The organism is Promicromonospora sp. NPDC052451 (assembly GCF_044547525.1).
GTDB lineage: Bacteria > Actinomycetota > Actinomycetes > Actinomycetales > Cellulomonadaceae > Promicromonospora.
Window position 1 is genome coordinate 57291 of sequence record NZ_JBIUAP010000008.1, and the last position, 57671, is coordinate 114961.

The 57671-nt window shown below is 73.9% G+C and carries 46 protein-coding genes and 1 pseudogene (1 of these 47 only partly in view); 26 read left to right on the forward strand and 21 right to left on the reverse strand.

Features of this window, described 5'->3' with window-relative positions:
* Window positions 1-230: 230 nt before the first annotated feature.
* Together ACIG47_RS15565 and ACIG47_RS15570 are read left to right on the forward strand one after the other, a co-directional pair.
* Window positions 231-1511, forward strand: coding sequence for a glutaminase (locus ACIG47_RS15565; protein ID WP_397431854.1), 1281 nt, complete (start codon window positions 231-233; stop codon window positions 1509-1511).
* A gap of 365 nt (window positions 1512-1876) precedes the next feature.
* Window positions 1877-2413, forward strand: coding sequence for a hypothetical protein (locus tag ACIG47_RS15570; protein WP_397431855.1), 537 nt, complete (start codon window positions 1877-1879; stop codon window positions 2411-2413).
* 78 nt (window positions 2414-2491) lie between these two features.
* Here ACIG47_RS15570 and ACIG47_RS15575 read toward each other — a convergent pair whose 3' ends face one another.
* From ACIG47_RS15575 to ACIG47_RS15585, 3 genes are all read right to left on the reverse strand, one after another.
* Window positions 2492-4108, reverse strand: coding sequence for an alpha/beta hydrolase (locus tag ACIG47_RS15575; protein WP_397431856.1), 1617 nt, complete (start codon window positions 4106-4108; stop codon window positions 2492-2494).
* Between the two features lie 81 nt (window positions 4109-4189).
* On the reverse strand, window positions 4190-4888 hold the full coding sequence (locus ACIG47_RS15580; RefSeq protein ID WP_397431857.1) for a response regulator: 699 nt from the start codon (window positions 4886-4888) through the stop codon (window positions 4190-4192).
* Window positions 4885-6042 (reverse strand): sensor histidine kinase, encoded by a 1158-nt coding sequence (locus ACIG47_RS15585; protein ID WP_397431858.1) that lies wholly within the window; start codon window positions 6040-6042, stop codon window positions 4885-4887. Before ACIG47_RS15585 ends, ACIG47_RS15580 begins: the two co-directional genes overlap by 4 nt.
* Before the next feature lie 73 nt (window positions 6043-6115).
* Between ACIG47_RS15585 and ACIG47_RS15590 the strand changes: the two genes are divergently transcribed.
* From ACIG47_RS15590 to ACIG47_RS15600, 3 genes are all read left to right on the forward strand, one after another.
* Window positions 6116-6535 (forward strand): hypothetical protein, encoded by a 420-nt coding sequence (locus tag ACIG47_RS15590; protein ID WP_397431859.1) that lies wholly within the window; start codon window positions 6116-6118, stop codon window positions 6533-6535.
* A 67-nt stretch (window positions 6536-6602) separates the two neighbouring features.
* Complete coding sequence (locus ACIG47_RS15595) at window positions 6603-8156, forward strand: alanine/glycine:cation symporter family protein (RefSeq protein ID WP_397431860.1); 1554 nt, start codon at window positions 6603-6605, stop codon at window positions 8154-8156.
* A gap of 54 nt (window positions 8157-8210) precedes the next feature.
* A complete protein-coding gene (locus ACIG47_RS15600) occupies window positions 8211-8771 on the forward strand; it encodes a YcxB family protein (protein ID WP_397431862.1) in 561 nt (186 codons plus the stop codon).
* A gap of 12 nt (window positions 8772-8783) precedes the next feature.
* Here the strand turns inward: ACIG47_RS15600 and ACIG47_RS15605 are convergent, their stop codons facing one another.
* The gene (locus tag ACIG47_RS15605) at window positions 8784-9680 is read right to left on the reverse strand and encodes an aminoglycoside phosphotransferase family protein (RefSeq protein ID WP_397431863.1); all 897 of its coding nucleotides are present in this window, start codon (window positions 9678-9680) and stop codon (window positions 8784-8786) included.
* A gap of 100 nt (window positions 9681-9780) precedes the next feature.
* On the opposite strand from ACIG47_RS15605, the gene ACIG47_RS15610 reads away from it, so the two are divergent.
* Together ACIG47_RS15610 and ACIG47_RS15615 are read left to right on the forward strand one after the other, a co-directional pair.
* Entirely contained in the window at window positions 9781-10230 is a 450-nt protein-coding gene (locus ACIG47_RS15610) for a GNAT family N-acetyltransferase (protein ID WP_397431864.1), read from the forward strand.
* Window positions 10227-10967, forward strand: a complete 741-nt coding sequence (locus tag ACIG47_RS15615) for a hypothetical protein (RefSeq protein ID WP_397431865.1) — start codon at window positions 10227-10229, stop codon at window positions 10965-10967. The genes ACIG47_RS15610 and ACIG47_RS15615 overlap by 4 nt, the downstream gene beginning before the upstream one ends.
* A 10-nt stretch (window positions 10968-10977) precedes the next feature.
* Here the strand turns inward: ACIG47_RS15615 and ACIG47_RS15620 are convergent, their stop codons facing one another.
* On the reverse strand, window positions 10978-12189 hold the full coding sequence (locus ACIG47_RS15620) for an MFS transporter (protein ID WP_397431867.1): 1212 nt from the start codon (window positions 12187-12189) through the stop codon (window positions 10978-10980).
* Between the two features lie 134 nt (window positions 12190-12323).
* Between ACIG47_RS15620 and ACIG47_RS15625 the strand changes: the two genes are divergently transcribed.
* Together ACIG47_RS15625 and ACIG47_RS15630 are read left to right on the forward strand one after the other, a co-directional pair.
* Window positions 12324-12884 carry a helix-turn-helix domain-containing protein gene (locus tag ACIG47_RS15625; RefSeq protein WP_397417619.1) on the forward strand — a complete coding sequence of 187 codons (561 nt, stop codon included), beginning with the start codon at window positions 12324-12326 and terminating at the stop codon, window positions 12882-12884.
* Between the two features lie 148 nt (window positions 12885-13032).
* Window positions 13033-14766, forward strand: coding sequence for a CocE/NonD family hydrolase (locus ACIG47_RS15630; RefSeq protein WP_397431868.1), 1734 nt, complete (start codon window positions 13033-13035; stop codon window positions 14764-14766).
* A gap of 25 nt (window positions 14767-14791) precedes the next feature.
* On the opposite strand, the gene ACIG47_RS15635 is transcribed toward ACIG47_RS15630, so the two are convergent.
* From ACIG47_RS15635 to ACIG47_RS15645, 3 genes are read right to left on the reverse strand one after another with little or no spacing between them, the layout of a single operon-like run.
* A complete protein-coding gene (locus ACIG47_RS15635) occupies window positions 14792-15466 on the reverse strand; it encodes a response regulator (RefSeq protein ID WP_397417617.1) in 675 nt (224 codons plus the stop codon).
* The gene (locus tag ACIG47_RS15640; protein ID WP_397431870.1) at window positions 15463-16641 is read right to left on the reverse strand and encodes a histidine kinase; all 1179 of its coding nucleotides are present in this window, start codon (window positions 16639-16641) and stop codon (window positions 15463-15465) included. The genes ACIG47_RS15635 and ACIG47_RS15640 overlap by 4 nt, the downstream gene beginning before the upstream one ends.
* The gene (locus ACIG47_RS15645) at window positions 16638-17471 is read right to left on the reverse strand and encodes a lysostaphin resistance A-like protein (protein WP_397431871.1); all 834 of its coding nucleotides are present in this window, start codon (window positions 17469-17471) and stop codon (window positions 16638-16640) included. The genes ACIG47_RS15640 and ACIG47_RS15645 overlap by 4 nt, the downstream gene beginning before the upstream one ends.
* Window positions 17472-17616: 145 nt before the next feature.
* Here ACIG47_RS15645 and ACIG47_RS15650 point away from each other — a divergent pair, with 145 nt between their 5' ends.
* Window positions 17617-18276, forward strand: coding sequence for a uracil-DNA glycosylase family protein (locus ACIG47_RS15650; protein WP_397417610.1), 660 nt, complete (start codon window positions 17617-17619; stop codon window positions 18274-18276).
* On the opposite strand, the gene ACIG47_RS15655 is transcribed toward ACIG47_RS15650, so the two are convergent.
* Window positions 18221-18844: a glyoxalase gene (locus ACIG47_RS15655; protein WP_397431872.1), complete on the reverse strand. Its 624-nt coding sequence runs from the start codon at window positions 18842-18844 to the stop codon at window positions 18221-18223. The two genes, ACIG47_RS15650 and ACIG47_RS15655, sit on opposite strands and share 56 nt — an antisense overlap.
* A 168-nt stretch (window positions 18845-19012) precedes the next feature.
* Here ACIG47_RS15655 and ACIG47_RS15660 point away from each other — a divergent pair, with 168 nt between their 5' ends.
* The 4 genes from ACIG47_RS15660 to ACIG47_RS15675 are packed head-to-tail and all read left to right on the forward strand — an operon-like array spanning window position 19013 to window position 24680.
* Complete coding sequence (locus tag ACIG47_RS15660; protein ID WP_397431874.1) at window positions 19013-20305, forward strand: ABC transporter substrate-binding protein; 1293 nt, start codon at window positions 19013-19015, stop codon at window positions 20303-20305.
* Window positions 20306-20357: 52 nt separating this feature from the next.
* Window positions 20358-21287: a carbohydrate ABC transporter permease gene (locus ACIG47_RS15665; protein ID WP_397431875.1), complete on the forward strand. Its 930-nt coding sequence runs from the start codon at window positions 20358-20360 to the stop codon at window positions 21285-21287.
* On the forward strand, window positions 21284-22186 hold the full coding sequence (locus ACIG47_RS15670) for a carbohydrate ABC transporter permease (protein WP_397431876.1): 903 nt from the start codon (window positions 21284-21286) through the stop codon (window positions 22184-22186). Before ACIG47_RS15665 ends, ACIG47_RS15670 begins: the two co-directional genes overlap by 4 nt.
* A gap of 46 nt (window positions 22187-22232) precedes the next feature.
* Entirely contained in the window at window positions 22233-24680 is a 2448-nt protein-coding gene (locus ACIG47_RS15675; RefSeq protein ID WP_397431878.1) for a TIM-barrel domain-containing protein, read from the forward strand.
* 269 nt (window positions 24681-24949) lie between these two features.
* Here ACIG47_RS15675 and ACIG47_RS15680 read toward each other — a convergent pair whose 3' ends face one another.
* The 5 genes from ACIG47_RS15680 to ACIG47_RS15700 all read right to left on the reverse strand — a co-directional run bounded on the left by ACIG47_RS15680 (window position 24950) and on the right by ACIG47_RS15700 (window position 31312).
* Window positions 24950-25969, reverse strand: coding sequence for a LacI family DNA-binding transcriptional regulator (locus ACIG47_RS15680; RefSeq protein ID WP_397431880.1), 1020 nt, complete (start codon window positions 25967-25969; stop codon window positions 24950-24952).
* Window positions 25970-26052: 83 nt separating this feature from the next.
* The gene (locus tag ACIG47_RS15685; RefSeq protein ID WP_397431881.1) at window positions 26053-28071 is read right to left on the reverse strand and encodes a glycogen debranching N-terminal domain-containing protein; all 2019 of its coding nucleotides are present in this window, start codon (window positions 28069-28071) and stop codon (window positions 26053-26055) included.
* The gene (locus ACIG47_RS15690; RefSeq protein ID WP_397431882.1) at window positions 28068-28940 is read right to left on the reverse strand and encodes a carbohydrate ABC transporter permease; all 873 of its coding nucleotides are present in this window, start codon (window positions 28938-28940) and stop codon (window positions 28068-28070) included. Before ACIG47_RS15690 ends, ACIG47_RS15685 begins: the two co-directional genes overlap by 4 nt.
* Window positions 28937-30049: a carbohydrate ABC transporter permease gene (locus ACIG47_RS15695; protein WP_397431884.1), complete on the reverse strand. Its 1113-nt coding sequence runs from the start codon at window positions 30047-30049 to the stop codon at window positions 28937-28939. The genes ACIG47_RS15690 and ACIG47_RS15695 overlap by 4 nt, the downstream gene beginning before the upstream one ends.
* A 6-nt stretch (window positions 30050-30055) precedes the next feature.
* Window positions 30056-31312, reverse strand: coding sequence for an extracellular solute-binding protein (locus ACIG47_RS15700; RefSeq protein ID WP_397431885.1), 1257 nt, complete (start codon window positions 31310-31312; stop codon window positions 30056-30058).
* 184 nt (window positions 31313-31496) lie between these two features.
* Here ACIG47_RS15700 and ACIG47_RS15705 point away from each other — a divergent pair, with 184 nt between their 5' ends.
* A complete protein-coding gene (locus ACIG47_RS15705) occupies window positions 31497-32522 on the forward strand; it encodes a LacI family DNA-binding transcriptional regulator (RefSeq protein WP_397431887.1) in 1026 nt (341 codons plus the stop codon).
* Window positions 32523-32532: 10 nt separating this feature from the next.
* Here ACIG47_RS15705 and ACIG47_RS15710 read toward each other — a convergent pair whose 3' ends face one another.
* Window positions 32533-34269 carry an FAD-binding protein gene (locus tag ACIG47_RS15710; RefSeq protein ID WP_397431889.1) on the reverse strand — a complete coding sequence of 579 codons (1737 nt, stop codon included), beginning with the start codon at window positions 34267-34269 and terminating at the stop codon, window positions 32533-32535.
* 92 nt (window positions 34270-34361) lie between these two features.
* Complete coding sequence (locus ACIG47_RS15715) at window positions 34362-35018, reverse strand: heme oxygenase (biliverdin-producing) (protein WP_397417583.1); 657 nt, start codon at window positions 35016-35018, stop codon at window positions 34362-34364.
* Between the two features lie 128 nt (window positions 35019-35146).
* Between ACIG47_RS15715 and ACIG47_RS15720 the strand changes: the two genes are divergently transcribed.
* From ACIG47_RS15720 to ACIG47_RS15755, 8 genes are all read left to right on the forward strand, one after another.
* Window positions 35147-36058 (forward strand): alpha/beta fold hydrolase, encoded by a 912-nt coding sequence (locus ACIG47_RS15720; protein WP_397431891.1) that lies wholly within the window; start codon window positions 35147-35149, stop codon window positions 36056-36058.
* Window positions 36059-36270: 212 nt separating this feature from the next.
* Complete coding sequence (gene aspS, locus ACIG47_RS15725; protein ID WP_397431892.1) at window positions 36271-37605, forward strand: aspartate--tRNA(Asn) ligase; 1335 nt, start codon at window positions 36271-36273, stop codon at window positions 37603-37605.
* 143 nt (window positions 37606-37748) lie between these two features.
* Window positions 37749-41561 (forward strand): DUF4132 domain-containing protein, encoded by a 3813-nt coding sequence (locus ACIG47_RS15730; RefSeq protein ID WP_397431894.1) that lies wholly within the window; start codon window positions 37749-37751, stop codon window positions 41559-41561.
* 123 nt (window positions 41562-41684) lie between these two features.
* Complete coding sequence (locus ACIG47_RS15735; RefSeq protein WP_397431895.1) at window positions 41685-42833, forward strand: AAA family ATPase; 1149 nt, start codon at window positions 41685-41687, stop codon at window positions 42831-42833.
* Window positions 42824-45442, forward strand: a complete 2619-nt coding sequence (locus tag ACIG47_RS15740) for a DUF5682 family protein (protein ID WP_397431897.1) — start codon at window positions 42824-42826, stop codon at window positions 45440-45442. Before ACIG47_RS15735 ends, ACIG47_RS15740 begins: the two co-directional genes overlap by 10 nt.
* Window positions 45439-46632 (forward strand): VWA domain-containing protein, encoded by a 1194-nt coding sequence (locus tag ACIG47_RS15745; RefSeq protein ID WP_397431898.1) that lies wholly within the window; start codon window positions 45439-45441, stop codon window positions 46630-46632. Before ACIG47_RS15740 ends, ACIG47_RS15745 begins: the two co-directional genes overlap by 4 nt.
* Window positions 46629-48464, forward strand: coding sequence for a hypothetical protein (locus tag ACIG47_RS15750; RefSeq protein ID WP_397431899.1), 1836 nt, complete (start codon window positions 46629-46631; stop codon window positions 48462-48464). Before ACIG47_RS15745 ends, ACIG47_RS15750 begins: the two co-directional genes overlap by 4 nt.
* 50 nt (window positions 48465-48514) lie before the next feature.
* Entirely contained in the window at window positions 48515-50392 is a 1878-nt protein-coding gene (locus ACIG47_RS15755; RefSeq protein WP_397431900.1) for a bifunctional 3'-5' exonuclease/DNA polymerase, read from the forward strand.
* Between the two features lie 7 nt (window positions 50393-50399).
* Here the strand turns inward: ACIG47_RS15755 and ACIG47_RS15760 are convergent, their stop codons facing one another.
* On the reverse strand, window positions 50400-51695 hold the full coding sequence (locus ACIG47_RS15760; RefSeq protein WP_397431901.1) for an aspartate aminotransferase family protein: 1296 nt from the start codon (window positions 51693-51695) through the stop codon (window positions 50400-50402).
* A gap of 115 nt (window positions 51696-51810) precedes the next feature.
* Between ACIG47_RS15760 and ACIG47_RS15765 the strand changes: the two genes are divergently transcribed.
* Entirely contained in the window at window positions 51811-52794 is a 984-nt protein-coding gene (locus tag ACIG47_RS15765) for a LysR family transcriptional regulator (RefSeq protein ID WP_397431903.1), read from the forward strand.
* Here the strand turns inward: ACIG47_RS15765 and mtnN are convergent.
* A complete protein-coding gene (gene mtnN, locus ACIG47_RS15770; protein ID WP_397431904.1) occupies window positions 52763-53485 on the reverse strand; it encodes a 5'-methylthioadenosine/S-adenosylhomocysteine nucleosidase in 723 nt (240 codons plus the stop codon). The two genes, ACIG47_RS15765 and mtnN, sit on opposite strands and share 32 nt — an antisense overlap.
* A gap of 158 nt (window positions 53486-53643) precedes the next feature.
* Window positions 53644-54087: pseudogene (locus tag ACIG47_RS15775) on the reverse strand (S-ribosylhomocysteine lyase); the annotation flags it as partial.
* A 106-nt stretch (window positions 54088-54193) separates the two neighbouring features.
* Here ACIG47_RS15775 and ACIG47_RS15780 point away from each other — a divergent pair.
* Together ACIG47_RS15780 and ACIG47_RS15785 are read left to right on the forward strand one after the other, a co-directional pair.
* A complete protein-coding gene (locus tag ACIG47_RS15780) occupies window positions 54194-55108 on the forward strand; it encodes a Nif3-like dinuclear metal center hexameric protein (protein ID WP_397431905.1) in 915 nt (304 codons plus the stop codon).
* Between the two features lie 92 nt (window positions 55109-55200).
* A complete protein-coding gene (locus ACIG47_RS15785) occupies window positions 55201-55944 on the forward strand; it encodes a zinc ribbon domain-containing protein (RefSeq protein WP_397417553.1) in 744 nt (247 codons plus the stop codon).
* A gap of 12 nt (window positions 55945-55956) precedes the next feature.
* On the opposite strand, the gene ACIG47_RS15790 is transcribed toward ACIG47_RS15785, so the two are convergent.
* Together ACIG47_RS15790 and ACIG47_RS15795 are read right to left on the reverse strand one after the other, a co-directional pair.
* Complete coding sequence (locus ACIG47_RS15790; RefSeq protein ID WP_397431906.1) at window positions 55957-57261, reverse strand: MFS transporter; 1305 nt, start codon at window positions 57259-57261, stop codon at window positions 55957-55959.
* 98 nt (window positions 57262-57359) lie between these two features.
* Window positions 57360-57671 carry the 3' portion of a YaaA family protein gene (locus ACIG47_RS15795; RefSeq protein WP_397431907.1) on the reverse strand. Its footprint extends 516 nt past the window's final position, so the window shows 312 of its 828 coding nt (coding positions 517-828); the start codon falls outside the window, past its right edge; the stop codon is at window positions 57360-57362.

Sequence of the window (57671 nt, forward strand, 5' to 3'; positions counted from 1 at the left end):
CCTACTCCCCCGCCGCGGCCTCCCCGCGCCCGCGCCCCCCCCCCGCGCGCCCCCCCCCCCCCCCCCCCCCCCCCCCCCCCCCCCCCCCCCCCCCCCCCCCCCCGACTCTGCGCGGCAAACTGCCGACCTCAGCCGGCCGTCGGTCGTCAGCGCCGGCGTCCCGCCTCTCGGGTCCGAGCGAAATGTGACAGCCTGACCTGCCGGACGGCACGGACCACGGGGGAGACCTGATGCGATCACCAATTCTCGATTACCTCGACACCATCATCGAGCAGACGGCGCACATCGACTCCGGTGCTCTGGCGGACTACATCCCGGAGCTGGCGGCCGCCGACCCCGACCGGGTGGCGGTCGCACTGTGCACGGTGAACGGGACCGTCTACGCCAGCGGCGACACCGACCACGAGTTCAGCATCCAGTCGATGTCCAAGCCGTTCGCCTACGCGCAGGCGATCGAGGACCGCGGGCTGAAGACCGTGCTCAAGCACATCGGCGTCGAGCCCAGTGGTGAGGCTTTCAACGAGCTCTCGCTGGACCCGCAGACCGGCAAGCCGCGCAACCCCATGATCAACGCGGGCGCCATCACGACCCACGCCCTCCTCAAGGATGACGAGGAGTCGGCGGTGGACCGCATGCTCGGGCTGTTCTCGCGGCTCGCCGAGAGGCCGATCGAGGTGGACGAGGCAGTCGCTGCGTCGGAGCTGGCCACCGGGGACCGCAACCTCGGCCTCGCCTACCTGCTGCACTCCTCGGGCGCGCTGCGCCAGGAGCCCCGCGCGGCGGTCACCGGCTACATCCGGCAGTGCGCGGCGTCGGTCACTGTGCGCGACCTCGCCCTGATGGCCGCGACGCTCGCCAACGGCGGCGTCCAGCCCAACACCGGCGAGCGGCTGTTCAGCAGGTCGGGCACCCGGCACCTGCTCAGCGTCATGGCCTCGTGCGGCATGTACGACGCCGCCGGCGACTGGCTCACCACGGTCGGCATCCCCGCCAAGAGCGGCGTGGCCGGCGGCATCATCGGCGTGCTGCCCGGGCAGATCGGCGTCGCCGTCTTCTCCCCGCGCCTGGACCCGCACGGCAACAGCGCGCGCGGCGTCGAGATGATGCAGCTGCTCTCCGACGACCTGGGGCTGCACCTCATGGAGGCCAGCCGGCCCGCCCGGTCGTCGCTGCGCGAGACCCGCGAGGTGACGATCGACGGGCAGCCGGCCACGGTCTACGTGCTGCAGGGCGACCTGGTGCTGAGCAGCATCGAGTCGCTGGTGCGCGTGCTCATCGAGGACCCGCCCTCGACGGAGCTCGTGGTGTTCGACCTGAGCCGCGTCGACGAGGTGCTGCCCGTGGCGCGCCGCACGGCGTCCGAGACGGCGACGAAGCTGATCGACGAAGGGCACCGGATCGCGCTGGTCGATCCCGAGGAGACGGTTGTCGGCTTCTCGGACAGCCAAGGGCGGGCGGTCGAGTGGTGGAGCGTGGAGCGGTTGGAGAAGTGGGCGGCGGGCGTGGCGTGATGGTTCGGTCGGGGGCGGACATCGGTGCGCTGGTTCAGCAGCACTGCATGACGAACCGGGTGTTGGACAGGTCGCTTCGACCTCCACCGGGCCCTGTACCGCGATCGCCCATCCGGGATGGCCGTAGCCAGCTGCGGCCACGACGTCCCGACCGGTGGCCGGGGCTGGCCCCCAGCCGGGCGACGACGGCGTCGTCCGGCGTTGACTCGACCATGGCGACAGCGGGACGGACGACGCGCAACCGCGCCTCAGCGGTCGCGGCGTCAAGGTGCTGGTGGGCGAGCGTCGTCGCGTCGTCGAAGATTCTGGGCACACCGGGGAGGGACCGGCGGGTACCGTTCACGCCCTTCGGTAGTCTCCCCGTCGTGTCCGGTTACGAGACAGTCGAGGTTCGCGACGACGGCTACGACGGCGGGCGGGAATACAACCGTCTGCGCGACGAGATCCGAGAACTCCCTGCCCGCGACCTCGAGCAGTATCTGCTCGCGTTGTGGGGGCTGATCGATCAGCGGCATGCGAGCGCGATGGACGAAGCGCTGTTCTTCGAGCTTCTCTGCCAGGCGTTCACGGCCGATGCGCCGGAGTTCGATGAGCGGTGGCTGGCGTCGACACAACCTCCGAGCCTGCCGACCGACGGCGGCCTTGCGGACGAAGGACGTGCGTACACCCGCGAGGTGATTCGCTTTCAGACTGCGGAGCTCCACCGCATGCGCGGCAAGCAGCTCGACGACGAGATGCGGTACTTCGGCGTCTGGTCCGAGACGGGTCACCGGTGGTACAACTTCGAGCCGCATTCATTGCTGGAGTGCGGTGCCGCCGGTCTGTGGGACGAGGACGAGCCCGTGACATGGAGCTGGAGCCTCGTCGGCGAGATCCTTGAGACCGGTCGCATCTATGAATAACCACCGCATCCAAAGGTGCCGACCGGGGCGTCGCGCTTCGCTGACTGCTAGCGAACGGCCCGGTCAGCACCTGGCGCGTTACCGGCCTGTCGGCATCCGCGTCGTCCCCGCCGGCACCGCCTCGCAGACCGTCCCTTCCTCAGGCAGCACGCGGTCGATCAGCGCCGCGTCGACCGCGGAGTCGATGCACGGCCCGCTCGTCCGGTAGGACGTGTGGCCGACGCCCGTCCGGGTCAGCAGCACGGCGCCCTCCAGGCGCTCCGTCATGGCCTGCGCCCAGTGGTACGGCGACACGTTGTCCACCTCGCCGCCGACCACCAGGATCGGCGGGGCGCCGGCGCCCGTGAGCTCGGCGGTGAACCGGTCCTTGTTCGCGGCGGGCCAGAACGCGCAGCTCAGCGCGCTGTACGCGGCCCGGCTGCCGAGGCGCTCGCCGCGGGCGTCGATCTCGCGGGCGGCCGCCCGGTGCTCGCCGAGGTTGCGCAGGGCGGGCCAGTCGGCGCAGCGGACAGCGGTGTGCGGCTCCTGCAGGGTGGTGGCGAACGGGCCGCCGAACGGCGCGACCGTCAGGTTCACGACCATGAAGTGGAGAAAGGCGCCGTTGCCCTGCTGCGCCGCGAGCAGGCCCGCGGTGAGCTGCGGCCAGAGCGTGCGGACACCCGCCGCGGCCCGCACACCTTCCAGCGCCATGGCGCCGTCGAGCGTCCCGCCGGGGGTGAGGCCCTCGATCGGCGGGACCTGCAGGGGCTCGCGCTCCAGGTCGGCGATCAGGGCGTCGAACGCGGCCTCCGGGTCGCCGTCGCCGAACGGGCAGGCCTCCACGCCCTCGGCGCGGCACGTCTCGAACCAGATGTCGAGCGTCTCCTCGTTGGACCTGGCGACGTCGTCGAGCAGGCGGAGCGGGTCGTTCTGCCACAGGTCGGTGTCGACGGGGCCGTCGATCACCATCTGGCGCACGCGCTCCGGGAACAGCGTGGCGTACATCGGGCCGACCACCGTGCCGTACGAGGCGCCGTAGAACGTGATCTGCTCCTCGCCGATCGCGGCGCGCACCTGGTCCAGGTCGCGGGCGACGTTGTCGGTGGACAGGCTCGCCAGGTACGCGCGGTCCTGGTGCGTCGCGCAGCCCTTCGCGAAGGTCCGGGAGTCCTGGACCAGCTGCCGGAACGACTTGCCGCCCGGGATGGTCGGGTCGCGGTCCTCGGCCGCCTGCTCGGCGCGCTGCTCGTCGGTGAGGCAGCGGACGGCGTCCGACTCCCCGACACCGCGCGGGTCCATGCCGACGACGTCGAAGCGCGCCACGACGTCGGGCGAGAACGGGCCGGTCTCACCGGTGGGGTCGATCGAGCGGACCATGTCCGACGCCGGCACACCCGGGCCGCCCGGGTTGATGAACAGGCTGCCGATGCGCCGGTCCGGGTCGGTCGCGCGGTGCCGCACGACGGAGAGCGGGATCTGCTCGCCGTCCGGGTCCGAGTACTCCAGGGGGACCTCGACGGTGGCACAGTCCAGTCCGGGGCCGCACTCGGTCCAGTCGATCGGGCCCGGGGCCGGGGCGGAGACGGTCGGGCGGGGGACGCCGCCACCGGCCGACGCCGCCAGCGCCGCGCCGGTGCCCGCGCACCCGGTCACGGCCAGGGCGACGACGGCGAGCAGCGCAGTGATCCGCAGCGACGCACGAGTTGTTCTTGGCATGGCACCGACGCTAGGTATCTCACCCGGTGAGTGCATCCGCCGATGGGTCCGGACCCGCCGACCAAAGGAGGAGCGGCCCGGTCACCCCGGCCGGCCGTGGTCGCCGAGCCCGGCCTCCTGCACCAGCAGCGCCACCTGGACCCGGTTGTTCAGGCCGAGCTTGGCCAGGATGGACGACACGTGGGTCTTCACGGTCGTCAGACCCAGGAAGCGGCGAGCCGCGATCTCGGCGTTCGAGAGCCCCGCCCCGATGTCGACCGCGACCTCCCGCTCCCGCTCCCCGAGCACGTCGAGGCGCCGGCGAGCCGTGGCACGGCGGCCGTCCTGGTCCGAGTCGGCGACCCGGGCGATGAGCCGCCGGGTCACCTCGGGGGAGAGGACGGGGCGCCCCTGGGCGGCGTGCCGGATGGCGACGACGAGCTCGTCGGGCGGGGTGTCCTTGAGCAGGAACCCCGCCGCTCCGGCGCGCAGTGCGCGCAGCACGTGGGCGTCGGCGTCGAAGGTCGTGAGCACCATGACCTGCGGGGCGGGCGAGCCGCGGCGCAGCGTCTCGGTGGCGGTGAGCCCGTCGGTGCCGGGCATCCGGATGTCCATCAGCACGACGTCGGGGCAGTGGCGCCGGGCCAGCTCGACCGCCTCGGCGCCGTCCCCGGCCTCGGCCACGACGCGCAGGTCGGGCGCGCCGCTGAGCATCATCCGGAGCCCGAAGCGGACCACCGGGTCGTCGTCGGCGATGAGCACGTCGATGGCCGGCTCGTCGCCGGGCGCGGGATGAGTCACGTCGGCCAGGGTAGGCGGAGCCGGACCTGCCAGCCGCCCCGGTCCGTCGGGCCGTGGTCGAGGTGGCCGGCCACGAGCCGGGCGCGCTCCTCGAGCCCGCGCAGGCCGGTCCCGGAACCGCTCGGTCGCGTCACCGGGGCGGCGGGGGGCGCGTTGACCACCTCGGCGACGACGTCGTCCCCCGGGCGCCCTGTGATCCGGACGGTGACCGGTGCGCCCGGGGCGTGCTTGCGGGCGTTGGTCAGGGACTCCTGCACCACGCGGTAGACCGTGCGGCCCTGCAGGTCGGGGAGGGTCCGCTCGCTGGTGGTGACCCCCGCGTCGTCGTGCAGCGTCACCGGCGTCCCGGCCGTGCGGGCCTCCTCGACCAGCTCCAGCACGTCCTCGACGGCGGGCACGGGCAGCTCTCCCACGGGGGCGCGCAGCACCCCGATCACCTCGCGCAGGTCCTGCAGCGCGCGGTGCGCGTTCTCCCGCACCACCTCGGCGGCCCGGCCGACGTCGTCCGGCGGGGCCGTGCGGGCATAGGCGAGGGCACCGGCATGGACGCTGAGCAGCGACAGGCGGTGGCCGAGGACGTCGTGCATCTCCCGCGCGATGGCCTGGCGCGCCTCACGCTCGGAGCGCTCGGCCCGGAGCTGCGCCTCGACCTCGGCGGCCGCGGCGCGCTCGCGCAGCGACTCGACGAGAGCACGCCGGTTGCGGATGGTCAGGCCCCACGCGACGGTCGCGGCGCTGCCGAGGCCGATCAACGTGAACACCGTCAGGGGCGGGACGGTCTGGTCCGGCCAGACGAGCTGGTAGGTGCCGAGGGCCGCGACGCCGGTGGCACACACGGCTGCCGTGGCGCGGGTCGAGGCGTGCAGGGCCACGGTGAAGAGCGCGACGATCGCGGCGCCGCTGACCGTCTCGGAGTAGACGCTCGCCACGGCGAGGGCGAGGCCGACCTGGACGGGGTACGCACGGCGCCACCACAGGGCGACGCAGCCGAGGAGGCCGGTGAGGCGGTCGGCCACCAGGAGTGCTGCGGGGAGCGGGTCGGGCTCGGCGGCCTGGATCCACAGGGACGTCCACGCCAGGGCCACGGCGACGACGATGAGGGCGACGTCGGTGAGGCGCTCCCGGAGCGCGGGGGTGGTCGGCGTGGTGGGCATCGGGTCGAGCCTAGAGCGGGGTGGGTGCGGGCATCGGGTCGGAGTGTCAGTAGCTCCGCGTAAGTTCCTCGCCATGGGTACATCGAGCACTGACGACCTGGGGCCGAAACATCCGGCCTTCGCCGCCCACTTCCGTGACCCCATCTACGACGACGAGGGCGACGACTTCGCGCCCTTCGGCAACGACGAGGGGTGGGACCTGGTCTTCCTGACGGCGCGACGGGCCGACGAGCTGGACGGCAGCACGACCGTGGCGCAGATCGACCCCGAGTGGTTGGGGGACGAGGCGGAGGTGGCTGCCGGGCTCGACGAGGGCGACGTCGACATGGTGGACGTCGTGATCGGCGCGGGGTTCACGCTGCTGCGCCTGACCGGGCAGATCGACGACCTCGGTCGCGCGCTGGTGCTGCGTGCGCTGGACACGCGGGACCGGGTCTACGGGCGGCATCCCCAGACGGAGCGGATGCGGGCCGACCTGCTGGCGTTCGGGTGAGTGGCACACACCTGACCACGACGGGTTAGTCTGCCCCCTTTGGCCGAACTTTCACCCAGGAGTGCCTATGAGCTTCGCTGATCGCATCGTGGCCACCAACGAGCTGATCTGGTCCATCCCGCTGATCGCCCTCTGCCTGCTCGCAGGCCTGTACTTCTCCGTGCGCACCGGCTTCCTCCAGGTGCGGCACATCCCCGACATGCTGGCCCAGCTCAAGCAGGGCAAGGAGTCGGAGGAGGGCACGTCGTCCTTCCAGTCGCTGATGATGTCCCTGGCCGGCCGCGTGGGCATGGGCAACATCGGCGGCGTCGCCACGGCGATCGCGTTCGGCGGTCCCGGCGCCGTGTTCTGGATGTGGACCTCCGCGTTCCTCGGTGCCGCCACCTCCTTCGTCGAGAGCACCCTCGGGCAGATCTACAAGGAGAAGGACCCGGACACCGGCGAGTACCGCGGTGGGCCGGCGTACTACTTCGAGAAGGCCTACCGGCACAAGGCCCGTGGCCTGTCGCTGGTCTACGCGATCCTCTTCGCGGTCGTGACCATCTTCGCGATGAGCTTCTTCCTGCCGGGCGTGCAGGCCAACGGCATGGCCTCGGCGATCAACAACGTCTGGGGCGTGCCCACCTGGGTCACCGCCGTCGGCCTCGTCATCCTGCTGGCCTTCATCGTGATCGGCGGCGTCAAGCGCATCGCCCACTTCGCCGTGATCGTGGTGCCCACGATGGCGTTGGTCTACATCGCCATCGCCCTCATCGTGCTCTTCGTGAACTTCAGCCAGATCCCGGCCGTGTTCGGGCTGATCTTCGGGAGCGCCTTCGGGGCCCAGCCGGTGTTCGGCGCGATCCTCGGCCTCGCCGTCAAGTGGGGCGTGCAGCGCGGCATCTACTCCAACGAGGCGGGCCAGGGCACCGGGCCGCACGCCGCAGCGGCCGCCGAGGTCTCGCACCCGGCCAAGCAGGGCTTCGCGCAGTCCTTCGCAGTGTACGTCGACACCCTGCTCGTCTGTTCCGCGACGGCCTTCATCATCATCTCGACCGGCATGTTCAACACCTTCGCCGGCGAGACCTGGCCGAGCGACGTGATCCACGAGGGCACCGGCGGTCTCGGCACCGACGTCGAGCCCGGTCCGGGCTTCGTGCAGCAGGGCCTGGACGCGGTGTTCCCGGGCGCCGGCCCCGCGTTCGTCGCCATCGCGCTGGCGTTCTTCGCGTTCACCACGATCGTGGCGTACTACTACATGGCCGAGACCAACCTGACCTACCTCACCCGCAAGATGACCAACCGGATCGCGGCGCGGGCCGTGCGGCGGGTGCTGCAGGCCCTCGTGCTGGTCTCGGTGGCGTACGGTGCCGTGACCACGGCGGGCGCGGCCTGGGGCCTGGGTGACATCGGCGTCGGGTCGATGGCCTGGCTGAACATCGTCGGCATCCTGTTCCTCCAGGGCCCTGCCCTCAAGGCTCTCAAGGACTACCGGGACCAGAAGCGGCGTGGGCTGGACCCGCAGTTCGACCCGCGCACGCTCGGCATCCGGAACGCGACGTTCTGGGAGCGCCGCGCCGACCGTGAGGCTCAGGGCACGTCCGGTGGGGACGAGCCCGAGAGGGAGCTCGACCGGGCCTGACGGTTCCTCCGGGCCGGGCGGCGTCGCCCGGCCCGGAGGCAGTACGCTCCGGCCGTGACCCCCGAGACCCACGGCCAGCGGCCCACCGCCGCCGGCGCGGCGTACGACTTCGTCCCCGTCCGTACCGACTACGCGGACCTGCTGCGTGCCATGCCCCAGATGCGTGCGGTACGGGTGCTCGGCTGGTGTGTTCTCGGCCTGATCGCCGCGATGATCGGGCTGTCCTTCCTCCTCGTCCAGGACGACGGCACGCCCGTCGCCGACGCCGCGACCCTGGCCCCGCTGGTGGTGCTCGGTGTGCTCACGGGCGTCGTCGTCCTGGGCTACGCGCCGCTGGGCGCGCACGCCGCCTGGCGCAGGCCGGCGAACCGCGAGCCGGTGCGCGCGGTGCTGGACGACGACGGTTTCCGGCACGAGGGCCCCAGTGGCAGCCAGGCGTGCGTCTGGGGCGTCGCGTCCCAGGCCCGTGAGACGGCCAGGGCCTACTACCTCTACGTGCCGAACGGGCTGGCCTCGATGATCTTCTGGCTGCCCAAGCGGGCCGTCCCGGTCGGCGAGCAGGCCCTGGTCCGGGAGCGCATCCGGGCGCATGTCGGGCGGTACGTGATCCGCTGAGCCAAGGGTTGCTCAGCCGAGGGCGTCCAGGAGCCGGGCGCACCGGGGCGGGTCCTCGGTCAGCCCGTGCTCCAGGCCCCACAGCCGGTGGTCCGTGATCCGCCACAGCGCCCACGCACGGGCCAGCCCGGCGTCCAGCGCGGCGGCGTCGACGAGCAGGTCGAACCAGCGCGGGATCTCGTGGTCCGCCATCTCGTCCACGCGGTGCCAGAGCACGTTCACCGCGGTGCGCTCGGCGTCGCCCCGGCGCAGCACCGGGTCGACCACGCGCCAGCGACCCGCGGCGTCCCGCAGCACCTGGTCGAAGTGGAGGTCCGCGTTCACGGCCACGGGTCCGCGGCGCTCGGCCAGGATCGTGGTCGCGGCCTGCTCGGCGACGTCGATCGCGGAGCGTTCGAACGGCCTGCCGAGGCGTTCCCAGAGCGCGCGCAGGTGCGGGGTCTGCTCGGCGACCTCGTCGGACGTGTGCGGCAGCCCGGCGGCCACGTCGTCGCCAGCGGGGACGGCCAGGCGGCGGGCGATGCGCCCGATCTCCGCGACCGCGACGTCGAGCGGTTCGCGGACCAGCGAGCGGTCCGGGTCCAGCCGTTCCAGCAGGAGGACGCCGTCGTCCGCGTTGCCGGCGAGCTCGACCACCACCCCGTGCCCGTGCCAGAAGCGCAGCGCTGCGGAGAGTGCGGCGACGTCGTCGCCCGGGGGAGCCAGCCGCAGCGCGGCCGGTCCGCCCGGGCTGCGTACCGGCACGACCAGTGCGTTCGAGCCGTGCCGGGCGGTGCCGTCGACCATCAGGTCCCAGCGTTCGCACCAGGTTCCGACCTGCTCGGGCAGGTCGGTGAGCCACTGCCGTTCCTGCGCCGACGCGTTCCACCAGCGGGGCATCGCGCGGAACGTCGGTGGGATCTCGATCATGCGGGGCACGCTACGGAGTGCCGCTCGGCGTGAGCCAAGGATTTGCCCCCGTGCACGAAATGCCTTGCCGCCGGGCCGGACCACCGCCACGCTGGGCCCGATGCCGAGCGACGACGTGGTGCCGACCGACGAGGTGGTCCTGGGTTGGCGTGCGCCCGTGTCCGACGAGGAGGTCGTCGACCTCACGCGGTCCCACGGCGGACACCCCGAACCCGGCTGGTGGGACCAGGTCCGCCCACACTCCCTGGGATGGGTCACCGCCCGGAGCGCGGACGGAACGCTGGTGGGGTTCGTGAATGTGGCGTGGGACGGCGCGGGCCACGCCTTCCTCATCGACACCAAGACGCGCCCCAGCCACCAGCGCCGCGGCGTGGGCACCGCCGTCGTGCGCCGGGCGGTCGAGGGAGCTCGGGCCGCGGGCTGCGAGTGGCTGCACGTGGACTTCGAGCCGCACCTCGAGGGCTTCTATCTCGACGCCTGCGGCTTCCGGCCGACGGCGGCCGGGCTGGTGCACCTCAGGACTGCCGCATCTGCCAGGATGCGTCCGTGACCAGTCACTTCGCCCGGTACCAGGCCGGGGAGCACGACGGCGTGTGGCAGGACCTGCGCGCCCTGGGGCTGACGGCCTTCGACGCGCCGTACCGCGAGGACGCCCAGGCCGTGGCCTGCGAGATGGCGGCACGCGCCCGCCGGAACGTGGAGACGCTCGTGGACCGCCTGACGGCGGACGGCTTCGTCGCCGCGCGGAACGACGACGACGCGACGCCGCGCCCGGCGCACTTCCCGCCGTCCGACGGCGCACCCGCCCTGGCGGACTGGATGGAGGCGCAGTTCGCGCCGTTCCCGATGACGGTGGCGGCATGGATCCGCCAGGTCGGTGACGTGTGGCTCGTGGGCGAGCACCCGCGCTGGCCCGAGAGCGTGCTGGCCGACCCGCTCGTGGTCGAGTTCGAGCACAGCGTGTACGGGGGTGGCTCGCGCGAGTACTACGAGGGCGAGTGGGAGCTCTGGCAGGAGGACGCGGACCAGGACGGCGTCTCCCCGTTCCAGCTCGACTACGCGCCCGACGCCCTGCACAAGGCCAACATCAGCGGCGACGGCCCGTACGGGATCGAGCTGCCCGGCGTCGGCGTCGACGGCCTCGTCGGTCCGGCGACGTGGTTCGTGGACGACCTCAACACCGCGTTCGCGGCAGGCGGGTTCCCCGGCGCGCTGCGGGCCGAGGGCTACGTGGACCCGCCCGCCGGGCTGCGCGAGGGCCTGGCGCGGGACCTGCTGCGGCTCTGACCCCTCCGGGTCAGGGCACGGAGGCCTCATCCAGGGTGGGCTGCCGGCGCGCGTCGAGCAGGGTGTGCGCCACGGTGACGCCGAGGGCGCACACGAGTAGGACGAGGGTGCCGGCCAGCGTCGCCCGCAGGCCGAGCAGGGCGAGGAGCCCGCTGGCGACGATGACACCGAGCGACGTGGCGGTGCGCAGCAGCGCGAACAGCTCGGCCCGGCGGTCGGGCGGGGCGAGCCGGTCCAGGGCCAGCGAGTAGAAGGTGCCCAGGACCGGCAGGAAGAAGCCGATGACGGCGGCGCCGGCGAGCGCCGTGGCGAGGTGCCCGCCGAGCAGCACCAGGGCGGACGCCGCGGTGGTCGCGGCCAGGTAGGTGACGACGCTCCAGGGGCGGGGCATGCGGTTGCGGACGCTGACGACGACGCCCCCGGTGACCGAGCCGACGCACAGGACGAGGGCGAACAGGAAGGACCACGCCGGGCCGAGCCCGAAGGCGAGTGCGAACGAGACGGCGCCGACCTCGACGGACGCGACCACCCCGCCTCCGGCGGCGGCGCACAGCAGCCAGACGTAGGCCTGCCGGGGGATCCGCCGGCGGGCGCGGGCGGGTTCGTCGACGCGCAGGTCGTGCGCCTCGGGGACGGCCGGCATGAGGACCAGCGGCCCGACGCCGAGCACGGTGACGGCGGCCATGGCCCACACGGGCGAGACGGCGCCGAGCAGGGAGGCGAGCACCGGTGCGAGGGCGAAGGTGATCTCGTTCAGGGTCGCGGCGACGCCGAGCGCGCGCGGCAGGTCGCGGGGTTCGACGAGGTGGTTGAGCAGCAGCCGCTGGTAGCCGTAGGCGGCGCCGTTGACGGCTCCGGCCGCCACGACGGCGAGCACCAGCAGGGCGAACGGCGCCTGCGCGGCGGCCAGCACGGTCACGGCGGCCAGGGCGGCGGTGCGGACGGCGATGAGCACGCGCAGGTAGCGCACGCCGTCGAACCGGCGGCCCAGGCGGGACATGGGGACGGCGCCGACGATCTGGGCCGCCGTCATGGCGAGGACGAGCGCGGCGCCGGACTCCGCCGTCCCGGTGATGGGGAGGGCGATGAGGGCGAACGCGATGGGGGCCGCGGCCTGGGGCACGCCGAACGTCCCGTACCCGGCCTGCCAGCGGAGCACGTCCCAGCGTGAGCGCTGCCGGTGGGGCGTGTGCTCCGGCGCTGGTGCCGGGGTGCGGGTCATCGGGGTCTCTCGTTCCTGTGGAGCTGGTGTTCGTAGAATGCGGCTGCGGCCGGCTCCTCGGCCGGACCACGCACGGTGAGCACTATATTGCTCACTGAGGGTGGATGTCGACGTGCCGGTGAGGCGAGGGGTGCATGGCGGAGCGGATCAGGCCCGAGGTGGCGGTCCTCGTGGGCCGGCGCATCCGCGCCCTGCGGTCGGGTGCGGGGCTGAGCGTCGCCCGGCTGGGGGAGCTCAGCGACGTCAGCCGCCGGATGCTCACGCAGATCGAGCTCGGCCAGGCCAACCCCAGCCTCGCCACGGTCGACCGCATCGCCTCGGCGCTCGGGACCACGTTCCCCGCTCTGGTCGGCCTGGCCGGCGAACCCTCGCCCGACGGCGTCCTGGTGTGGTCGACGCCGAACGGGAGCTGGGCCTACCTGCTCAAGTCGACCGAGACGAGCGAGGTCTCGGTGGAGCTGTGGAAGTGGCACATCGTCGGTGACGACACCTACCAGACGGCGCCCGAGCAGGGCGCGCCCGACTCGATGGTGCACGTGCTGCACGGGCGGCTGCGCCTCCGGTCGAGCACGGCCGAGCTGCACGTGGACGAGTCGGAGTCGGCGCGCATCGTCAACGACCCGGCGTACGCGTTCGGGACCGCCGCCGAGGCGACGGACTTCCTGTGGGTGGTGATGATCCCGCGCCGGGGGTGACGGGACCTGCCGGCACCACTGACAGATGTCACGCCGAAGACGTGACGTGACGGCACTGTCGGACGGGTGAGATCTCGGGTGTGATCGTTGGTGCCGGGCAGCTGCACGCCGCCCCCGGCGCGACCCGCACCCGACCTCGGAGATGCCCATGAAGAGATCACGCACCACAGCAGGTACCGCCTCGGCGCTCGCCGCCGTCGTCGCGCTCACGGGAACGCTTGCCGTCCCGGCGGCCACCGCGGTGTCCGGTGCCGGGACACCGGGCCGTTCGGCGGTGGCTACGGCTGACGACGCGGTCACGCACGACGAGAACGACCGGGTCCCGGAGGGCGCCGCCTGGACGCAGCACTACTTTCCCTCGTCCGACGGCTCCGACGTCGAGCTGCACGCCGACGTCCTGCTCCCCGAGGACCTGGGCGCGGACGAGCAGGTGCCGGTGATCCTGTCGGCCGGCGCGTACTTCGGGCACTCGGGCGAGCTCGCGGTCGAGGGGCATGCGCACACCGGTCCGTCGGGCCGGTTCGGCGACCTGGTCGAGGGCATCGACCTGTTCGACCGGGGCTACGCCCTGGTCCTGGTGGACGTGCGGGGCTACGGCGGGTCCACCGGCTGCCTCGACTTCGTCGGGCCGGGCGAGCAGGCGGACGTCGCCGCGGCGATCGACTGGGCCGCGGAGCAGCCGTGGTCCACCGGCGCCGTCGGCATGTACGGCAAGTCGTACGACGCCACCACCGGCCTGGTCGGCAACAACCTGGACCAGGATGCGCTCAAGGCCGTCGTGGCCCAGGAACCGATCTGGGACATGTACGACCGCGTGCGATCGAACGGCGTGCCGCGCCAGGAGGGCATCATCGCGCCCGGCACGTACAACACGATCGCGACGCTGCCGCAGCTCCCGGACGACGACGAGCGCTACCGGGAGAACTCGACGTACGAGCAGCGGCACCCGGAGTGTCTCGCGGCCAACACGTCGAACACGTTGATCGCGGACCCCGGTACCAGCTACTGGAGGGACCGAGACCTGGCCCGCCAGGCGGCCGGGAGCGACACGCCCCTGTTCGTCACGCAGGGCTTCCTCGAGTGGAACACCCGGCCCGAGGGCATGGCGGAGTACCTGGCCAACCACGAGGGTCCCCAGCGGGGCTGGCTCGGTCCGTGGGACCACGTGCGCGGCAACGACCGTGACCCGGACGGGACCCTGAAGATGGGGCGTGAGGGCTGGTTCGACGAGATCGGCGCGTTCTACGACCAGTACCTCAAGGGCATCGAGCCCACCACCGGCTACCCGGCCTTCGCGGTCCAGGACAGCACCGGCGCCTGGCGCGGCCAGGACACGTGGCCGGTCGTGGAGCGCACCGCGCGGATCCGGCTCGGGGACGGTTCGTACGTGGACGACGGCGGCCCGTCGGAGGAGCAGGACGGCGCGCGCTCCAGCTACGTCGTGTGGTCCGCGCCGGTCGAGCAGGCCACGCGCGTGGTCGGGGCGCCGAAGGTCGCGCTCCGCGCCCAGGGGACCGGCAACGTGCTGGTCGAGCTCCACGACGTCGCCCCGGACGGCACCGCCGTCATGTTCGACGAGCAGGCCGCCGTGCTGGGTCCGGGCCGCCTCGACCTCGACCTGGAGCAGACCGACTGGACGCTTGCCGCCGGTCACCGGCTGGCGGTCGAGATCGGCTCGATCCAGGGCGGCTCGTGGATCGACACGCCGTCGGGCCAGACGATCCGGGTCACCGACGCGCGGCTGGAGCTGCCGCTGGACGACCCCGCCGACGACGTGCCGACGGCCGGCGGGCGCGCGACGTGGCTGGACGCCTACGTGGCCGCGTACACCAGCGAGCTGCCCGTGGGAGGGGCGGACTTCAGGTTGCCGCCGGTCGGCTGACCGGCACCTGGTCACCCGGCCCGGGTCAGGTGACCAGGCCGGTGCGGTAGGCGTGGACCACGGCCTGTACACGGTCCCGCAGGCCGAGCTTGGTCAGGATGCGCGACACGTACGTCTTGACCGTCTCCTGGCTGATCACCAGCCGCGTCGCGATCTCCCCGTTGGACAGGCCGTCGGCGATCAGGCGCAGCACCTCCAGCTCGCGGGGGGTGAGCCCGGTGTCGCCGGGCTCGTCCCGCGCCGGACGGATCCGGGCGGCGTACCGGCCGACGAGCTGCCGGGTCACTTCCGGGGCTAGCAGCGCGGCCCCCGAGGCGACCGTGCGGATGCCCTGCAGCAGCTGCGCCGCCGGTGCGTCCTTGAGCAGGAACCCGCTCGCCCCGGCGCGCAGCGCCTCGTACACGTACTCGTCCAGGTTGAACGTGGTCACCACCAGCACCTTGACCGGGCGGGCCACCCCGGAGCCGGCGAGCAGCCGGGTCGCCTCGATGCCGTCCAGCACCGGCATGCGGACGTCCATCACCACGATGTCGGGCCGCAGCTCGTGGGCGAGCTCGACGGCGGCCCGCCCGTCCCCGCACTCGCCCGCCACCTCCATGTCGGGCTGCGCGTCGATGATCGTCGTGAACCCGGTACGGATCAGCATCTGGTCGTCGCACACCAGCACCCGCAGCGGTGCGGCCGGGGAACCGGCGGTCACGAGGCGCTCCCCGTGGGGATGCGCGCCGACACGACGAAGCCGCCGTGGGCGTCAGGGCCCGCGCCGAGCTCGCCGCCCAGCGCACCGACCCGCTCCCGGAGCCCGGCCAGGCCCCGCCCGCCCCGGCCCGGCGGACGGTTCGCCACCGGACCCGGCAAACCCTCCTGTGGTCCCGGCACCGCTGTCACGACCTCCACGCCGATCTCCCTCTCGTCGTAGTGCACGTCCACCACCGTCCGGCTCCCGCGCGCATGCTTCAGGGCGTTCGTCAGCGCCTCCTGGACCACGCGGTACGCCACCAGCTCCGCGCTCCCGCTCGCCGGCGACGGCGTGCCGTGCTCGGCCAGCTCCACGGGCTGACCCGCGCGGCGCGTCTGCTCCACGAGCGCGTGCAGGTCACCGGTCGACGGCGCCCGGGCCGGCCCGTCGTGCCCGGGATCCAGCACGTCGAGCAGGTTCCGCAGGTCGGCGATCGCGCGCCGGCCCGTGTCCGTCACGGCGTCGAGGGTCTGCTCCAGGCGGTCCGGCGCCGCCGTCAGGTACCGCGCGGCCTCCGTCTGCACCACCATGGCCGTCACGTGGTGGGTCACCACGTCGTGCAGCTCGCGCGCGATGCGGGTGCGTTCGGCGGCGCGCGTGTCCTCCGCGACCCGGAGCCGGCGCTCCGCCTCGGCCGCCCGCGTCGAGCGCAGCCAGGCGCCGATGCCCCAGGTGAGCACCAGGGCCAGGAAGAACGTCACGTACTCGTCCGGCCGTTCCGTACCGCCGCGCCGGTCGAGCGCCACGGCCAGCACCGCGTACCCGGCGCCGAGCGCACCGGCCACGGCGAGACGGCGTCGGGCGAGGTGGGCGCCCGTGCTCACGAGCGCGACCGCCAGCGCGTTCCCGGCGAACGACGGGTAGGCCAGGAGCTGGGCGAGCGCGAACCCGGACGAGACCAGGGCGACGCACGCCGCGGGCCACCGCCGTCGCACGGCCAGCGGCAGGCACTGCAGGGCGATGGCCAGCACCGCCCACGCGTCGACCGGCCGGGCCGGCAGGCCACCGACCTGGGTGCCGTAGTCGCGCAGTACCGGCACGAAGGCCGCCGCGGCGAGCCCCAGGCCGAGTGGCAGGTCCCGGACGGTGACGTCGAGCCGGTGCCACCGGTCCAGGACCGGCCTCAGATCGATCACCGGGGGAGCGTAGCGGTCACGTCCGTCCGTGCGGCCCGCCGCAGCGGCACGATCCGGCCCCGCCGGTGGGCCACCACGAGGAACACGGCGGCCGTCACGACGCAGAACACCACCGAGTACAGGCTGCCCTCCGGTCCGAAGGTGCCGCCCGTCACGAGCACGTGCCCCGACGTCGTGGCGTCGAGCAGCCCCTGCGGGGTGTCGTTGCCGGAGACCTCCGTGCTGAAGATCGCGCTCCCGGCCACGTTCCAGCCGAGGTGCAGGCCGATGGGCACCCACAGCCTGCGCGTGGCCACGTACGCCGCGGTCAGCATGCCGCCCGCCTCGATCGCGATGGCGATCGCACCCCACAGGGTGGCGTGCGGGTTGAGCAGGTGCGCCAGCCCGAACAGGAGACCGGTGGCCGCCAGGGCGACCCAGGTTCCGGTCCAGCCCTCCACCACCCGGAACAGGACACCCCGCCACAGCAGCTCCTCGGTCACGGCAGCGGCGGCCATGAACCCCAGCAGCCCCAGTGCGCTCGACGGCGACCCCAGGCCGTGCACGGTGTAGCTGCCGAGAAAGGCGAGGTTCACGATGACGAGGGCGAACAGGCCGAGGCCGAGCAGCGTGCCCCGGACGAGGGCGGGCGCGGCGCCCCGGAGGGCCGCCTCCACCACGGCTCGGCGCTCGGTCAGCCGCACCACCCACCGGTAGACGACGACGCCGACCACGGCCGTCGCCAGGCCGACGGCGAACGTCAGCCAGGGGCCGTCCTCGACCGCCACGAGGGCCTGTCCACCGAGGAACGAGACGGCCACGACCGCCACGAGCTGCCACACCAGACGCACGATGACTCCTTCGCGAGAGGCCGCGGCGGGTGCGCCGCGGGCTACCCGGAACGCTAGGGAACCGGGCCCCGTCAGGTCGTCACCGCACGGTGGACACCTGCGGGTAGCTCGCACGGGGGACAGCCACGGGGCCAGACTGGGCCGGGTGCAGACCACCCTCGACCGCATCCGCGCCGAGATCGCCGCCCACCCGTCCAACGCCTGGGCCCGTGACCTCGGGTACGAGCCGCTCTACACCGCGGGGCCGGGCGCGCGGATCGCCCTCGTCGGCCAGGCCCCCGGCCGCAAGGCACAGGAGAGCGGCGTGCCGTGGAACGACGCCAGCGGGGTGCGGCTGCGCGCCTGGCTCGGCGTCGACGACGCCCAGTTCTACGACCCGGACCGGTTCGCCATCCTGCCGATGGACTTCTACTACCCGGGCAAGGGGGCGTCCGGCGACCTGCCGCCCCGCAGGGACTTCGCCGCCCGGTGGCACGGGCAGATCCTCGCCGAGCTGCCCCACGTGGAGCTCACGATCCTGGTGGGCGCCTACGCCCAGAAGTACTACCTGGGCTCCCGCGCGAAACCGACGCTGACCGCGACCGTGCGCGCCTGGGCCGAGTACCTGCCGGCGGACATCCCGCTCGTGCACCCCTCCCCGCTCAACTTCCGCTGGCAGGCCAGGAACCCCTGGTTCGAGGACGAGGTCGTGCCCGCCCTCCGGGCGCGGGTGGCCCAGGCGCTCGCGGCCGGCGGCCGAGGGGCCGCGGTCAGCCGCCGTGGCTCACCCGCGCCGGCTCCCACGCGAAGCCGTCGGGGTCGGTGACGGTCCCGAGGTCGCCGTGCACGACGAGCCGGTGCGAGCCCGAGCCCTCCGGCGGCACCCCGGCGTCCTTGGCCAGGGCGCGGTGCTTGTACAGACCGAACCCGACCCGGCCGGAACCCTTGCCGAAGTCGACGTAGGAGCCGAAGCTCTTGCCCACCGTCAGGCCGCGCTCCACGTAGAACGCCTTGCTGGCCCGCACGTCCGCCGCCCCGACCAGGAGCACCACCTCGTCGATCGTGCGGGGGACGGGGGCGGAGTCCTTCCGGGCGGACGTCGCGACCTTCCAGATCGCGCCGTCGGGCGCCTGGACCACGCCGCCGTGGCCCCACAGGGACGCGGCCACCGGCTTGAGCACGGTGGCGCCGGCGGCGACCGCGGCGTCGAACAGCGCGTGGACGTCGCCCGGCTGCGCGGCGACGAGGGACAGGTGGTACCCGCGGAACCCGGAGGTGGGTGCGTCGGTCTCGCGCAGGTGCAGGACGTCGCCCAGGTCGAAGGCGGCGTCGTAGAAGGAACGTGCCGAGCTGAGGTCGGTCACCTCGAGGGTGACGGAGTCGATGTGTGCCATGTCGTCGACGCTAGGCGGCGCGCGCCGGCGGGGGCTTCTCGATTCCTGACCGGATGCGCGGGCCGGGGGACGAGACACGTTTGACGGGTCATTTACAGCGCTGTAAATTCCGACGGTCGCCGCGAGCAATGGAGTTCGAGCAATGGGAGATGCAGCGTGAGTCCAGGTGTGAGTGCAGGTTTCAGCCGTTCCGTCCCGCTGAGCCGCCGGTCGTTCCTGGCCGGCTCGGCCGCACTTCTCGCACTGGGTGCAGCGGGCTGCGCGTCGCCCACCGGGTCCTCCGGTGGGGGCACCACGCTGCGCTTCTACGAGCAGAAGCAAGAGGTCATCGCCTACTTCGACGAGCTGCTGCGCCGGTTCGAGAAGGAGCGGCCCGGCATCACCGTGGTGCACGACTCGACCGTGGCCATCGCGCCGCAGTTCGTGCGCAACGAGCCCGCCGACGTCGGTTGCTTCAACGACAACCTGGAGCTCGCCCGGTACATCAAGCGCGGGGTGCTCGGTGACCTCTCCGACCTGCCGTCGGCGCAGACGGTCCGGACCGACATCGGCGAGCTGACGGACCAGTACGCGACCTACCCCGGGCGCACGAGCGTGCTGCCGTACTCGCTCGCCGCCGCGGGCGTCATCTACAACAAGAAGATCTTCCGCGACCACGACCTGCCGGTGCCGGAGACCTGGTCGCAGTTCGTCGACGTCTGCGAGGAGCTCAGCCGCGCCGGGATCACGCCGGTCTACGCGACCGACCGGGACACCTGGACCCTGTGGCAGGGCCTGTTCGACTACTCGGTGGGCAGCCTCGTGGCGCCGGGAGAGTTCTTCGCGCGGATGAAGGAGCTCGGCACCGAGGTGGGTCCCGACTCCGAGGTGTCGTTCGAGAAGGACTTCGCCGTGCCGATGGAGCGCGCCAAGACCGTCTCGTCGTACTTCAACCCGGACCACGCGGTGCGCGCCTACGCGGACGGCAACCTGGCGTTCGGCAAGGGCGAGGCCGCCATGTACCTCCAGGGGCCCTGGGCGCTCAGCCAGATCGCGCTGGTGGACCCCGACCTGGAGATCGGCACGTTCCCGCTGCCGGTCTCCGAGAACCCGGACGACCGGCAGGCCCGGGTCAACATCGACCTCGGCCTGTGGATCCCGACGGCGTCGCAGCACCAGGAGGAGGCGCGCGAGCTGGTCGAGTTCCTCATGCGGCCCGACATCATCAACGCCTACAACGCCGACAACCTCGCCTACTCGACCCTCAAGGACGCCCCGCCGCAGCGTGACGAGCGGCTGGCCGGGCTCCAGGAGTACGTGGACCGCGCGGCCTTCTACCAGGGCGCGGGCACGTTCGTGCCCACGTCGATCCCGCTGGGCAACTACCTGCAGTCCGCCATCCGCAGCGGCAACTTCGAGGGCATGCTGCGCCAGCTCGACGCCGACTGGCGCCGCCTGGCGGGACGGGGCGCGACCGTATGAATGGCACAACGTTGTATCACCTGGAACCTGCCCGGCTCGACGAGGAGCGACGATGACCGCACAAGCCGCAGTGCCCCTGCCCACCGCGGAGGGAGGGCGAGGAGACCGGCACCGGTCGGGCGGCCGGCGCGTCGAGCCGGTCTTCTACCTGTTCCTGGTGCCGACGCTGCTCGTGTTCACGGCGTTCGTCGTGGTCCCGGCGCTGATCGGCATCTTCTACAGCCTCACCGACTACGTCGGCTTCGGGGACTGGTCGTTCCTGGGGTTGCGCAACTACGCGGCGCTCTTCAGCGACCCGCGGATCCTGGAGTCCTACGGGTTCACGCTCGGGTTCGCGCTGGTCACCGTGGTCGTGGCGCAGGTGATCGCCCTGGCGCTGGCCGTGGCGCTGTCCCGGCGCATCCGCTTCGTGACCACCCTGCGCACGGTGTTCGTCATCCCGATGGTGGTCTCCGGCATCGTCGTGGCCTACGTGTTCAACTTCCTGTTCTCCAACTCGCTGCCCGCGATCGCCACGGCGGTCGGGTTCGGGCCGCTGGAGGAGAGCATCCTCGGCAACCCGGACCTGGCGTGGCTGTCCATCGTGATCGTGTCCGCGTGGCAGACCATCCCCGGCGCGCTGCTGGTCTACACCGCCGGTCTCACCTCGATCCCCGGCGAGCTGTACGAGGCCAGCGCCCTGGACGGCGCCTCCCCGTGGCGGCAGTTCCGGTCGATCACGGTGCCGCTCATCGCGGGCTTCATCCTCATCAACACGATCCTCGGCGTGAAGGGCTACCTCGGCGTCTACGACGTCATCGTCGGTCTGACCGGCGGCGGTCCCGGCACGTCGACCAGCAGCGTCGCCATGACGATCTTCGGCGGCTTCACCGGCGGCGACTACGCCTACCAGATGGCCAACGCCACGGTCTTCCTGATCGTCACCGCGCTCATCTCCGTCGCCCAGATCGTCGCCACCCGAGGAAGGGCGGTCCAGCTGTGACCACCGTCGACACGACCCGCGCGGCCGCGCCGCGCCCCGCCGTCCGCCCCCGCAACCGGCCCGGCGCCACGGGCCGGGCCCACCGCACCAACTGGCCGCTGACCGTTCTGCTCTGCCTGGCGACGCTCACGGTCTTCGTGCCGCTCTACGTCACGCTGTCGATGGCGTTCAAGACCAGCGCGCAGTCCGCCGACGGCAACGCGTTCTCCCTGCCGGCGCCGTTCAACCCGGCCAGCTTCGCCGAGGCGTGGTCGCTGACCCGGTTCCCGGTCTCGTTCGGGATCTCCGTGGCGGTCGCGGCGATCGCCGTCGTGCTCACGCTGCTGCTGAGCTCGCTGGCGGCCTACGCCATCGCGCGGAACTGGTCCCACCGGTTCTTCCGCTGGTCGATGATCTACCTGCTGGTGGCGCTGTTCCTGCCGTTCCCCGTGGTCGCGCTGCCGCAGATCCAGCTCACGGCGCTCACCGGCCTGGACAACCCGCTGGGCGTGGGGATCCTGCACGCCATGTTCCAGCTCTCGTTCAGCGTGCTGCTCTACACGGCCTACCTGCGCTCCATCCCCGTCGAGCTGGAGGAGAGCGCCCGGATCGACGGCGCGAGCACGGGGCAGATCTTCTGGCGGATCATGCTGCCGCTGCTCGGTCCCATGAACGCGACGGTCGGCATCTTCGCCTTCCTCGCCTCGTGGAACGACTTCATGATGCCGTCGCTCATCATGTCCGACCCCACGCTGCAGACGCTGCCCGTGGTGCAGAACATCTTCCAGAGCCAGTTCGGCACCAACTACAACGTCGCGTTCGCGTCGTACCTCATGGCGATGGCGCCGACGATCGTCGTGTACCTGTTCGCGCAGCGCTGGGTGATCAGCGGCGTGACGCAGGGCGCCGTCAAGCACTGACCCCCGGCCGCCGCACCACCCGCACCACCGACTCCCGAGGAGCCACATGTCTCAGACCGTCGACAGCCTGCCCGTCGTCCGCCCGCTGCCCGACGCCGCCCCGCACGCGCGGCCCGAGCAGCAGGTGCTCGGCGCCGGCTGGCGGATCACCGTGCTGACCGAGGGCGTGTTCCGCGTCGAACGGTCGGCCGACGGCGGCTTCGAGGACCGCGCCTCGACGTTCGCGATCCGCCGGGACCTGCCGCCGGCCGAGTTCGCCGTCGAGCGCGTGGGGGACGGCGTCGTGGTCACCACGCGCCGCGCCCGCCTGCGGTACGACGGCGGGGAGTTCTCCGCCAGCGGGCTCGTCGTCGAGGTGCTGGGGCGCGACTCCGGGCGCTGGCGGTACGGCGAGCCCACGCGCGACCTCGGTGGGACCGCCCGCACGCTGGACGACGTCGACGGCCGGACCGACCTGGAACCAGGCGTCGTGGCGCCCGACGGGATCGGCGTGATCGACGACTCGGCCTCGTTCCTGTTCGAGGACGACGGCTGGGTGGGCTCCCGGGTGCCCGGCCGGCAGGACCTGTACGTGTTCGTGCACGGCCGCGACTACGCCGACGCCGTCGGTGACCTCTACCGGGTCTCCGGCAACCCGATGCGGCTGCCGCGCTGGGCACTGGGCAACTGGTGGAGCCGGTACCACCCGTACAGCGACGAGTCCTACCTGGCGCTGATGGACCGGTTCGACGAGGAGGGCGTGCCGTTCTCCGTCGCGGTGATCGACATGGACTGGCACCGCGTGGGGTCGGTGCCGCCCGAGTACGGCAGCAGCTGGACCGGGTACTCGTGGGAGCCCACGCTGTTCCCCGACCCGGCGGCGTTCCTGCGCGCCCTGCACGAGCGCGGCCTGCGCACCACGCTCAACCTGCACCCGGCCGACGGCGTCCGAGCCTTCGAGGACGCCTACCCGGCCATGGCCCGCGCCCTGGGCGTGGACCCGGACAGCGGGCATCCCCTCGGGTTCGACCCGACCGACCCGGCGTTCCTGCAGGCCTACTTCGAGCACCTGCACCACCCGCTGGAGGAGCAGGGCGTCGACTTCTGGTGGATCGACTGGCAGCAGGGCCGCACCTCGGGCATGCCCGGCGTGGACCCGCTGTGGGTGCTGAACCACTTCCACCACCTCGACGCCGCGCGCGACGGCCGGCCGGGCATGACGTTCTCCCGGTACGCCGGACCCGGCAGCCACCGGTACGCGGTCGGGTTCTCCGGCGACACCGTGGTCTCGTGGGCGTCGCTCGCGTTCCAGCCGGAGTTCACCGCGACCGCGGCCAACATCGGCTACTCCTGGTGGAGCCACGACATCGGCGGCCACACCCGCGGCGTGCGGGACGACGAGCTGGCCACCCGGTGGGTGCAGTCCGGCGTCTTCTCGCCGATCATGCGGCTGCACTCCGCGAACAACCCGTTCATTCGCAAGGAACCGTGGCAGTTCCCGCCGGAGCACCGTGCCGCGATGACCGATGCGCTGCGGTTCCGCCACCGCATGGTGCCCTACCTGCACACGATGAACCACCGTGCGGCGGCGGGCGTGCCGCTCGTGCGGCCGATGTACCACCTGGAGCCGCGCCGGCACGAGGCGTACGGCGTGCCCAACCAGTACGCGTTCGGCAGCGAGCTGCTGGTCGCGCCGATCACGACGCCGCGGGACGCCGCGTCCCTGCGGGGGAGCGTGCGCGTGTGGCTGCCCGAGGGGCTGTGGACCGACATCTTCACGGACGCCGTCTACCAGGGCGGGCGCACCGTCGAGATGCACCGGACGCTGGGTTCCGTCCCGGTGCTGCTGCGCGAGGGCGGCATCCTGCCGTTGGACGGCGGGACCGACCTGGACGCCACGCGCAACCCCGAGGCGCTGGAGGTGCTCGTGGCACCGGGGGCGTCCGGCGAGCTGGTGCTGGGGGAGGACGTCGAGGACGGCGTCGTGGCGGACGATGGCGCGTCGGTCGACGGCCTTGCCGCGATCAACGGTGCACCGACCGCCGGTGACGGTCCTGCCGCGACGACCACGCTGCGCTGGGACCGTGACGCGGGCGAGCTCCGGATCGAGCCGGTCCGCGGCGACGCGACAGCGGTGCCCGCGCACCGCGAGTGGACGGTGACGTTCCTTGCCGGCATCCCCGCGGGCCCGGTGACGGTGAACGGCGTCCCGGTCCCGGTGGACGGTGTCGACGGCCGCTGGAGCGTGCGCGCGTCGGGGCCCGTGACCGGCGAGATCGTCGTCCGGGTCGCGGGCGGGCCGCTGCGGGTCGGCGCGGACCGGACCGAGGCGGCGCGCGTCGTCCTGGAGAGCGCGCAGTGGGGCAACCCGGAGAAGCTGGAGGCGTGGGACGTGGTCAGGAGCACGCGTCCGGTGGCGCAGAAGATCGCCGAGCTCACCGCCGTCGACCTGCCGGAGACGGTGCGCGCGGCGCTGGTGGAGCAGCTCGCGGCGGTCGACCCGGCGGCGCGCTGAGGGGCTGCCCCGGCGGCGCGCGTCGGGCTGCCCCGCTGGGGCGCGTCGGGCTGCTCCGGCGTCGGCAGTTTGCTTCGAAGGTCGGCAGTTTGCATCGAAGTCGGCACAGGCCTGGACCGACTTCGAAGCAAACTGCCGACCTGGTTGAGGGGAGTGCCGACCTGGGCGGGGGAGCGCGGACCTGGTTGAGGGGAGTGCCGACCTGGGCGGGGGAGCGCCGACCTGGTTGAGGGGAGGGCCGATCTCGCCGGCGGGGCCACCGGGGTTGCTCAGGGCATGAGCTCCGGGGCGCTCTCGCGGAACTCGATCCGGTGGCCCACCGTGACGTGGCGGCCCGGGCCCGCGTAGCCCTCCAGGCGTTCCAGCAGCAGGTCGAGGGCCTGCTCGGCGAGCGCCCGGGTGTCCGGCGCGACCGACGTCAGGCTCGGCGCGGTGCTCGCACCCAGCTCGATGGCGTCCCAGCCGATCACCGCGACGTCGCCCGGGACGTCCAGGCCGTGCCGGCGCAGGGCACGCAGGGCGCCGATCGCGGCGAGGTCGTCGCGGCACAGCAGGCTGTCCAGCTGCAGCCCGGCGTCCAGCGCGGCACCGAGGGCCTCCTCGGCGTCGCGGGCGTCGCCGTCCTGCCGCCGGGTGACCAGCAGGTCCGGGTCGACGGGCAGGCCCGCCTCGGTGAGCGCGGCGCGGTAGCCCTCCATCCGCAGCCTGGAGGTCCACGAGATGTGGTCGGTCTCGTGGCCGAGGAAGCCGATGCGGCGCCGTCCCGCGCGCACCAGGTGCCGGACGGCATCGCGGGCCGCGGCGACGTTGTCGATCGCCACCTGGTCCGCGCCGTCGGGCTGGGGGTCCTCGCCGAGGAAGACGATGGGCAGGCCGTGCCGCTGGTCGTCCAGGTCGCGAGCGGCCAGGACCTGCGGCTGGAGCACCATCCCGTCCATGATCCCGTGCTCGGGGTCGCGCAGCACGGACCGCTCGCCGTCCGCCGTCGCGCCCGTCTCCGCGAGCAGCAGGCGGTAGCCGCGTGCCTCGGCGACCCGGGCGAAGACGTGCGCGAGCTCCGCGAAGTACGGCCGCCGCAGGTCGGGGAACGCGAGCCCGAGCATGCTCGACCGTCCTGTCGCGAGGCTGCGGCCGGTGCGGTTGGGGCGGTAGCCGAGCTCGTCGATCGCGGCCTGCACGCGCTCGCGCATCTGCGGGCTGACGTGCTGGTAGCCGCGTACCACGTTGGACACGGTCTTCATGGAGACCCCGGCATGACGAGCCACGTCCTGGAGGGTCACCCGGTTCATGACGAAAGATTACCTTTGGCGTGCCGGGGCACACGGAGAGGTCCGCCGCGCGACGTCCGCGGCGGACCTCCGGGCAGTCCGGGTCAGGCGGTGACGGCGTGCGCGCCCGCCACCGCGAGACAGGTGACCGCCGCCGCGGCCGACCACGCCTGCGGGCGGCAGGCCGCCGGGTAGGGCGTGGGGACGCCGGCCCGGGTGGCGGGATCGCCCGCATGCAGCTCCGGGACCCGGTAGGCGAAGCCCTCGGCCGCCGCGAGCAGGCCGTCGACCGCGCGCCGGGCGTGGCCGGCCAGGCCCGCCCGGTGCATGCCGTGCACGGCGATGGCGGTGTCGTGCGTCCAGACGCTGCCCCCGTGGTACGACAGCGGCCAGTACCCCGCGGCGTCCGTCGACATGGTGCGGATGCCGAACCCGGACGACATCGTGGGGCCGAGCAGTAGGCCCGCGACGTGCTCCTCCTCGGCCGCGTCCAGGATGCCGGTGCCGAGCAGGTGCCCGATGTTGCTCGTCAGCGTGTCGACCGGCCGCTTGTGCCGGTCGAGCGCGACGGCCGGGTACCGGCCCTCCGGGGTCTCGACCCAGTACGCCTGCGCGAACCGGGTGCGCAGGTCCGCGGCCCAAGCCCGCAGCCGGTCCGGGTGCAGCGGGTCGTCGGCCGTCGCGCCGCCCGCCGTCGCCCCGAGGGTCTCCAGGATCTCGGCGCCCGCGAGCGCCGCCTCGTAGGCGTAGCCCTGGACCTCGCAGAGCGCGATCGGCCCCTCGGCGAGGCTGCCGTCGCGCCACTGGATGGAGTCGCCGGAGTCCTTCCAGCCCTGGTTGGCCAGGCCGCGGCCGGTGCGGTCGATGTAGTCGAGGAACCCGTCGCCGTCGCTGTCGCCGTGCTCGACCAGCCAGGTCAGGGCGCCGCGGAGCGCGGGCACCAGGGCCGCGACCTCGTCGTCGGGCATGCCCGTGCGCCAGGCGTCGGCGAGCAGGCAGACCCACAGGGGGGTGGAGTCGACGCTGCCGTAGTACAGCGGCGGCAGGACGATGCCCTCGCCCGGGATCTCCAGCGGTGCGGCGCGCAGTTCGTGCAGGATCTTGCCGGGTTCCTGGGCGGTGCCGACGTCGTGCGTGGTGCCCTGCAGCCGGGCGAGCACGCGCAGGGTGGAGGCCGCGATGCGGACGTCGACGGGGAGCGCGAGCCGGGCGGCCCAGATCGCGTCCCGGCCGAAGAGCGTGAAGAACCAGGGCGCCCCGGCGGCGAAGAACTCGTCGCCGGGCTGGTCCGGCAGGGTCAGCCGCAGGGCGTCGAGGTCGTCGAGGGCGGTGTCGAGCCAGCGGCCGAGGCGGGGGTCGGCCCCGGCGGGGACGGTGGGCCGGCTGACGCCGCTGGAGCCGGCGGGGCGGCCGGGCCAGGTGCCTCCGGCGCCCCGGACGACCAGGGCGTCGTCGTGCAGGTCGAGGGTCCAGGCGGCCTCGGCGCTGCCGCGGGCCGGGACGTCGAGCGCCCAGGAGGCCACGATCTCGCCGTCCGCGGCGGTGGTCACGGTCGCGCCGTCGGCGGTGAGGGTGAGCGATCGGGTGCCCGAGGCCGCCGTCGCCGTGCCCGGTGCGGTGGTGACGGCGAGGGCGTGCCCGGGCTCGTCCATGGCACCGGCCGGGCCGGCCAGCCCGGCCTTGACCTCGTGCAGCGTCGTGAAGTCCGGGCGCAGGCGCAGGCGGAGCGTGATGCTCGCCGGCTCGGTCAGGTGGGAGGCGACCGTCCAGGTCTCCGTGAGCGACCCGTCCGTGACGCGCCGGTCGCGCACGAGGCGCACCTTGGGGTCGGGCTGGGCGTCGTCCGCACCGCGCAGCAGCCCGCCGAACACCACCCGCGAGGCGCTCTCGGGCGCGACGGAGACGTACTCGACGGCCGACTCCGCGCACTCCAGCACGAGGCCGCGCACGTGCCGGACGTCGCCGTGGTAGACGCCGTCGACCGGCGCCGCGCCCAGGTCGCCGTCGCGGCCGGACCAGACCTGGGTCGGGGCGCGCAGCGCGATGACGGCGTCGTCGAGCAGCGGCTGGAGGGGCCGGGTGGTGGGCGGCGTGAGGCTCGGCGTCATGCTGGACGTCGTCATTCCTTGACGGCTCCTTCGCTGGTGTTCATGATGCGCCGCTGGAACACGAAGAACACGACCGCCACGGGGATGGTCATGATCGCCGCGGCGGCGAGCTTGATCGGGTACTGGCTGCCCTGGCTGAGCTGGCCGCTGGCCAGGGAGGCGACGCCCTTGGTGAGCGTGGTCAGCTCGGGGGACTGGGCGGAGACGATGAAGTGGCTCAGCTCGTTCCAGGAGCCCTGGAACGACAGGATGACGATGGTGACGAGCGCGGGCCGGGCCATGGGCAGCACCACGGACCAGAAGATCCGGAAGGTGCCGGCGCCGTCGATGCGGGCCTGCTCCTCGACCGAGGCCGGGACGGACTCGAAGAAGTTCTTCATGATGAACACGCCCGCCGCGTCCACGAGCAGCGGCAGCACCATGCCCGCGTACGAGTCGTAGATGCCGAGCTGGTTGATCACGAGGAACTTGGGGATCAGCAGCACCACCGTGGGCACCGCCATGACGGCCACGAGCGCCGCGTAGACCACGCCGCGGCCACGGAAGCGCAGCCGGGCCAGCGCGTAGCCCGCCAGGGAGTCGAAGAACACGCGGCCCGCGGTGACGAGCACCGTGACGACGGCGGAGTTGGCGAACCAGACCGGGAAGTCCGACCGCAGGAACAGGCGCCCGTAGGCCGACCAGGTCAGCGGGTCGGGGACGAGCGAGACCGGGTCCGCGGCGGCGTCCGCCTCGGTCTTGACGGACGTCGCGAGCTGGACCAGGAACGGGTACACGTAGACCAGCGCCAGCAGGACCAGCAGCGCGTAGAGGCCGACCTGCCACGTCAGGCCCGTGCGCGACCGCCGGCGGGTGCGCAGCGGAGGGCGGGCCGGGGCGCTCATCGGGCGGCCCCCGGGGATGCGGCGCGGCGCCGGGCCCGGCGGGGGACGTCGGGGCGTTCGCGCAGGACCCACCGTTGCAGGATGGTCAGCAGCACGATGATGACGAACAGGATGAACGCGATCGCCGCGCCCTGGCCCCACTCCTGCGACAGGAACGCCGACTGGTAGCTGAGGTAGGCGGGCGTGAGCGTCGTCTTGCCGGGGCCGCCCTGGGTGCCGGTGTAGATCTGGTCGAACACCTGCCAGCAGCCGATCAGGCCCAGGGTCAGCACCGTGAACAGCGTGGGCCGCAGCTGGGGGAGCGTGATGCGCCAGAACCGCTGCCAGCCGTTCGCGCCGTCGACCATCGCGGCCTCCTCGACCTCGGGGGCGATGTTCTGCAGGCCCGCGACGAACAGCAGCATGAACGTGCCGCTGGTGGTGAAGATCGCCATGAGCACGAACGCGGACATCGCGACCGAGGGCCCGGCCAGCCAGTCCCACCACGTGAGGCCGAGAAAGCCGTGCTGCGTCAGGGCATCGGGCCCGGACCGGACGCCGAACGCGGCCAGCAGGTTGTGCAGCACGCCGCTCGGCTCGTTGAACCAGTTGGGCCCGGCGATGCCGACCCGGGCGAGGACCGTGTTCACCACGCCCGATGTGGAGAACAGGAACAGCCACAGCACCGTGATCGCCACCGAGCTGGTGACGGACGGGAAGTAGAAGGCCGTCCGGAACACGCCGCGCCCCCGCAGCGCCGCGCGGTTGACGAGCACCGCGAGGAACAGGGCGAGCGCCGTCTGCAGCGGGACCACCAGCAGCACGTACCAGGCGTTGTTGCGCAGCGCGACGCCGAAGTCGCGCTCGGCCAGGCCGCCGCCCGTGGTGACCGCCGCGTAGTTGTCCAGCCCCACGAAGCCGACGCCGGACGACAGGGGGCTGCCGCGCCCGGACCAGTCCGAGAAGCTGACCCAGAGCGCCATCAGGACCGGGACGAGCAGGAACACGCCCAGGATCACGAGCACGGGCAGGGTGAAGAGCCAGCCGGCCACGGCCTCGCCGTGCCGGATCCCGCGAGGGGACCCGGCACGGCGGGGTGCGGCGTCACGCGGCGACGCGAGAAGGGACATGCGTGCCTACTCGGCGATCGCTTCGAGGTTCGACTGCGCCGTCTCCAGGATCGTCTGCGGGTCACCGGACTCCAGCGACTCGAGCTGCGCGTTGAGGTCGGTGATGACGTCGGTCGCTCCGGCCCAGTTCGGCGGGAACTGTGCGTACGCGGCGCCGTCGAGGAAGGCGGTGAGGTCCGGGTTGGCGGCGCTCCAGTCGGCCGCGGCCGAGTCGATGGACGGCATCGGGCCGAACGCCTCCGAGAACGCGAGCTGCTGCTCGGTGCTCGTCAGGTGCTCCACCAGGCTGAGGGCGGCCTCCTGGTTGGGGCTGTCGGCGGCCATGCCCCAGCAGTTGGTGAACTGCAGCGTGCCCTGGCCGGCGGGTCCGGCGGGCAGCTCGGCGACCTGGTACTCGATGTCGGGGAAGTCGTTCGTCAGTGCCCCGGTGACCCAGTTGCCCTCGATGACCATGGCGGCCAGCCCCTTGCCGAGGGCCTCGCCGCCCCAGCCGGCGCCGAGGTCTGCCGCGTACGCGAACGTGCCGTCCTCGAGGTGGCTCTTGACGTAGTCCAGGCCCTCGACGCTGCCCGCGCTGTCGGCCACGGGCTCGCCGTCGACCACGAGGCCGCCGCCGGCCTGGGCCATGAAGGTGCCCACGCGCTGGTACTCGGCGCCGAACGAGAGGCCCACCTGGTCGTCGGTGGTGAGCTGCTCGGCCACGGCGGCCAGCTCGTCCCACGTGGTGGGGATGTCGGCGTCGGTCAGGCCGGCGTCCGCCCAGAGCTGGGTGTTGATGACGAGCGCCAGGGTCGAGAAGTCCTTGGGCGCGCAGTAGAACGTGTCGTCGACGGTGAAGTTCTCCACGAGCGACGGGTAGAAGTCGTCCTTGTTCGCCAGCAGGTCGCCGTAGGGCTGCAGCGAGCCGTTCTCGGCGTAGCCCGCGATGGTCTCGGGCGCCAGGTAGAACAGGTCCGGCGGGGAACCGGCCGCGAAGCCCTGCGAGAGCTGCTGCGGCAGGTCGGAGGCGACCTGGACCTCGGCCTCGACGCCGGAGTCGGCGGACCAGGCCGCGACGGCCTCGGTGACCGCGTCGGTCTCGGCGTCGCCGGACGACCCGATCAGGACCGAGAGCGCGTCGTCGGAGCTGGTCAGCGCGCTCGTGGTCGGGTCGCCCTGGGCGGGCTCCTCGAAGCCGGAGCCGCCGCAGGCGGTGAGCGTGAGCACACCGGCCGCGAGGAGCGCGCCGGCGCCCGCGGCCGTGCGCGAGATGGGCCGTGTCATTGTCTCTTCTCCCTTGACGAGTCCCGTGACGTGGCAAATTTGAACGATCAAATTATGCTGAGCCTGAGATTAGGGAGCGCCCGGGCGGGATGTCAAGGCCGGGTGCCGCCCTAGGATGACGTTCCGGACGCCCCGGCTGCGGGCGGCGCAGGCTGGTTCACGACGGCGGGCAGGAGGGATCACCATGGCGAAGGTCCCCACCGTGCAGGACGTCGCCCGCGCCGCCGGCGTGTCCCGGCAGACCGTCTCCAACGTGCTCAACTCCCCGGAGATCGTCCGGGCGCCCACGCGGGAACGCGTGCAGCGCGCCATCGCCGAGCTCGGCTACCGCCCGCACGCCGCCGCCCGCCGGCTGCGCACCCGGCGCAGCTCCACCCTCGGCGTGCGGCTCGACCCGTACGCGGGCGGCATCTCCGGGGTGGTGCTCGACCGTTTCGTCCACGCCCTGACCGAGCACGCCAGCGAGCGCGGCATGCGGGTGCTGCTGTACGCGGCACGCACACCGGGCGAGGAGATCGACCGCATCGGCGACCTCGTCGACGGCGGCGAGATCGACGCCGTCGTGCTCACCGGTACGTCCCACGAGGACACCCGAACCACCTGGCTGCAGGAGCGCGGCGTCCCGTTCGTCTCGTTCGGCCGCCCCTGGCGGTCCGACGGCGGCGTGCCGCCGCACTCCTGGGCCGACGTCGACGGCGCCGCCGGCACCCGCGCGGCCACCCGGCACCTGCTCGACCGCGGCCGGTCCACGATCGCGTTCCTCGGCTGGCCGGAAGGATCGGGGACGGGCGACGACCGCGCCCGCGGCTGGCACGAGGCGATGACCGCTGCCGGCGCCGTCGGCCCCCGCTGGCACACCGAGGAGAGCGTGAGCCTGGCGCGGGACCTGACCGGCGCCGCCCTCACGGCCCGACCGGCCGTGGACGCGATCGTCTGCGTGAGCGACTCCCTCGCCATCGGTGCGCACCTCGCGGCGACGGCGCTGGGCCGGCCCGAGCTGCCCGTGGTCGGGTTCGACAACACCCCGGCCGCCGAGGCGCTGGGCATCAGCAGCGTGGAGCAGCTCCCGGAGCAGGTCGCGGCCGGGGTGCTGGACCTCCTGATGGGGCCCACGGGCAGTGTCGTACTGGTCCACGACGCCGCCCAGGAGCCGACGTACGTGCTGGTGGAGCCGCGGCTGATCCTCCGCGACCCGCTGCCGTCGCGCTGAGCCCCCCGGCTTACTCGACCAGCTTGCCTGCCGTCGAGACCTCCTGGGCCGCGATCAGGGTGGCGATCTCCTCCGGGACGGCGGGGATCTCCTCGCGGACGATGCCCGTCGACGGCGACCAGACCAGGTTCACCTGCAGGTTCGGGTCCAGGTCCGGGTAGTCGCTGCGGTTGTGGCAGCCGCGGGTCTCGCGCCGCTCGAGCGCGGCCTCCAGCGTGGCCCGAGCCGCGATGAGGGACGCCTTGAGGTCGAACGCGTGGGCGAGGTCCTGGTAGCCCGCGATGTCCGGGTGCACGCCCACGTGCGTGGCGCGCTCCTCGATCTCGGCCAGCTCCTCGATGCCTGCGAGCAGCCCCGCCTCGTCCCGGACGACGCCCGCGTGCTCGGTCATCGTGTTGCGCACGGCGCGCTGCAGGGCGCGTACGTTCTCGGTGCCGTCGGCGGCCAGCAGGTCGGCGACCTCGGCGCGGGCGCGGGCCTCGGCGTCGTGGGAGCGACGCTGGGCCTCCAGGCCGGCGGAGTAGGCCGCGGCGGCGCGTCCGACGATGCGGCCGAAGACCAGCAGCTCGATCAGCGAGTTGCCGCCCAGGCGGTTGGCGCCGTGCAGGCCGCTGGACGCCTCGCCGATCGCGTACAGGCCGTCCACCTCGGTGCTGTGGTCCTCGGGCCGCACCCAGACGCCGCCCATCGAGTAGTGCGCGGTGGGCGCGATCTCGATCGGGTCGGTGGTGATGTCGAGCATCTGCAGCTCGAGCATCGTCTGGTAGACGCGCGGCAGGCGCGTCATGATCGTCTCCCGCGGCAGGTGCGAGACGTCGAGCCAGACGCCGCCGTTGGCTGTGCCGCGCCCCTCCTTGATCTCGGTGTAGGCGGCCAGGGCAACGCGGTCGCGGGTGGACAGCTCCATCCGCTCGGGGTCGTACGTCGCCATGAACCGCTCGCCCAGCGCGTTGCGCAGGATGCCGCCCTCGCCGCGCGCCGCCTCGGAGACCAGCGTGCCCGCCGCGTTCTCGGGCTCCAGGATGCCCGACGGGTGGAACTGCACCAGCTCCGGGTCGCGCAGCCGGGCGCCCGCCTCGACGGCCAGGCGGAACGAGTCGCCGGTGTTCTCGTCACGGCGCGAGGACGTGCGCCGCCAGATGCGGTTGTGCCCGCCCGCGGCGAGGATCACGGCGTCGGCGTGGATCAGGTAGGGCGTGCCGTCGGTGAGGTCGAAGCCGTAGGCGCCGAAGACGGCGCCGTCGTGCGTCAGGATCCGGGTGACGTACACGGAGTCCAGGATCGGGATGTCGAGCTGCGTGGCCCGGTTGACCAGGGACCGCTGGATCTCCAGGCCCGTGTAGTCGCCGGCGAACGCGGTGCGGCGGTAGGTGTGCGCGCCGAAGAATCGCTGCGAGATGCGGCCGTCCTCCTCCCGGGCGAAGGCCATGCCGTACCGCTCCAGGTCGGCGATGCCCTGGGCGGCGCCCCGCGCGACGATCTCGGCCGTGTGCGGGTTGGCCAGGAAGTAGCTCTCCTTGATGGTGTCGGCGGCGTGCTGCTGCCAGCTGTCCTCCGCGTCCATCGTGCCGAGAGCCGCGTTGATGCCGCCCGCGGCGAGCGAGGTGTGGGCGTCCATGCGGGGGCGCTTGCCCAGCGCGAGGACGTCCACCCCCTGCTCGGCGAGCTCGATCGCGGCCCGGAGGCCGGAGCCCCCGGTGCCGATGACCAGTGCGGTGGTGGAGATGCGCCGTTCGATGGTGTCCATACCCGAGTTGACACCGCAGCCGGCCTGGTTGTGACCCCCCTGCGCTGTGACAAGTCAGACGAAGTGAGATGTCGGACGCGCAGGTCACAGGGTCAGCAGTGGACCTCGGCGAGCTCCGTGAAGACCGCCCGGTTCAGGCGGAACGCCAGGTGCGTCTCCGCGAGGGTGGCCGCCACCTCGTCCTCGTCGAGGTCGAGCAGGTCGAGCTGGTGGCGGTAGGCGTCCTTGAACACCTTCACCTTCGGGATGTCGGGGAAGGTGTAGAACGCGAGGCCCTCCTCGTCCAGGCCGTAGTGCTGCTTCATCATCCGCTTGACGATCTGGCCGCCCGACAGGTCGCCCAGGTAGCGCGTGTAGGAGTGCGCCGCGTAGTGCGGCAGGCTGCCGCCGACCTCGCGGACGTGGTCCGCGTAGGCGCGGGTGGCCGGCAGGACGCGGATCTCCTCGCGCCACGACGGGCCGTACAGGAACGCCAGGTCCCGCTCGATCGCGGGCACGCGGGTGAGCTCCTGGAACACCAGGCCGGCGCCGCGATGGTCGGTGCCGAGGGCGGCGCTCGCCTCCTCCAGGGCCTCGTACACCACGAGGAGCTGGGCCGAGAGGTCGGCGTACGCGGCTCGCGTCAGGGCGCCGGACATGAGTTCTTCGATGAACTGCTCGGAGTTGGCCTCGCCGTGCGCGACGCGAGTGCCCTCGCGCAGCAGGGCGGACAGGGGGACGGGGGCGAATTCCTCGACGGGCAGGCTCACGGGTTCTCCTCCGGCGCGACGCTGGTGTGCTGACAAGATGTCATCACGTTGCGAGCATAACAGCAGAAGTTAGGGCAGCCTAAGCTCTCTTCGTGAGGGGTGTCGGTGGCTCGCGCTAGCGTCGGGGCATGCCCGGTACCTCGTTCGATCCGGCATCCGGTGCCGGCCTGCCCCCGCCCGTCCTGGTCGAGCTGCCCGGTGGCGATGCGGAGCCCGACGGCGGTGTCCGCGTCGCCACCTACGTGCTGGAGCCGGAGGGCCGGCGCCCGGCCGGTGACGTCGTGCTCTGCCACGGCACCCCCTGGTCGGCGCGGGTGTGGGCGCCCGTGGCCCGGGCCCTGGGCCGCGACCACCGGGTCTTCCTCTGGGACATGCCCGGGTACGGCGCCTCGCCCAAGGGGGCCGACGTCGCGGTCGACCTCGTGACCCAGCGCCGCCGTCTGGCTGCGCTGCTCGGGCACTGGTCGCTGGACCGGCCGCACGTGGTGGCGCACGACATCGGGGGAGCCGTGGCGCTCGGCGCCCACCTGCTGGAGGGCGTGGAGGTCGCGAGCCTGTTCCTGCTCGACATCGTGACGTTGGACCCCTGGGGGTCGCCGTTCTTCCGGCTCGTGGCCGAGCACGAACCCGTCTTCGCGGCCGTGCCCGGGCCGCTGCACGCCGCCCTGGTGCGGGAGTACATCGCCGGGGCCGCCAACCACGGCCTGCCGGACGACGTGGTGGCCACGCTCGCCGAACCCTGGCTCGACGCCGTGGGCCAGGCCGCCTTCTACCGGCAGATCGCCCGGCTCTCGCCCGAGCACACCGCGCCGATCGTGCGCCGGCTCGGCGCGGCGCGCAGCCCGGTGCGCATCGGCTGGGCCGCCGCCGACCCGTGGATCCCGGTCGAGCAGGCCGCCCGGCTCCGCGCGGCGCTGCCCGGCGACCCGGAGGTGGTCACCTTCCCCGGGCGCGGCCACCTGGTGCCCCTGGAGGACGACGCCGCGGTGGGGCGTGCCGTACGGACCTGGCTCACGGAGGTGGTCTCCGGGCGGGTGTGAACGGATTCGTGGTGGCGCCACGACCGCCGTCGGGCATAGCGTGTGCGGTGGTGAGCGTGAGGCGTGACGAACCTCGGTCCGGTCCGCCGGGCAGGCGCCCGCCCGCGCGTGCGGCGTACCGACGAGAGGCCGGGGCTTCCCGGCAAAGGAGTGGTGGCACCGCGACCTAGCCCCCGCCCGCTCCTCCAGGGCCTGCGCCTTCTGGAGGAATGATGAGACCACCCTTGCCGTCCCTGACCGCGTCGCCGACCGGCACCCCCGAACCCGGACGTGTCCTGGCCCGTGACCTGCCGGCCGCTCCAGCCGGTGCACACGTGCGCCTGCAGGGCTGGGTCAACCGGCGCCGGGAGCTCGCGACCGTGACGTTCCTGGTGCTGCGGGACCGTACCGGCCTCGCCCAGGTGGTGGTGCGCACCGGCGCCGGGCAGGACGCACCGGACGTGCCGCCCGAGGAGACCACGGTCGAGGTGACCGGCACCGTCACCGCCAACCCGCAGGCCCCCGGCGGCGTGGAGGTCACGGAACCGGAGATCGTGGCCCTCACCGACGCGGCGGAGACGCCGCCCGTCGAGCTGTGGCGGCCTGCGCTGACGGCGGCGCTGCCCACGCTGCTCGACCACGCCGCCGTCGCCTGGCGGCACCCTGCGCAGAAGGCGCGGTGGGAGGTCGCCGCCGCGAGCCTGCACGGGTTCCGCGCGACCCTCGACGCCGCGGGGTTCACCGAGGTGTGCACGCCCAAGCTCGTGGGTACCGCCACCGAGTCGGGCGCGAACGTGTTCGAGGTCGACTACTTCGGGCGGCCCGCCTACCTGGCGCAGTCCCCGCAGTTCTACAAGCAGCAGATGGTCGGCGTCTTCGAGCGGGTCTACGAGGTGGGGCCGGTGTTCCGGGCCGAGCCGCACGACACGGTGCGGCACCTGGCGGAGTACCGCTCCCTGGACGTCGAGCTCGGGTTCGTGCGCGACCACCGGGACGTGCTGGCGGTGCTGCGCGACGTCCTGGCCGGGATGTCGGACGCCGTCCGCGCGTCGGGGGCCGCCGACCGGCTGGGCGTCGAGGTGCCGCGCGTCCCGGACGCGTTCCCGGTGCTCCACTTCGCCGACGCCCTGCGGCTGGTCGGCGCGCCCGCCGACGAGCCCGACCTGGCGCCGGAGCACGAGCGGGCGCTGGGTCGGTGGGCGCTGGCGGAGCACGGGTCCGACTTCGTCGTGATCGAGGGCTACCCGATGGCGAAGCGGCCCTTCTACACCCACCCGCAGCCCGGTGACGAGCGGTGGAGCAACAGCTTCGACCTGCTGTTCCGCGGCCTGGAGCTCGTGACCGGCGGCCAGCGGCTGCACCGGTACGCCGACTACGTGGCGGCCCTCGCGGCCCGGGGCGAGGACCCGGCCGCGTACGCGTCGTACCTGGCGGCGTTCCGGCACGGGATGCCGCCGCACGGTGGGTTCGCCATCGGTCTGGAGCGCTGGGTGGCGCGGCTGGCCGGGGCCGCCAACGTGCGCGAGGTGACGCCGTTCCCGCGGGACCTGCACCGGCTGGCGCCCTAGCCGTCCGTGCCCGTGCGCCCGGTCCTCGGCCGGGCGCACGGGCGTGTCAGAGGCCACCAGTACCTTGTGGCGCGTGCTGCCGGAGGCGGCACGATCCAGGGGCGAGCTCTGCCCCGGGGCCGACGACGACGTGATGGGGCGAGATGCTGCAGGAGCTGATGGACCGGGTGCTGGGCGGCGACGAGACGGCGCGGGGCGCAGCGGATGCGCTGGCCCCGTTGTTGCTGGTCAGCGACGGTCTGTACGAGGACGCGGTGGGTTACGTGCTGCAGGGCACCACGCCGGAGGTCCTGACGGGCGTGGCGTCCGCCGCCACGGACGACGTCGACCGGCTGCTGGACCAGCCGGGCCGCACCACCTACTGGTCGAGCTGGGTCTCGCCCGACCTCGTCAAGAAGGTCGCCGCCCGGCACAAGGGCTGGACCACGGACAAGGGCGTCAACGCGCGCCGGCGCATCTACGTGACCGGCTCCATGGAGCAGGTCGTCCGGCTCGCCCGCCTGCTGGCGCAGGCCTGCGAGACGGTCGAGATCCCGGGCGTCCCCGAGTGGCTCTCGCTCCTGGTGCACGACATCGGGCACATCGGCACGCCCAAGCGCAACCGGCCCGGCACGGGCGACCAGCCCACGCGCACCCGCTGGACGCCCGCCACGTTCGAGGAGGCGGCGGCCGAGGGCGGCGTCCCGGCCGACGACGTCGCGCGCACCGTGCTCGTCGCGATCGTGCACCGGTCCGCGAAGAGCCGGTCCTGGTACTCCGACGCCCGCGAGGGGATCATGAAGTCCGCCGCCTTCGGCGAGTACGTCGGCGAGCACGCCCCGCTCCTGGCCGACGTCGTCCCGACGCTGACCGCGGCCGGCAAGGAGGAGGTGCTCGGCCGTATCGGCACGCGCCTGTCGACGCAGGAGGCCCCGGGTGAACAGTTCGCGCGGATCGTCGCGGAGCTCGCCGTCGACTCCGCCAAGGGCGTGCGCGTCGCGGCCCTCAAGCATCTCGCGGGCCTTCCCGACGACCAGCAGGTGGCACTGCTCGCGCCGTACCTGGCCGGTGCGCCGTCGGGCCGGCTCGCCGAGGCCGTGACCCGCCTGGTGGCGCTGGAGGGCGGCCTCGACGCGTGCGCGGCGGCCCTCGCCCCGCTGCGCGACGAGAACGGCAAGGTCGCGGGCGGGCAGGGCGCACGGGTCAGGCTGCTGGAGCAGACCCTGGAGCGCTCCCGCGCGCTGGAGACGCCCGTCGAGACGGCCGCCGTCGAGCTGCCGGAGTGGCAGCCGCTGCCCGACGTCCTGCTCGACGACGCCTGGCTGGCCCAGCTCCGCGCCGACATCGAGAAGGCGACGGTCGAGGCGCGCGACAACCTCGCCGAGATGAAGAAGCGGTTCTCGGTGAACTCGAAGGACTGGGCCCTGCGGTCCGCCCAGAACAACCTCGACCGGCTGCAGAAGATCACGGACAAGGACCTCGACGCGCTGCCGGGCGCGCTGTCCGGTCGGGAGCCGGTCAAGAAGCTCGGCCGCTACCAGGCCTCCGCGCTCGTCCAGTGGCTCACCGAACGCCGTCGCGACCCGTTCGCGGGGCAGGGCCTCATGGTGCACATCCGCCTGCAGGCGCTGGTGCACGCGGGCCGGGGCAACCGGAACAACCTGCTGTGGAGCCTGCGCGGGAATCTCGACGAGCTCACCGACCTGCGCCAGCTCCACGAGGCCCTGGTGCGCGTGCAGGTGCAGGAGCCCGAGGAGCTCATCACCGAGCTCGTGCTGCACCGGTGGTGGGGGCAGGAGGAGATCCCGGCGTCGGTGTCCTGGCCGTGGTTCGCGGAGCGGCCGGAGCTGCTGGACCGCATCCTGCAGTCCGGTGAGATCGGCGGTGAGCGCATCGCCAAGGCGCTCGACGTGCTGCGCGAGTTCCCGGCCGTGCCGCCGATGCTGCTACCAGGCCTGACCGCGCTCGCCCTCGGGTCCGGCAAGACCCACCGGCTCGCCGCCCAGCAGGTGCTCGAGGCGCACGCCGGCGCGCGCCCGCTGGCCGAGCAGGCGCTCGCGGACACCAAGGGAGAGGTGCGGGCCTCGGCCGCGGCGTGGCTCGGCCGCATCGGCGACCCGGCCGCCGTGCCGGCCCTGCGCGCCGCGCTCGGCAAGGAGCGGCGCGAGGCGGTGCGCGCGGCGCTGCTGTCCGCCCTGGAGTCGCTCGGCGACGACATCGCGGCCGACCTCGCGCCGGAGATCCTGCAGGCCGAGGCGGTCAAGGGGCTCCGGGCCAAGGTGCCGGCCGCCCTCGGCTGGTTCCCGTTCGAGCAGGTGCCGGACGTCCGCTGGGCCGCCGGCGCCGACGGCGAGCCGGGCGGCGTCGTCCCGCGGGACGTGGTCCGCTGGTGGCTCGTCCTGGCCACGAAGCTCAAGTCGCCCAGCGGCGAGGGCCTGATCGCCCGGTACGTCGGCCTCCTGGACCCGGCCTCGCGGGCGGCGCTCGGGTCGTTCGTGCTGCGCGCCTGGGTGGCGCAGGACACCCGCGGCCCCGACATCGAGAGCTCGCGCGCCCACGCCGACCACTTCGCGCAGGCCAACTGGAACAACCTCCAGTCCATGATCAAGCGCTACCCCGAGTACTACGCGGGCGAGGCCGGCAAGACCGTCGAGGACGTATGGAAGGGCCTGTACCGCGACCACCAGGCCACCTACCTCGGGTCGGCCACGCAGGAGAAGGGCCTGCTCGCCCTGACCGTCGGCATGCCCGGTGCCGAGCTCGCGTCGACCGCCCAGCACTACTTCTCCGCGCACAAGGGTCGCCGCGCCCAGGCCGAGTACCTGGTGCGGGCGCTCGCCGCCAACGGCGACCGGGCAGCGGTGCAGCAGCTCCTCGCCGTCTCGCGCCGGTTCAAGCAGCGCACGGTCCAGGAGACGGCGACCGCGCTGGCGCAGGACATCGCCGACCGCAACGGCTGGGACGCCGACCAGCTCGCCGACCGCACGGTCCAGACCGCGGGGTTCGACGACGACGGCATCCTGCGGCTCGACCTCGGCGGGCCCGCGGGCGAGCGGGTGGTCACGGGGCGCATCACCGAGGCCTTCACGCTCGAGCTGCGCAACCCGTCCGGCAAGGTGGTCAAGTCCCTGCCGGCCAGGCGCGCGTCCGACGACGAGGAGGCGTACGCCGACGCGAAGCGGCAGCTCAAGGAGTCGCGTGCCGAGCTGAAGGCGGTCGTCGCGCTGCAGACCCAGCGGTTCGCCGAGGCCATGGTCACCGGGCGCACGTGGACGTTCGCCGACTGGAGCGAGTTCGTGCTCGGGCACCCGCTGATGGCGCGGCTCGCGGCGCGGCTCGTGTGGGCGGCCGAGGTGCCCGGGGCGGCCACGGCCGTCACGTTCCGGCCCGGCGACGGCGGCGCGCTGATCGGCGTCGACGACGAGGACGTCACGCTGCCGGACGACGCACGGGTGTTCGTGGTGCACGCGGTCACGCTGGGCGACGACCCCGACCGCGGGGCACCGGCCTGGCGGGCGCACCTCGCCGACTACGAGGTCACGCCGTTGTTCGACCAGGGGCTGGGTGACCAGCAGGCGGGAGCGGCCCTGCCCGACCTGCCGGGCACGGCCACCGTGATCGACACGCACAACGGCTGGCTGAGCGACTCGTTCACGATCCGTGGCCGCGCCACCAAGCTGGGGTACACGCGCTCGCAGGCGGAGGACGCCGGATGGTTCTCGGCCTACTGCAAGGAGTACCCGTCGCTCGGCCTCACGGTGGAGATCGAGTTCACCGGCGCGTTCCTGCCCGAGGAGAACATCACGGCGGCCGTGCAGCACCTCGTGTTCCGGCGCACCGGGACCTGGAACGACCACGGCCGGATCGCGGTGCAGGACGTGCCGAAGGTGCTGCTCGCGGTCTCCTACCGGGACTACGTGTCCGTGGCGGAGGGCGGGGCGTTCGACCCGGACTGGGAGAAGAAGAGCGAGTACTGACCTCGTCCGGAGCCCGAGCGCGCCGACGTGTCAGTGGCTCCCGCTACCTTGATCGCACGCCGGCCGCGACGGCCCTGACCAGGGCCGTCGCGGTCGAACCGCACGCGATCACCGAAGGACGCCATGACTACGGACACCACCACGCCGGCGGGCACCGCCGCCGGCACGAGCACCGGCCCCGACGCCGAGATCCGCCCGCCCGCCGAGGTCCGCCACGCCGCCGAGCTCGTGACGCTCGACGCCTGGGACACCGAGCGCGGGCACGAGCGTCCGCCGGGCTGGCGGCTCAGCCCCCGTGCGGTGCGGGCGTTCGTGGTGGGCTCCGAGGAGCTGGGCGTGAGCCGCAAGTTCTACGGCGACGACCCGCTGGTGGACCGCGCCGTCGTGTCCCTGATGGGGCGGCAGGGGCTGATGCTCGTGGGGGAGCCGGGCACGGCGAAGTCGATGCTGTCCGAGCTGCTGTCGGCGGCCGTGTCGGGGTCGTCGACCCTGACGGTGCAGGGCACGGCGGGCACCACGGAGGACCACGTGCGCTACTCGTGGAACTACGCGCTCCTGGTGTCCGAGGGGCCGAGCGAGCGGTCGCTCGTGCCGTCGCCGGTCTGCACGGGCATGCGCGAAGGGCGTGTGGTGCGCTTCGAGGAGATCACCCGGTGTGCCCCGGAGATCCAGGACACCCTCGTGTCGATCCTGTCCGAGAAGCAGCTCATGGTGCCCGAGCTCGGGCCCGACGCGCGGGTCGCGGCCCGGCCGGGGTTCACGGTGATCGCGACGGCGAACCTCAAGGACCGCGGAGTGCACGAGATGTCCGCCGCGCTCAAGCGCCGGTTCAGCTTCGAGACCGTGGCTCCGGTGCGGGACCGGGACTTCGAGATCGAGCTGGTGCGACGCCAGCTCGAGACGGAGCTCGGCCCGCGCGACGAGCGCCCCGAGGTGTCGCGCGAGGTGCTGGAGGTGCTGGTCACCGTGTTCCAGGACCTGCGCACGGGCAGCACCCGCGAGGGCGCACCCGTCAAGCGCCCCGAGACGGTCATGTCCACGGCCGAGGCGGTCAACGTGGCCGTCGCCGCGTCCCTGGAGGCCCGGTACCTGGGCGACGGCACCGTGACGGCGGCCGAGGTCGCCCGGCAGATCGCCGGGGTGGCGCTCAAGGGCGAGGAGGAGGACGCACGTCGGCTGCGGCACTACGTCGACAACGTCGTCCGTGAGCGGGCCCGGCACGACGCGCGCTGGAAGGCCTTCTTCGCCGCGGCAGAGCCGCTGTGGCGGTGACGGGCGCGGCCGCCGCGGCCCGGCGCACCGCCGCCGTCCGGGACCTCGCTCCGGACCGCCTGCGGTCGGCCGCGGACGCCGTCGGGCGGCTCCGCAGCGAGCGGGGCGTCTACCTCGCCCCGGTGCGGCACCACAGCCCCGCGTGCGCGGTGGCGGTGCGTGCCGCGATCGAGGAGCTGCGACCGGCGGCGGTGCTCGTCGAGGGACCGGAGGAGTTCACCCGGCTGGTGCCCGACCTGCTGCACGAGGCCACCCGCCCGCCCGTCGCGGTGCTGAGCCTGGGCGAGCCCGGCCCGGCGTCGGACGGCGGCACCGGAGGGGAGGGCGCCGGCTTCTACCCGCTGGCGTCCTTCTCCCCGGAGTGGGTGGCGCTGCGCGCCGGGCACGCCGTCGGCGCCGAGCTGGCCTTCGTCGACCGGTCCTTCGGGGAGCGGTCGGCGGCCGAGCGCGCCGTGGCGGGCGGCGAACCCGCCGCCGGGCAGGAGGACCCGTTCGCGCGCACCCTGATGTCCGAGCGCTACCTCGCGCACTCGGAGGCGGTCGCCGCCCTCACGCGGCGGCTCGGGTGCCGGGACCACGACGAGGTCTGGGACCACCTGTTCGAGACCCGGCCGAGCACGCACCTGGCCGACTGGCGCGGCATGTTCGACGACGTGTTCGCGTGGGCCGCGCTGGCCCGCCTCGACTACGAGGAGAGCGTGCTGGCCGCCGACGGCTCGCTGGACCGTGAGGCGCGCATGGCGGCGCGGGTCGCGGAGGCAGCCGACCGGCACGCCGGGCCCGTGCTCGTGGTGACCGGTGCGTTCCACACGCTCGCCCTGGTCGAGGCGCTGTCGGGCGCGCCGGAGGGTGAGGCGGTCCGCGCCCGGCAGCCCGAGGGCGGGTTCGGGCCGCCGACGCCGGGCGAGGCGTGGCTGGTGCGCTACGACCACGAACGACTGGACGGGCTGCGCGGGTACGGGGCGGGCATGCCGTCCCCGGGCTACTACGAACGCCTGCACGCCGCCCACCTGCGGGCGCTGGGGCTGGACGCGGCGCCGCAGCCGGGCCCCGCCGGCCCGGGTGCGCTGGCCGCGGAGATCCTCGTGGACGTCGCCCGCGGCGCGGCCGACCGCGGTCACGCGGTGAGCCTGCCGCAGGTCAGCGCGGCGGCCCAGGCGGCGACCCGCCTGGCGGACCTGCGCGAGCGAGCCTTCCCGGGCCGCACCGACCTGCTGGACGCCGTGCGGTCGTGCTACGTGCAGGACGACGGCGGCATCGGCGGCCCCGGCGAGCCCGAGCGGCCGCTCGGGCTCGCCGTCGCCGAGGTCTTCGGCGGCCGGGCCCTGGGCGACCTGCCGCCCGGCAGCGCGTCGCCGCCGCTGGTCCGCGACGCCCGGGACCGGGTCCGGGCGGTGCGGCTCGTGGTCGACGACTCCGTGCCCCGCACGGCCCGTCTCGACGCCCGGCGCACGGCGTCGCACCGCGCCCGGCGGCAGGTGCTGGCCCTGCTCGACTTCGTCGGCGCGGGCTTCGGGCAGCTCGTGTCCGGCCCGGACCACGTGGCCGGCCGCGGCCTGGGCCAGATCACCGAGGAGTGGCAGTACTGCTGGACGCCGCTGGTCGAGGCGCGGCTGGTCGAGATGGTGCACCTCGGCGCCACGCTCGACGCCGTCGCGCTGGCCCGGCTGCACGAGGCGGAGGCCCGCCTGGCCGGGACGGGGCCTGGTGCGGGCGCCTCCGTCGACGGCGTCGCCCGGCTCGTGGCCCAGACGCTCGTGATCGGGCTGGGCGCCCACCTGCCCCGGATCGTCTCGCTGCTGCGCACCACGCTGGACACCGACCGCGACGTCGACTCCGTCGTCGCCGGGGCGCGGCGCCTGCTCGGCCTCTGGCAGGCGCGGGTCGAGCTCGGAGCGCAGGAGCACGCGGCCGAGCTGCTGGACCTGGTGGGCCAGACGCTCGCCACGGCCGCCTACCTCGTCGGCGACCTGGGCAAGGTCCGCGCCGAGGACGAGGACGCGGCGATCGGCACCCTGATCGGCCTGCGGTCCCTGCTGCGGGACGCGGCGGCGGCCGACGGCGAGACCGGCGGCGAGCGGGTCGACGCCGCCGCCCGGGTCGCCGTCGCCCGGGAGCTGGAGCGCCTGCGCGACGGCGACGGTACCGCCCCGGGCGTGGCGGGCGCTCTGCTCGCGCTGGGCTTCACCGACGGCGCGGTGCCCGAGGACGTGCTGGTCACCCGCGTCCGCGGCGCACTGACCGCCGGCGCGGACCCGGGCACCGCGGTGCGGTTCCTCGGCGGGGTGATGCGCGCTGCCCCGGACCTGATCCTGCACGCGCCCGAGATGTTCGACGCCGTCGACGAGGCACTGCGCGCCCTGGACCGGGACGCGTTCCTGGCCGTCCTGCCCGACCTGCGGCGTGCCTTCACCTGGTTGCGGCCCACCGAGACGCACCGGCTCGCGCGCCGCGTCGCCGAACGGACGGGCACGCGCGTGGAGCAGGTGGACGTGCGGGTGGCGCTCGCGGAGCAGGACCTGGCCGCGGGCCTGGCGCTGGACCGGGAGCTCGCCGCGGTGCTCGAACGAGACGGACTCGCCCACTGGGTGGCGGGAGGAGAGGCATGAGCGTGATCGACCCGGGTACGGATGCGTCCACCGCGGTCCCGGACGACGAGGCCGCCCGTCGCTGGCGGCTGGTCCTGGGCCGGTACGCGGCCGACGAGCTGTCGGTCGGGCAGCAGGACGAGGGGCTCGAACGGTCCCTGCGCTACCTGTACGACCGTGAGTACACGGCCCGCGGCCACCGCACCGGCCGGGGCGGCGACGGCGAGGCACGCCCCGACCGGGGCGCGGGACTCGGCGGGTCGCAGCCGCACGGCGTGGACGTGACGGCGCTCGGCTGGCTCGACGAGGCCGGGCGCCTGTTCCCCCGCGAGACCTTCGAACGCATGCAGGTCGACGCCGTGAGCCGGTACGGCCTCACCGAGCTGCTCCAGGACGACACCGCCATCGAGTCCCTGGAACCCTCGCGGGAGCTCGCCGTCGCGATGCTGCAGGTGCGCGGCGCCCTGAACGAGCGTGCCGCGGCGGGCCTGCGCCGGGTGATCGAGCGGGTCGTGGAGGACATCGTGCGTCGCCTGCGTCCCCGGTTCGCGACCGCCGTCAACGGCCGGATCGACCGGTCACGCCGCTCGATGCACCGCGTCGCGCGGAACTTCGACTGGAAGCGCACCCTCCGCGCCAACCTGGGCCGCGTCGACGCCGCCGGACGCATGACGGTGCAGGACGTCCGCTTCTCCGCCCGGGCCAAGCGCACCCTGACCTGGGACGTCGTCCTGCTCGTGGACCAGTCGGGCTCGATGGCGCCGTCGCTGCTGTACTCCGCGGTGTGCGCCGGGATCCTCTCCGGCCTGCCCGGCGTGAACGTGCAGCTCTACCTGTTCGACACCTCCGTGGTAGACATGTCCCACGTGGCCGACGACCCGGTCGCCGTGCTGATGACGGCGCAGCTCGGCGGGGGCACGGACATCGCGCGGGCCGTGCGGCACGCGGAGCAGCAGGTGCGCAACCCGTCACGGACCGTGGTGGCGCTCGTCAGCGACTTCTACGAGGGCGGGTCGGTGTCGAACCTCCTGGCGACGGTGCGGCGGATGGCGGCCTCGGGCGTGACCATGCTCGGGCTCGCCGCCCTGGACGAGGCGGCGGAACCCGTCTACGACCAGGGCACCGCCCGACTCCTGGCCGAGTGCGGCATGGAGGTCGCCGCACTCACCCCGGAACGGTTCGCCGAGTGGCTGGGGGAGGTGCTCTCGTGACCGGGACCACGACCGACCGGACCACCTACCCCTGGGCCGCCGCGTACGCGGGCCTGGACGACGAAGCCCCCAAGGCGCTCGGCAACGCGGGCCTGCTGCGGCGCGCCCGCAAGGATCTCGGCGGCGTGACCGAGGTGTCGCACGACCCGAAGGGCGCCGTCCTCGCGGTGTCGGGGGCGACCGTCCGCGTGGACGAGCGCGGCCCGGCGGCCGTCGCCTGCGACTGCCCGACGGCGGGCGTGTGCCAGCACGTGCTGACCGCCTGCCTGTGGGCGGCGGGGGTGGCGCCGGACGTCGGGCCGCCGGACGTCCGGCCGCCGGACGTTGCGCCGGGTGCGGGTCCGGCGCCCGGCACCGCGCCCGGCGCAACGGTGGTCGCACAGTCGGTGCCCGCCGTGCGCGCACCGTCCGAGGCCGTGCTGCGCCGGCGGCGGGAGGCGCTCGCGGAGGTGCGCGACGTGGTCGGGCGGCTCGTGTCCGGCGGGCTCTCCCACCTCGGCCCGGGCGACGCCGAGTCGCTGGCTGCGCTGGCCGGGCGCGTGCGTCTCGCCGGGTTCGACCGGGTCGGCACGGTGCGGTTCGACGGTCTGCTGCGGTCGGTCGGCGGCCTGGTCGCGGGCCTGGCCGGCCGCGACGACGCCGTGACCGAGCACGATCTGCTGGACGCGCTCGCCGAGACCTGGGCGATGTGCGAGGTGCTCCAGCGCGCGCTCGACGGGGACGGTGGCCCGGCGCGCGGGCAGGGCACCGGCCCGGCGGCGTCCGCGGACGCCGGGGCGACCGCGGGCAAGGGGGGTACCGACGACGAGACGGACGTCGCGCGCTGGGTGCCCCTCGGCGTGCGGTGGTGGACGTCGCAGAGCGGGTCGCGGGGCCTGGCCTACCTGGGCTGGGACGCGACCGCGACCGGCCGGGTGCGGCAGGTCGTCACCGGCCGCCCCGCGGGCACGGACCCCCGGTTCCAGCGCAGCTGGACCAACCCGCTGCTGTGGGGGCGCTCCCTGAGCACGCTGTGCGAGGGCGCGTTCTCCCTCGCCGCGGTGCGCACCCGGCCGGACGGCGCCCTGGGAGCGGGCGGGAACCCGGTGCTCCGCCGGCTCGACGGCGACGGGTTCGACCTGGACGAGCTCCGCACGATCGCGGAGCGCACGGGTGCCGGGGTGCGCCCGCGGGACGTCGTCGGGTTCGGCCGGCGCCCGGCGGGCGTGCGGCTGGTCCTCGTCCGGGACGTCGGCGAGGTGGGGATCGACGAGGTGCGGCAGGAGACGACCCTGTCGGTCGTCGCGTCGGACGGCGGGCCCCACCTGCTGCGCCTGCCGGTGGCGGACGAGCAGGCGGTCCAGACGCTGCTCTCGGTCCGGTCACGGCTGGTCGCCGTCACGATCGAGCGCCGCGAGGAGCGGGACGAGCCGGTGGGCCTGTTCGTGCGGGACCAGAGCTCGATCAGGCTGGTCAGCCCCACGGTCACCCCGGCATGGTCGCTGGAGCGCAGCTACTGGGACTTCTGGCGCCGCCGCATGCGCAGGCTGCGGGCCCAGGCGTCCGCCGCGCGGGCGGTCCGCGCACCGGCTCCGCCGCCCTCGCCGGTCCGGCGGGTGTCGCTCCTGCTGGGCGACGTCCTGGTGGCGGCAGCGGCGACCGGCCGGCCGGCGCTGACCGCGCGGCAGCGGTCGGACGTCGAGCAGGCGCGCGCCCTCGCGCGGGACCTGGGGCTCGGGACGCTGGAGGCGACCGCGGGCCGGCTGCTTCGTGACCGCCTGACCCCCGAGGTGGTGCTGCACGCCGCCTTCGTGGTGGGCAGGGCCCGGGCGGTGGCCGACGTGGCGGGCTGAGGACCGGGGCCCGGGGGCGGAGTGTCAGTGGCGCACGGCAGACTGGGCCCGTGCACACGGTGGTCTGGCGGGACGGCTCTGGCATCGGCCTGCGGCCGGTGTCCGACACCGGCACGCCCGAGGGCGAGGCGCGCGTCGTCGAGGCGGCAGGGCTCGCACGGGAGGCGTCGGCCGTCGAGGCGGCGCACGTCCGCTGGACCTGGGACGACACGAACGGCTGGTACCCGTCCGTGCTGGCCGACGGCGTCCGCGTCGACCGCGCGCACGACCTTCGGCTCGCCCACGCGGTGCTGCGCACCTCGGCCCTGTCGGCGCGTACCGCGCTCGCCGAGGCGGGGCCGACGGCCTGGGACCGCCTCGCCCCGGTCCCGCCCCCGGGCGGGCCGACGGCGGCGGCGCTGACCCGCCCCGAACGGCACCCCGGTTCCGAGCCGCTGTTCGACCTGGGCGAGATCAGCGCACCCCGCGGCGGGCGCGAGACCACCTCGCGTGGCCGCGCCGCAGCAGGGGCCGGACCACGGCCGGCGTCCACCGGGCGGGACACCGGGCGGGACGGCGCAGGTCCGGGCGGTGCGGCCGCCGACCCGCTCGACCCGGTCGCCGAGCTGTCCGCCCAGCTGCTCGCGATCAAGGACAGCGCCGACCCCGGCCGGCTCCGGCTCCTGCTCGCCGCCGAGTCCGCCGGGGCGCTCGCCGCCGCCGAGATGCACCACGCGGGCCTGCCGTGGCGCGGGGACGTCCACGACCAGATCCTGACCGACGCGCTCGGCCCGCGGCCCCGCCCGGGTGCCCGTCCGGCCAGGCTGGAGGCGCTGGCCCACCAGATCCGGGCCGCGCTCGACGCCCCACCCACGCTCAACCCCGACTCCCACCCCGACCTGCTGCGTGCGATGGAGTACGCGGGCGTGGGCGCGCGCAGCCTGCGCAAGTGGGAGCTGGAGAAGCTGGACCACCCGGTCATCGCCCCGCTGCTGGAGTACAAGGGTCTGTACCGCCTCTACACCGCGAACGGCTGGAACTGGCTCGACACCTGGGCACCCGAGGGCCGGTTCCGCATGGAGTACGTGGTGGGCGGCGTCGTCACGGGCCGCTGGGCGAGCACCGGGGGCGGCGCCCTGCAGCTCCCGCACAGCGTGCGGCGCGCCGTGGTCGCCGACCCGGGGTGGACCTTCGTCGTGGCCGACGCCGCCCAGCTCGAACCGCGCGTGCTGGCCGCCCTGGCCCGCGACGAACGGATGGCCGCCGCCGGGCGCAGCAAGGACGGCGCGAACACCGACATGTACGCGGGCATCGTCGCGGCGGGCGCCGTCGACACCCGGGAGCACGCGAAGGTCGGCATGCTCGGCGCGATGTACGGCGGCACCACCGGCGTCAGCGCCCAGGTGCTGCCCCGGCTGGCCCGCGCGTTCCCGCAGGCCATCGACCTGGTCGAGCGCGCGGCCCGGGCCGGGGAGCGCGGCGAGGTGGTCACCACGAGGCTGGGCCGCAGCTCACCGCGGCCCGGGGACTCGTGGGCCGCCGTCCAGGGTTCGGCGTTCGACGAGGACGCCGGGGCCGACGCCCAGTCCCGTGCCCGCAGCCAGACCCGGTCCTGGGGCCGGTTCACCCGGAACTTCGTGGTGCAGGGCACCGCTGCGGAGTGGGCGCTGTGCTGGATCGCGTCGATCCGGCGTCGGCTCTGGGCGCTGGGGGAGAGCGCGGAGGGCCCCGCCGGGCTGGCTCCTGCCCCCTTCGACCGCCGGCCGCACCTGGTGTTCTTCCTGCACGACGAGGTGGTGGTGCACGCCCCGGCCGCGGTCGCCCAGGTCGTGGCGCAGGAGGTCCGGGCGGCGGCCGACGAGGCGGGGCGGCTCCTGTTCGGGGACTTCCCGGTGGACTTCCCGCTCAGCGTCGCGGTGACCGAGAGCTACGCGGACGCGAAGGGCTGAGTGCCGCTCAGCCGAGGGACACCTTGAGCGACTCCTCCAGGATGTCCACGCCCCGGTGCAGGTCGTCCTCGCCGATCGTGAGCGGCGGTGCGATCCGGAAGATCCCGCCCATCCCCGGAAGCTGCACGATGTTCATGTGCAGCCCGCGGTCCAGGCATGCCGAGGTGACGGCGTTGCCCAGTGCGTCGGCGGGCACCTTGCTCCGCTTGTCCGCGACGAGCTCGATGCCCTGCAGCAGGCCGCGTCCGCGCACGTCGCCGACCACCTCGTACCGGTTGCGCAGCGCCACCAGCCGTTCCGTGAGCTGCGCGCCCAGCCGTGCCGCGCGCGCGACGAGCCCGTCCCGCTCGATGACGTCGAGCACGGTCAGCCCCACGGCGGCCGCCAGCGGGTCGGAGACGTGCGTCGTGTAGAAGAGGAATCCCCGGTCGTGGCAGACCCGCTCGATCTCGTCGCCGGTGACCACGGCGGCCACGGGCAGTCCCGCGCCGAGGGTCTTGGAGAGCGTCAGGATGTCCGGTGTGACGCCGTCGCGCTCGAACGCGTACATGGTCCCGGTGCGGCCGAGGCCGGTCTGGGCCTCGTCGAGGATCAGCAGCATCCCGCGCTCCGTGCACATCTCCTTCAGCCGCCGCAGGTAGCCGGGCGGCAGGTCGATGATGCCGCCGGACGACAGGATCGGCTCGACCAGGCAGGCGGCGAGGCTCCCGGCCGACTGCTGGTCCACCAGCGCGAACCCGTAGGCGAGCTCGGCCTCCCAGTCGTACGACCCGTCCGCGGCCCGGAACGGCGACCGGTAGGCGTTGGGCGACGGCAGCGCCAGGTTGCCGGGCGCGGGCGGGCCGTAGCCGCGCCGTCCGGCGGAGAACGTCGCGGACGCCGCGCCGTGGGTCATGCCGTGCCACGACCGGTCGAACGAGACGATCTCGTGGCGGCCCGTGAACAGCTTGGCCATCCGGAGCGCTGCTTCGTTGGACTCGGCCCCGGTGCTGAGCAGCATGGTCCTGTTCAGCGTGGGGGGCAGCGTGGCGTCGAGCCGGGCCGCCAGGTCCAGCACGGGCCTGCTCAGCATGCCGCTGAACAGGTGGTCCAGCGAGCCGATCGCCGAGGAGACCGTGGACACGATGTCCGGGTGCGCGTGCCCGAGGATCGAGCTCATCTGCCCCGAGGTGAAGTCGAGGATCGCGGCGCCCTCGTGGTCGTAGACGTACGAGCCCGCCGCACGCTCGATCAGGCGGGGGCTGAAGGTGGGGCCGTAGCGGATCAGGAGGCGGTCGGCCTCGTCCAGGAAGGTCGTGTCCATCGTGGTCCTCTCTCGCGTGCCGGATGCCATCGTCGGCCACCCGAAAGAATCAGCACAAGCACACAAGAACGGCTGACCGGTCGTCGATGGCGAACGGTTGCGTAAGGTCGGCGGCATGCTCAACCCCCGACGCCTCGAGATCCTGCGGGCCGTCCTGGCGGCCGGCTCCGTGCACCAGGCGGCACGCAACCTCAGCTACGCGCCGGCCACGATCAGCCAGCACCTGTCGGCCCTGGCCCGGGAGACCGGGCTGGTGCTGTTCGAGAAGCAGGGCCGGGGCATCGTCGCCACCGACGCCGCCCGGCACCTGGCCGACCAGGCGCAGGCGCTCCTGGCCGATTTCGGCCGTCTCGAACGCGTGGTGGCAGACCTGCGCGGCGGCCAGGGCGAGCACCTGGCGGTCGCGTGCTTCGCCTCGGCGGCCGAGCGGTGGATGCCCGGGGTGGTGGGCGCCGTCCGCGGCCTGCAGCCGAACCTCACCGTCGAGATCAGCCTGAACGAGCCCGTCGACGGCCGCGGGCGCCGGCTGCCCGACCTCGACGTCCGGACCGAGCCGGTGACCGGGCCCCAGGTGCGGCTGGACGGGTACGAGCGGCACGCGCTCACCGTCGAGGGGTTCCTCGCCGTGCTCCCCGTCAGGCACCGGCTCGCGGACGCGCCCGAGGTGGCGCTCGGCGACCTCGCGGACCAGCCGTGGATCGACTACGACATCTACGACAGCCCGATCGGTCAGATCGTCCTCGCGGCGTGCGCCACGGCCGGCTTCACCCCACGGTACGCGGCCCGTCTCGACGACCACCGGGCGGCGGTACGGCTGGTCGCGGCAGGCGTCGGGGTCACCGTGCTGCCCCGGCTCGCCGTCCCCGGCCCGCACGACGGCGTGGTCACGCGACCGGTGGTCCGGCCGTCGGTCGCACGGCGCATCGTCGTGCACGCCCGGCGGGACCGGCGGCGGGCCGCGCTCGTCGCCCGTGCGGTCGCCCAGCTCCAGGCGGCGGCCCGTGAATCCGACGCGGACGCGCCGGGCGGCCCTCAGCACCCGCCGGTGCCCGGGGTGGCCGGCGCCGTCAGCCCGCCAGCACCCCGAGAGCTGCCGTGACCAGGCGCGCGGACCGCAGTGCCGCGTCGTCCACGTGGGTGAGGAACTCGGTGCCGTCCGGCGCGCACAGGTCGGAGACCGCCCGCACCGACACGAAGCCGGTACCGAAGCTGTGGCAGAGCTGGGCCAGCGCCGCCGACTCCATGTCGACCGCGAGCACGTCGGGGAAGTCGGCACGCAGCTGCGCCGCCAGGTCGGCGGTGACGAACTTCTCGCCGGAGGCGATGGTGCCCTCCCGCAGCACCGGCGCCGCGGACCCCGCGCCCGCACCCGCCGCCCGGCGCACGGCGTCGGCGAGCGCGGGGGCGGCGTCGTACGCCTCGGGCATGCCCGGGACCTGGCCCAGCACGTAGCCGAAGGCGCGCGCGTCGGCATCGGCGTTCACGAGGCGGGTGCCGAGCACGACGTCACCGACCGCGACGTCCTTCGCGAGCCCGCCCGCGCTGCCCGCACTGATCAGCGGGACGTCGGCGCCGTACCGGAAGATCGCCCCCGCCCCGGCGGCGGTGGCGTTGACGAAGCCGATCCCGCTCCGCACGAGCACCACCGGGCGGCCGGCGAGCGTGAGGCGCCGGTGCTGCGCGCGTCCCACGAGCTCGGGCTCGGCCGCCTCGGAGGCGAGGTCGAGGAACGGCGCGGCCTCGTCGTCCATCGCCACGACCACGACGGCGACGGGCGTGCCGGAGCTCACCGGCCCGTCGCCCCACCGCTCGCCGGGTCCTCGCCCGGCGCCGTCTCGCGTGCCGCACCGTCCCGCGTCGCCGCGTCCTGCGCCGCCGCCGCACGCGCCGCGGCGTCCCGGGCCGCCATGTCCGCGGCCGACGCCTCGCCCGGCGCACCGTCGCCGAACACCTGCGACCACACACCCCGTGCCGAGAGGAACACCGACGCCGCCTCCTGCGCGCCGGCCAGCGTGTGGTTCGCGCCCCAGCCGCACTGCACCTCGTTGGCCGCGGGCACCTCGGTGGCACGCACGACGTCACGCAGGGTCGCCTCGACCAGGTCGAGCACGTCCTCGTACGCGGGCTCGCCCTGGAGCATGAGGTAGAAACCCGTCTGGCAGCCCATCGGCGAGAAGTCCAGCACGGCGTCCGAGTGGTTGCGCGAGTGCTCCGCGAACAGGTGCTCCAGGGAGTGCACGGTCGGCATCTCCAGGTGCGCCACGTTGGGCTGGGTGAACCGCACGTCGTACTTGACGATCACGTCGCCCGCGGGAAGCTGCTTGCGGTCCGCGAGCCGCACGTACGGGGCGGCGACGGCACGGTGGTCCAGGTTGAACGACTCGACGTTCATGCGGGGCGCCGACGAGGCGGACGCCGCGGAGGATGCTTGCTCGGTCACAGGACGAGCCTATGTCCTCGCGGCCCGCCCCGGGAGACCGCGTACTACGCTGCCACGCGTGAGCAGCACCGACGCCACCGCACCCGCCACCGACCCACGGGCACCCACGCTGGGGCAGGTGGTCGGCGCCCTCGACGGGCTCTACCCGCCCTCGACGGCGGAGGGATGGGACGCCGTCGGGCTCGTGGCCGGCGACCCTGCCGCGACCGTCCGCAGGGTGCTGTTCGCGGTCGACCCGGTGGCCGCCGTCGTCGACCAGGCCCTCGGCTGGGGCGCCGACCTGCTCGTCACCCACCACCCCCTGTTCCTGCGCGGCACCAGCTCCGTGGCCGCGACCACCTTCAAGGGCACCGTGGTCCACCGGCTCCTCACCGGCGGCTGCGCCCTCCACGTGGCACACACCAACGCCGACGCCGCCCCGCGGGGCGTGGCCGACGCCCTCGCCGACCTCGTGGGCATCACCGGCCGACGCCCCCTCGAGGTGAGCGCCGCCGGCCCCGACACGGACAGCCGCGGCATCGGCCGGGTCGGACGGCTCGCGGAACCGACGACCCTCGCCGACTTCGCCCGCCGTGTCGCCGCCGCGCTCCCCGCCACCGCCCAGGGCATCCGCTACGCCGGCGACCCCGACGCCCACGTCACCACGGCCGCCGTCCTCGGCGGGTCCGGCGACGGCTACTTCGACGCCGTCCGCGCGGCCGCCGCCGACGTCTACGTCACCTCCGACCTGCGCCACCACCCCGCCTCCGAGCTGCGCGAGCGCGCCGAGTTCGAGGCCCGGGCCGCGGGCGGCGCCGGACCGTCCGGCACCCCGTTCCTCGTCGACACCGCCCACTACGCCAGCGAGTGGCCCTGGCTGCGCTACGCCGCCGACGACCTCACGGCGGCGCTCGCGGCCGACGGGCTCGCGGTCGAGACGCGGGTCAGTGAGCTCGTGACCGACCCCTGGACCGGCCGAGTCCCCTCCCGCTGACCCGGGGTGGGCACGGACCGGTGCTCCACGCCGTCGGGCGCGGGGTAGCGTTGGACCACCCCCGACCCGATCCGACCCGAGAGGACGCCTCCGTGGCTACCGCACCAGCCGAGGACCAGCGCAGGCTGCTCGACGTCCAGGCGCTCGACACCCGTGCCCAGCAGCTCGCCCACCAGCGCAAGAACCTGCCCGCGCTCACCCGGCTGAGCGAGCTCGACGGTCAGATCGCCGACCTGCGCACCTCGCTCGTCGAGTCCCGCACCCGGGTGGCCGACCTCAAGCGCGAGCTGACCAAGGCGGAGAGCGACGTCGAGCAGGTCCGCAACCGCGCCGCCCGCGACCAGCAGCGCCTCGACTCCGGCAGCGTCAGCGCCAAGGACGCCGTGGCGCTCACCGACGAGCTCTCCTCGCTCGCCACCCGCCAGGCCGCGCTGGAAGAGGTCGAGCTCGACGTCATGGAACGCCTGGAGGCGCACGAGGACGCCCTCGCCAAGGTCGAGGCCGCCAACGACGCCCTGGTCGCCGACAAGACCGCCGTCGAGGCCGAGCGCGACGCCGCCTGGGCCGAGATCGACGCGCAGGCGGCGGCGCTCGCGGCCGAGCGGACGCAGGCGGCCGAGGGCCTGGACGCCGGTCTGGTCGCCCTGTACGAGAAGCTGCGCGCCCAGCTCGGCGGCACGGGCGCGGCGGTGCTCAACGGCAACCGCTGCGAGGGCTGCCGCATCGACCTCCCGCCGGGCGACGTCGCGGCGATCAAGAGCGCGGCGCCGGACGCCGTGGTGCGTTGCGAGGAGTGCGGCCGCATCCTGGTGCGGGTCGCGTCCACGGTCGGCTGAACCGCACCAGGGTCACCGCCGCCCGAGCGACCCCCGGGCGAACGCGGGTGCGAGCGGGATCAGGGCGAGCACGAGGACGGCGGGCAGGGCGAACCCGAGCCGCAGGTTGTCGGCGCCGACGAAGCCGGTGAGCACCGAGCCGAGCAGCGCGCCCACGTAGTTGAACTGGTTGAAGCGGGCGATGACGGCGTCGGTGCGGGCCCGGTCGGCAGCGCCGACGCCACCCGCGGTCGGTGCTCCGGCGGGTGTCGTGGCGCCGCCCGCCGCGATCCGCCCCGCGGCCGAGAAGCTGAGCGGTGCCACCAGCGCCACGGCGGCACCGAGCACGGTGAAGCCCGCGACGGCCACCTGCCACGTGGGCGCGAGCACCACGAGCGCGAGCGCGGCGAACGCGACCACGGCCCCGACCCGGAGCAGCACGGTGACCCCGAACCGGGTGACCAGCGCCCCGCCGGTCAGCCGGACCACGATGGACGTGACCAGGTACGGGAACGTGGCGAGCGCGACGAGGTTGCCCGGCGCGTCGAACGCCCGCGCCAGGTAGACGGGTCCCCAGGCCGATGCGGCGGTGTCGACCATGTAGAACACGACCAGCCCCGCGCCCACCAGCCAGATGGGACGCCAGGGCACGGGCTCGGCCGGGGTGGTGGTCCCGGCGGGGGTGGACGTCGTGCCGGTCCGCCTGGAGCCTGCCGGCCCGGTCAGTCCCGGCACCGGCCCGGCGGCCTCCGCGCCCCAGGAGGGCCCGGCGCGGCGCCCGGCGTCGTCGTCGGCCCGCTGGTGCGGTAGATACGGTGCGAACGCCGCCACGAGCGGGACCACCACGACGAACACCCCGGCCGCGGGGGAGAGGTGCCCGGTGGCGAGCGACACGGCGGCGGCGAGGATGCCGCCGGTGGTCCACCAGCCGTGCGACGACGGCAGGATGGGCCGGTCGTACCGGTGCTCCAGGTCCACGGCCTGCATGTTCGAGGCGGCGTCGACGAGACCGAGCGCGATGCCGTAGGCGGCCACGCCGCCCACGAAGAAGGCCATGGCGGGTGCCAGCACCAGGGTCGGGACGGCCACCACCATGAGCACGAACGCGATCCGCAGCAGCGCCGCGCTGCCCACGCGCCGCGCGGTGTGCTCGGCCACCAGGGAGCCGGCGCCGGCGAGCAGCACCATCATCAGCAGGAGCAGGGAGAGGGCCACCTCGTCCAGCCCCCAGCGCTCCAGGAACCGCGGCAGCCGGGTGGTGAGGCTGATGAAGACGAATCCCTGCGCGAAGAACGCCGCGGCCACGGCGACCCGGACGCCCGTCAGGCTGTAGGTCATGACGGCACATCCAACCGGTCGCGGCCTGCGGGCGCCAGGGGTGCGGCGCGGTCGTTACCGGAGCGTCGCCGGGCGGGGTGCGGGGGCGGCCGGGCCGCTCAGGCGAGGACGAGCTCCAGGGTGCGCGGGCCGCGCGGTCTGCCGTCGAGCAGGTTGGCCTCGATCAGGGTCTGGTCCTTGCCGGAACCGATCTCGGTGAGCACCACCGAGCCGACCAGCTCCTGCGCCGCCTTGAGCACGTCCTCGCTGGTGCGTGCCTCGTGCTCGCGGCGCAGCAGGTGCCCGGCCAGCACGCCGCGCGTGTGCTTCGCGTTGTGCGAGACGACGGTCCGCTTCCCGTCGGTCTCGCGCAGCACGCGCACCTCGACCCATTCGGCGGCGTCCGCGCCCGTGGTCCGCGGCTTCCAGGC

What these genes read in the sequence shown, in the direction of transcription:
- ACIG47_RS15675 (WP_397431878.1), top strand. Translation starts at nt 22,233, where the DNA reads ATGTCTCAGACCGTCGACAGCCTGCCCGTCGTCCGCCCGCTGCCCGAC.
- ACIG47_RS15655 (WP_397431872.1), bottom strand. Translation starts at nt 18,844, where the DNA reads ATGGCACACATCGACTCCGTCACCCTCGAGGTGACCGACCTCAGCTCG.
- ACIG47_RS15590 (WP_397431859.1), top strand. Translation starts at nt 6,116, where the DNA reads ATGGGTACATCGAGCACTGACGACCTGGGGCCGAAACATCCGGCCTTC.
- ACIG47_RS15585 (WP_397431858.1), bottom strand. Translation starts at nt 6,042, where the DNA reads ATGCCCACCACGCCGACCACCCCCGCGCTCCGGGAGCGCCTCACCGAC.
- ACIG47_RS15630 (WP_397431868.1), top strand. Translation starts at nt 13,033, where the DNA reads ATGAAGAGATCACGCACCACAGCAGGTACCGCCTCGGCGCTCGCCGCC.
- ACIG47_RS15765 (WP_397431903.1), top strand. Translation starts at nt 51,811, where the DNA reads ATGCTCAACCCCCGACGCCTCGAGATCCTGCGGGCCGTCCTGGCGGCC.
- ACIG47_RS15665 (WP_397431875.1), top strand. Translation starts at nt 20,358, where the DNA reads ATGACCGCACAAGCCGCAGTGCCCCTGCCCACCGCGGAGGGAGGGCGA.
- ACIG47_RS15595 (WP_397431860.1), top strand. Translation starts at nt 6,603, where the DNA reads ATGAGCTTCGCTGATCGCATCGTGGCCACCAACGAGCTGATCTGGTCC.
- ACIG47_RS15705 (WP_397431887.1), top strand. Translation starts at nt 31,497, where the DNA reads ATGGCGAAGGTCCCCACCGTGCAGGACGTCGCCCGCGCCGCCGGCGTG.
- ACIG47_RS15710 (WP_397431889.1), bottom strand. Translation starts at nt 34,269, where the DNA reads ATGGACACCATCGAACGGCGCATCTCCACCACCGCACTGGTCATCGGC.
- ACIG47_RS15605 (WP_397431863.1), bottom strand. Translation starts at nt 9,680, where the DNA reads ATGATCGAGATCCCACCGACGTTCCGCGCGATGCCCCGCTGGTGGAAC.
- ACIG47_RS15575 (WP_397431856.1), bottom strand. Translation starts at nt 4,108, where the DNA reads ATGCCAAGAACAACTCGTGCGTCGCTGCGGATCACTGCGCTGCTCGCC.
- ACIG47_RS15735 (WP_397431895.1), top strand. Translation starts at nt 41,685, where the DNA reads ATGACTACGGACACCACCACGCCGGCGGGCACCGCCGCCGGCACGAGC.
- ACIG47_RS15695 (WP_397431884.1), bottom strand. Translation starts at nt 30,049, where the DNA reads ATGTCCCTTCTCGCGTCGCCGCGTGACGCCGCACCCCGCCGTGCCGGG.
- ACIG47_RS15730 (WP_397431894.1), top strand. Translation starts at nt 37,749, where the DNA reads ATGCTGCAGGAGCTGATGGACCGGGTGCTGGGCGGCGACGAGACGGCG.
- ACIG47_RS15680 (WP_397431880.1), bottom strand. Translation starts at nt 25,969, where the DNA reads ATGAACCGGGTGACCCTCCAGGACGTGGCTCGTCATGCCGGGGTCTCC.
- ACIG47_RS15610 (WP_397431864.1), top strand. Translation starts at nt 9,781, where the DNA reads ATGCCGAGCGACGACGTGGTGCCGACCGACGAGGTGGTCCTGGGTTGG.
- ACIG47_RS15620 (WP_397431867.1), bottom strand. Translation starts at nt 12,189, where the DNA reads ATGACCCGCACCCCGGCACCAGCGCCGGAGCACACGCCCCACCGGCAG.
- ACIG47_RS15565 (WP_397431854.1), top strand. Translation starts at nt 231, where the DNA reads ATGCGATCACCAATTCTCGATTACCTCGACACCATCATCGAGCAGACG.
- ACIG47_RS15625 (WP_397417619.1), top strand. Translation starts at nt 12,324, where the DNA reads ATGGCGGAGCGGATCAGGCCCGAGGTGGCGGTCCTCGTGGGCCGGCGC.
- ACIG47_RS15760 (WP_397431901.1), bottom strand. Translation starts at nt 51,695, where the DNA reads ATGGACACGACCTTCCTGGACGAGGCCGACCGCCTCCTGATCCGCTAC.
- aspS (WP_397431892.1), top strand. Translation starts at nt 36,271, where the DNA reads ATGAGACCACCCTTGCCGTCCCTGACCGCGTCGCCGACCGGCACCCCC.
- ACIG47_RS15790 (WP_397431906.1), bottom strand. Translation starts at nt 57,261, where the DNA reads ATGACCTACAGCCTGACGGGCGTCCGGGTCGCCGTGGCCGCGGCGTTC.
- ACIG47_RS15700 (WP_397431885.1), bottom strand. Translation starts at nt 31,312, where the DNA reads ATGACACGGCCCATCTCGCGCACGGCCGCGGGCGCCGGCGCGCTCCTC.
- ACIG47_RS15685 (WP_397431881.1), bottom strand. Translation starts at nt 28,071, where the DNA reads ATGACGACGTCCAGCATGACGCCGAGCCTCACGCCGCCCACCACCCGG.
- ACIG47_RS15720 (WP_397431891.1), top strand. Translation starts at nt 35,147, where the DNA reads ATGCCCGGTACCTCGTTCGATCCGGCATCCGGTGCCGGCCTGCCCCCG.
- ACIG47_RS15745 (WP_397431898.1), top strand. Translation starts at nt 45,439, where the DNA reads ATGAGCGTGATCGACCCGGGTACGGATGCGTCCACCGCGGTCCCGGAC.
- ACIG47_RS15690 (WP_397431882.1), bottom strand. Translation starts at nt 28,940, where the DNA reads ATGAGCGCCCCGGCCCGCCCTCCGCTGCGCACCCGCCGGCGGTCGCGC.